The 55180-nt window shown below is 38.8% G+C and carries 77 protein-coding genes and 1 tRNA gene; 54 read left to right on the top strand and 24 right to left on the bottom strand.

Going from position 1 to position 55180, the window contains the following annotated elements:
• Window positions 1-572: 572 nt before the first annotated feature.
• The 5 genes from GY065_RS10585 to GY065_RS10565 form a co-directional block, all read right to left on the bottom strand.
• On the bottom strand, window positions 573-833 hold the full coding sequence (locus GY065_RS10585; RefSeq protein WP_037393338.1) for a Txe/YoeB family addiction module toxin: 261 nt from the start codon (window positions 831-833) through the stop codon (window positions 573-575).
• Entirely contained in the window at window positions 830-1084 is a 255-nt protein-coding gene (locus GY065_RS10580; RefSeq protein WP_037393340.1) for a type II toxin-antitoxin system Phd/YefM family antitoxin, read from the bottom strand. Before GY065_RS10580 ends, GY065_RS10585 begins: the two co-directional genes overlap by 4 nt.
• A 187-nt stretch (window positions 1085-1271) precedes the next feature.
• The gene (locus GY065_RS10575; RefSeq protein ID WP_202984084.1) at window positions 1272-1979 is read right to left on the bottom strand and encodes a hypothetical protein; all 708 of its coding nucleotides are present in this window, start codon (window positions 1977-1979) and stop codon (window positions 1272-1274) included.
• A gap of 58 nt (window positions 1980-2037) precedes the next feature.
• On the bottom strand, window positions 2038-2940 hold the full coding sequence (locus tag GY065_RS10570; RefSeq protein WP_174834097.1) for an MBL fold metallo-hydrolase: 903 nt from the start codon (window positions 2938-2940) through the stop codon (window positions 2038-2040).
• 776 nt (window positions 2941-3716) lie between these two features.
• Window positions 3717-4604, bottom strand: coding sequence for a replication initiator protein A (locus GY065_RS10565; RefSeq protein WP_202984083.1), 888 nt, complete (start codon window positions 4602-4604; stop codon window positions 3717-3719).
• Between the two features lie 993 nt (window positions 4605-5597).
• Between GY065_RS10565 and GY065_RS10560 the strand changes: the two genes are divergently transcribed.
• The 5 genes from GY065_RS10560 to GY065_RS10540 all read left to right on the top strand — a co-directional run bounded on the left by GY065_RS10560 (window position 5598) and on the right by GY065_RS10540 (window position 11255).
• On the top strand, window positions 5598-7691 hold the full coding sequence (locus tag GY065_RS10560) for a type VI secretion system Vgr family protein (RefSeq protein WP_174834096.1): 2094 nt from the start codon (window positions 5598-5600) through the stop codon (window positions 7689-7691).
• A 425-nt stretch (window positions 7692-8116) separates the two neighbouring features.
• Window positions 8117-8329 carry a hypothetical protein gene (locus GY065_RS10555; RefSeq protein ID WP_174834095.1) on the top strand — a complete coding sequence of 71 codons (213 nt, stop codon included), beginning with the start codon at window positions 8117-8119 and terminating at the stop codon, window positions 8327-8329.
• Window positions 8330-8376: 47 nt separating this feature from the next.
• Window positions 8377-8907, top strand: coding sequence for a hypothetical protein (locus GY065_RS10550; protein WP_174834094.1), 531 nt, complete (start codon window positions 8377-8379; stop codon window positions 8905-8907).
• A 17-nt stretch (window positions 8908-8924) separates the two neighbouring features.
• Entirely contained in the window at window positions 8925-9554 is a 630-nt protein-coding gene (locus GY065_RS10545) for a hypothetical protein (protein WP_037393346.1), read from the top strand.
• An 807-nt stretch (window positions 9555-10361) separates the two neighbouring features.
• Complete coding sequence (locus GY065_RS10540) at window positions 10362-11255, top strand: DMT family transporter (RefSeq protein ID WP_174834093.1); 894 nt, start codon at window positions 10362-10364, stop codon at window positions 11253-11255.
• 95 nt (window positions 11256-11350) lie between these two features.
• Here GY065_RS10540 and GY065_RS10535 read toward each other — a convergent pair whose 3' ends face one another.
• From GY065_RS10535 to GY065_RS10525, 3 genes are all read right to left on the bottom strand, one after another.
• Window positions 11351-11674, bottom strand: a complete 324-nt coding sequence (locus GY065_RS10535; RefSeq protein WP_174834092.1) for a rhodanese-like domain-containing protein — start codon at window positions 11672-11674, stop codon at window positions 11351-11353.
• 792 nt (window positions 11675-12466) lie between these two features.
• Window positions 12467-12694, bottom strand: a complete 228-nt coding sequence (locus GY065_RS10530; RefSeq protein ID WP_174834091.1) for a ChaB family protein — start codon at window positions 12692-12694, stop codon at window positions 12467-12469.
• A 337-nt stretch (window positions 12695-13031) separates the two neighbouring features.
• A complete protein-coding gene (locus tag GY065_RS10525; RefSeq protein ID WP_174834090.1) occupies window positions 13032-13688 on the bottom strand; it encodes a protein-L-isoaspartate O-methyltransferase in 657 nt (218 codons plus the stop codon).
• A 1214-nt stretch (window positions 13689-14902) separates the two neighbouring features.
• Between GY065_RS10525 and GY065_RS10520 the strand changes: the two genes are divergently transcribed.
• From GY065_RS10520 to GY065_RS10500, 5 genes are all read left to right on the top strand, one after another.
• Window positions 14903-15415 carry a hypothetical protein gene (locus GY065_RS10520; RefSeq protein WP_202984082.1) on the top strand — a complete coding sequence of 171 codons (513 nt, stop codon included), beginning with the start codon at window positions 14903-14905 and terminating at the stop codon, window positions 15413-15415.
• A gap of 406 nt (window positions 15416-15821) precedes the next feature.
• Complete coding sequence (gene tpiA / locus GY065_RS10515) at window positions 15822-16577, top strand: triose-phosphate isomerase (RefSeq protein WP_174834089.1); 756 nt, start codon at window positions 15822-15824, stop codon at window positions 16575-16577.
• A 14-nt stretch (window positions 16578-16591) separates the two neighbouring features.
• Window positions 16592-16954 (top strand): preprotein translocase subunit SecG, encoded by a 363-nt coding sequence (gene secG, locus GY065_RS10510; protein ID WP_174834088.1) that lies wholly within the window; start codon window positions 16592-16594, stop codon window positions 16952-16954.
• 20 nt (window positions 16955-16974) lie between these two features.
• Window positions 16975-17060 (top strand) — tRNA-Leu (locus tag GY065_RS10505).
• A gap of 135 nt (window positions 17061-17195) precedes the next feature.
• Window positions 17196-18185, top strand: a complete 990-nt coding sequence (locus GY065_RS10500; RefSeq protein ID WP_174834087.1) for a site-specific integrase — start codon at window positions 17196-17198, stop codon at window positions 18183-18185.
• On the opposite strand, the gene GY065_RS10495 is transcribed toward GY065_RS10500, so the two are convergent.
• The 16 genes from GY065_RS10495 to GY065_RS10420 all read right to left on the bottom strand — a co-directional run bounded on the left by GY065_RS10495 (window position 18174) and on the right by GY065_RS10420 (window position 27714).
• Window positions 18174-18443 carry a hypothetical protein gene (locus tag GY065_RS10495; protein WP_174834086.1) on the bottom strand — a complete coding sequence of 90 codons (270 nt, stop codon included), beginning with the start codon at window positions 18441-18443 and terminating at the stop codon, window positions 18174-18176. The genes GY065_RS10500 and GY065_RS10495 overlap by 12 nt on opposite strands.
• An 88-nt stretch (window positions 18444-18531) precedes the next feature.
• Window positions 18532-18987: a hypothetical protein gene (locus GY065_RS10490; protein ID WP_174834085.1), complete on the bottom strand. Its 456-nt coding sequence runs from the start codon at window positions 18985-18987 to the stop codon at window positions 18532-18534.
• Between the two features lie 27 nt (window positions 18988-19014).
• Window positions 19015-19464 (bottom strand): hypothetical protein, encoded by a 450-nt coding sequence (locus GY065_RS10485; protein WP_174834084.1) that lies wholly within the window; start codon window positions 19462-19464, stop codon window positions 19015-19017.
• A 141-nt stretch (window positions 19465-19605) separates the two neighbouring features.
• Window positions 19606-20172 carry a dCTP deaminase gene (dcd, locus tag GY065_RS10480; RefSeq protein ID WP_174834083.1) on the bottom strand — a complete coding sequence of 189 codons (567 nt, stop codon included), beginning with the start codon at window positions 20170-20172 and terminating at the stop codon, window positions 19606-19608.
• Window positions 20173-20535: 363 nt separating this feature from the next.
• The gene (locus GY065_RS10475) at window positions 20536-20838 is read right to left on the bottom strand and encodes a hypothetical protein (protein WP_174834082.1); all 303 of its coding nucleotides are present in this window, start codon (window positions 20836-20838) and stop codon (window positions 20536-20538) included.
• A gap of 58 nt (window positions 20839-20896) precedes the next feature.
• A complete protein-coding gene (locus GY065_RS10470) occupies window positions 20897-21364 on the bottom strand; it encodes a single-stranded DNA-binding protein (RefSeq protein ID WP_174834081.1) in 468 nt (155 codons plus the stop codon).
• The gene (locus GY065_RS10465) at window positions 21365-21982 is read right to left on the bottom strand and encodes a lambda exonuclease family protein (protein ID WP_244621523.1); all 618 of its coding nucleotides are present in this window, start codon (window positions 21980-21982) and stop codon (window positions 21365-21367) included.
• Window positions 21963-22733 carry a phage recombination protein Bet gene (bet, locus tag GY065_RS10460; RefSeq protein WP_174834080.1) on the bottom strand — a complete coding sequence of 257 codons (771 nt, stop codon included), beginning with the start codon at window positions 22731-22733 and terminating at the stop codon, window positions 21963-21965. The genes GY065_RS10465 and bet overlap by 20 nt, the downstream gene beginning before the upstream one ends.
• A 68-nt stretch (window positions 22734-22801) precedes the next feature.
• A complete protein-coding gene (locus GY065_RS10455) occupies window positions 22802-23713 on the bottom strand; it encodes a recombination-associated protein RdgC (RefSeq protein WP_174834079.1) in 912 nt (303 codons plus the stop codon).
• A 67-nt stretch (window positions 23714-23780) separates the two neighbouring features.
• Window positions 23781-24011, bottom strand: a complete 231-nt coding sequence (locus tag GY065_RS10450) for a hypothetical protein (protein ID WP_174834078.1) — start codon at window positions 24009-24011, stop codon at window positions 23781-23783.
• 37 nt (window positions 24012-24048) lie between these two features.
• Window positions 24049-24366, bottom strand: coding sequence for a hypothetical protein (locus GY065_RS10445; RefSeq protein ID WP_174834077.1), 318 nt, complete (start codon window positions 24364-24366; stop codon window positions 24049-24051).
• Between the two features lie 122 nt (window positions 24367-24488).
• A complete protein-coding gene (locus GY065_RS10440; RefSeq protein ID WP_174834076.1) occupies window positions 24489-24932 on the bottom strand; it encodes a hypothetical protein in 444 nt (147 codons plus the stop codon).
• Window positions 24933-24948: 16 nt separating this feature from the next.
• The gene (locus GY065_RS10435; RefSeq protein ID WP_174834075.1) at window positions 24949-25299 is read right to left on the bottom strand and encodes a hypothetical protein; all 351 of its coding nucleotides are present in this window, start codon (window positions 25297-25299) and stop codon (window positions 24949-24951) included.
• A 131-nt stretch (window positions 25300-25430) separates the two neighbouring features.
• Entirely contained in the window at window positions 25431-25649 is a 219-nt protein-coding gene (locus GY065_RS10430) for a hypothetical protein (RefSeq protein ID WP_174834074.1), read from the bottom strand.
• A 479-nt stretch (window positions 25650-26128) separates the two neighbouring features.
• On the bottom strand, window positions 26129-26869 hold the full coding sequence (locus GY065_RS10425; RefSeq protein ID WP_025331438.1) for a S24 family peptidase: 741 nt from the start codon (window positions 26867-26869) through the stop codon (window positions 26129-26131).
• A gap of 110 nt (window positions 26870-26979) precedes the next feature.
• The gene (locus tag GY065_RS10420; protein WP_174834073.1) at window positions 26980-27714 is read right to left on the bottom strand and encodes a helix-turn-helix transcriptional regulator; all 735 of its coding nucleotides are present in this window, start codon (window positions 27712-27714) and stop codon (window positions 26980-26982) included.
• A gap of 159 nt (window positions 27715-27873) precedes the next feature.
• On the opposite strand from GY065_RS10420, the gene GY065_RS10415 reads away from it, so the two are divergent.
• The 44 genes from GY065_RS10415 to GY065_RS10200 all read left to right on the top strand — a co-directional run.
• The gene (locus tag GY065_RS10415; protein WP_100126564.1) at window positions 27874-28095 is read left to right on the top strand and encodes a YdaS family helix-turn-helix protein; all 222 of its coding nucleotides are present in this window, start codon (window positions 27874-27876) and stop codon (window positions 28093-28095) included.
• 9 nt (window positions 28096-28104) lie between these two features.
• Entirely contained in the window at window positions 28105-28308 is a 204-nt protein-coding gene (locus GY065_RS13640) for a helix-turn-helix domain-containing protein (RefSeq protein ID WP_174834072.1), read from the top strand.
• A 14-nt stretch (window positions 28309-28322) separates the two neighbouring features.
• The gene (locus GY065_RS10405; RefSeq protein WP_174834071.1) at window positions 28323-29093 is read left to right on the top strand and encodes a helix-turn-helix domain-containing protein; all 771 of its coding nucleotides are present in this window, start codon (window positions 28323-28325) and stop codon (window positions 29091-29093) included.
• On the top strand, window positions 29084-29899 hold the full coding sequence (locus GY065_RS10400; protein WP_174834070.1) for an ATP-binding protein: 816 nt from the start codon (window positions 29084-29086) through the stop codon (window positions 29897-29899). Before GY065_RS10405 ends, GY065_RS10400 begins: the two co-directional genes overlap by 10 nt.
• Window positions 29892-30161, top strand: coding sequence for a hypothetical protein (locus tag GY065_RS10395; protein WP_174834069.1), 270 nt, complete (start codon window positions 29892-29894; stop codon window positions 30159-30161). The genes GY065_RS10400 and GY065_RS10395 overlap by 8 nt, the downstream gene beginning before the upstream one ends.
• On the top strand, window positions 30158-30376 hold the full coding sequence (locus GY065_RS10390) for a hypothetical protein (RefSeq protein ID WP_174834068.1): 219 nt from the start codon (window positions 30158-30160) through the stop codon (window positions 30374-30376). Before GY065_RS10395 ends, GY065_RS10390 begins: the two co-directional genes overlap by 4 nt.
• Window positions 30373-30675 (top strand): hypothetical protein, encoded by a 303-nt coding sequence (locus GY065_RS10385; protein ID WP_174834067.1) that lies wholly within the window; start codon window positions 30373-30375, stop codon window positions 30673-30675. Before GY065_RS10390 ends, GY065_RS10385 begins: the two co-directional genes overlap by 4 nt.
• Complete coding sequence (locus GY065_RS10380) at window positions 30672-30923, top strand: hypothetical protein (protein WP_174834066.1); 252 nt, start codon at window positions 30672-30674, stop codon at window positions 30921-30923. Before GY065_RS10385 ends, GY065_RS10380 begins: the two co-directional genes overlap by 4 nt.
• Window positions 30920-31435: a DNA N-6-adenine-methyltransferase gene (locus GY065_RS10375; RefSeq protein WP_174834065.1), complete on the top strand. Its 516-nt coding sequence runs from the start codon at window positions 30920-30922 to the stop codon at window positions 31433-31435. The genes GY065_RS10380 and GY065_RS10375 overlap by 4 nt, the downstream gene beginning before the upstream one ends.
• Window positions 31425-31778 (top strand): hypothetical protein, encoded by a 354-nt coding sequence (locus GY065_RS10370; protein ID WP_174834064.1) that lies wholly within the window; start codon window positions 31425-31427, stop codon window positions 31776-31778. Before GY065_RS10375 ends, GY065_RS10370 begins: the two co-directional genes overlap by 11 nt.
• Window positions 31708-32055 carry a DUF1064 domain-containing protein gene (locus tag GY065_RS10365; RefSeq protein WP_078474682.1) on the top strand — a complete coding sequence of 116 codons (348 nt, stop codon included), beginning with the start codon at window positions 31708-31710 and terminating at the stop codon, window positions 32053-32055. Before GY065_RS10370 ends, GY065_RS10365 begins: the two co-directional genes overlap by 71 nt.
• A 2-nt stretch (window positions 32056-32057) precedes the next feature.
• Complete coding sequence (locus GY065_RS10360; RefSeq protein WP_174834063.1) at window positions 32058-32657, top strand: DUF1367 family protein; 600 nt, start codon at window positions 32058-32060, stop codon at window positions 32655-32657.
• A 2-nt stretch (window positions 32658-32659) separates the two neighbouring features.
• The gene (locus GY065_RS10355; RefSeq protein WP_174834062.1) at window positions 32660-32953 is read left to right on the top strand and encodes a DUF1364 domain-containing protein; all 294 of its coding nucleotides are present in this window, start codon (window positions 32660-32662) and stop codon (window positions 32951-32953) included.
• Between the two features lie 9 nt (window positions 32954-32962).
• A complete protein-coding gene (locus GY065_RS10350; protein ID WP_174834061.1) occupies window positions 32963-33241 on the top strand; it encodes a hypothetical protein in 279 nt (92 codons plus the stop codon).
• 18 nt (window positions 33242-33259) lie between these two features.
• Window positions 33260-33775, top strand: a complete 516-nt coding sequence (locus tag GY065_RS10345; protein ID WP_174834060.1) for a hypothetical protein — start codon at window positions 33260-33262, stop codon at window positions 33773-33775.
• Window positions 33776-34041: 266 nt separating this feature from the next.
• A complete protein-coding gene (locus GY065_RS10340; RefSeq protein ID WP_174834059.1) occupies window positions 34042-34887 on the top strand; it encodes a hypothetical protein in 846 nt (281 codons plus the stop codon).
• Window positions 34888-34966: 79 nt separating this feature from the next.
• Window positions 34967-35488, top strand: coding sequence for a hypothetical protein (locus GY065_RS10335; RefSeq protein WP_174834058.1), 522 nt, complete (start codon window positions 34967-34969; stop codon window positions 35486-35488).
• A 28-nt stretch (window positions 35489-35516) separates the two neighbouring features.
• On the top strand, window positions 35517-35981 hold the full coding sequence (locus GY065_RS10330; RefSeq protein WP_174834057.1) for a hypothetical protein: 465 nt from the start codon (window positions 35517-35519) through the stop codon (window positions 35979-35981).
• A gap of 146 nt (window positions 35982-36127) precedes the next feature.
• Window positions 36128-36589, top strand: a complete 462-nt coding sequence (locus GY065_RS10325) for a helix-turn-helix domain-containing protein (RefSeq protein WP_174834056.1) — start codon at window positions 36128-36130, stop codon at window positions 36587-36589.
• Complete coding sequence (locus tag GY065_RS10320) at window positions 36564-37850, top strand: terminase large subunit domain-containing protein (RefSeq protein WP_174834055.1); 1287 nt, start codon at window positions 36564-36566, stop codon at window positions 37848-37850. The genes GY065_RS10325 and GY065_RS10320 overlap by 26 nt, the downstream gene beginning before the upstream one ends.
• A gap of 4 nt (window positions 37851-37854) precedes the next feature.
• Window positions 37855-39261: a DUF4055 domain-containing protein gene (locus GY065_RS10315; RefSeq protein WP_174834054.1), complete on the top strand. Its 1407-nt coding sequence runs from the start codon at window positions 37855-37857 to the stop codon at window positions 39259-39261.
• Complete coding sequence (locus GY065_RS10310) at window positions 39233-40186, top strand: hypothetical protein (protein WP_174834053.1); 954 nt, start codon at window positions 39233-39235, stop codon at window positions 40184-40186. Before GY065_RS10315 ends, GY065_RS10310 begins: the two co-directional genes overlap by 29 nt.
• Before the next feature lie 58 nt (window positions 40187-40244).
• On the top strand, window positions 40245-40991 hold the full coding sequence (locus GY065_RS10305; RefSeq protein ID WP_202984081.1) for a DUF6651 domain-containing protein: 747 nt from the start codon (window positions 40245-40247) through the stop codon (window positions 40989-40991).
• Between the two features lie 14 nt (window positions 40992-41005).
• Entirely contained in the window at window positions 41006-41959 is a 954-nt protein-coding gene (locus tag GY065_RS10300; RefSeq protein ID WP_174834052.1) for a major capsid protein, read from the top strand.
• 16 nt (window positions 41960-41975) lie between these two features.
• A complete protein-coding gene (locus GY065_RS10295; RefSeq protein WP_174834051.1) occupies window positions 41976-42353 on the top strand; it encodes a hypothetical protein in 378 nt (125 codons plus the stop codon).
• A complete protein-coding gene (locus tag GY065_RS10290; protein WP_174834050.1) occupies window positions 42334-42744 on the top strand; it encodes a DnaT-like ssDNA-binding protein in 411 nt (136 codons plus the stop codon). The genes GY065_RS10295 and GY065_RS10290 overlap by 20 nt, the downstream gene beginning before the upstream one ends.
• A 1-nt stretch (window position 42745) precedes the next feature.
• A complete protein-coding gene (locus GY065_RS10285) occupies window positions 42746-43102 on the top strand; it encodes a hypothetical protein (RefSeq protein ID WP_174834049.1) in 357 nt (118 codons plus the stop codon).
• Entirely contained in the window at window positions 43099-43554 is a 456-nt protein-coding gene (locus tag GY065_RS10280) for a hypothetical protein (protein WP_174834048.1), read from the top strand. The genes GY065_RS10285 and GY065_RS10280 overlap by 4 nt, the downstream gene beginning before the upstream one ends.
• Before the next feature lie 2 nt (window positions 43555-43556).
• A complete protein-coding gene (locus GY065_RS10275) occupies window positions 43557-43940 on the top strand; it encodes a phage tail terminator-like protein (RefSeq protein ID WP_174834047.1) in 384 nt (127 codons plus the stop codon).
• 2 nt (window positions 43941-43942) lie between these two features.
• A complete protein-coding gene (locus GY065_RS10270; protein WP_174834046.1) occupies window positions 43943-44485 on the top strand; it encodes a hypothetical protein in 543 nt (180 codons plus the stop codon).
• Window positions 44486-44528: 43 nt separating this feature from the next.
• The gene (locus GY065_RS10265; protein WP_174834045.1) at window positions 44529-44876 is read left to right on the top strand and encodes a hypothetical protein; all 348 of its coding nucleotides are present in this window, start codon (window positions 44529-44531) and stop codon (window positions 44874-44876) included.
• Window positions 44876-45091 carry a hypothetical protein gene (locus tag GY065_RS10260; protein ID WP_174834044.1) on the top strand — a complete coding sequence of 72 codons (216 nt, stop codon included), beginning with the start codon at window positions 44876-44878 and terminating at the stop codon, window positions 45089-45091. The genes GY065_RS10265 and GY065_RS10260 overlap by 1 nt, the downstream gene beginning before the upstream one ends.
• Before the next feature lie 17 nt (window positions 45092-45108).
• Window positions 45109-45357 carry a hypothetical protein gene (locus tag GY065_RS10255; protein ID WP_174834043.1) on the top strand — a complete coding sequence of 83 codons (249 nt, stop codon included), beginning with the start codon at window positions 45109-45111 and terminating at the stop codon, window positions 45355-45357.
• Window positions 45358-45359: 2 nt separating this feature from the next.
• Window positions 45360-45938, top strand: coding sequence for a hypothetical protein (locus GY065_RS10250; protein ID WP_174834042.1), 579 nt, complete (start codon window positions 45360-45362; stop codon window positions 45936-45938).
• Between the two features lie 2 nt (window positions 45939-45940).
• Window positions 45941-48076: a hypothetical protein gene (locus GY065_RS10245; RefSeq protein WP_174834041.1), complete on the top strand. Its 2136-nt coding sequence runs from the start codon at window positions 45941-45943 to the stop codon at window positions 48074-48076.
• A gap of 1 nt (window position 48077) precedes the next feature.
• Window positions 48078-49511, top strand: coding sequence for a hypothetical protein (locus tag GY065_RS10240; RefSeq protein WP_174834040.1), 1434 nt, complete (start codon window positions 48078-48080; stop codon window positions 49509-49511).
• 11 nt (window positions 49512-49522) lie between these two features.
• Window positions 49523-50071: a hypothetical protein gene (locus tag GY065_RS10235; protein ID WP_174834039.1), complete on the top strand. Its 549-nt coding sequence runs from the start codon at window positions 49523-49525 to the stop codon at window positions 50069-50071.
• Window positions 50068-51078: a hypothetical protein gene (locus GY065_RS10230; RefSeq protein ID WP_174834038.1), complete on the top strand. Its 1011-nt coding sequence runs from the start codon at window positions 50068-50070 to the stop codon at window positions 51076-51078. The genes GY065_RS10235 and GY065_RS10230 overlap by 4 nt, the downstream gene beginning before the upstream one ends.
• Window positions 51079-51096: 18 nt before the next feature.
• Window positions 51097-51669, top strand: a complete 573-nt coding sequence (locus tag GY065_RS10225; protein WP_174834037.1) for a hypothetical protein — start codon at window positions 51097-51099, stop codon at window positions 51667-51669.
• 49 nt (window positions 51670-51718) lie between these two features.
• On the top strand, window positions 51719-52552 hold the full coding sequence (locus tag GY065_RS10220; RefSeq protein ID WP_174834036.1) for a hypothetical protein: 834 nt from the start codon (window positions 51719-51721) through the stop codon (window positions 52550-52552).
• 719 nt (window positions 52553-53271) lie between these two features.
• A complete protein-coding gene (locus GY065_RS10215) occupies window positions 53272-54006 on the top strand; it encodes an antA/AntB antirepressor family protein (RefSeq protein WP_174834035.1) in 735 nt (244 codons plus the stop codon).
• Window positions 54007-54077: 71 nt separating this feature from the next.
• Window positions 54078-54527: a DUF3037 domain-containing protein gene (locus GY065_RS10210; RefSeq protein ID WP_174834034.1), complete on the top strand. Its 450-nt coding sequence runs from the start codon at window positions 54078-54080 to the stop codon at window positions 54525-54527.
• Window positions 54528-54553: 26 nt separating this feature from the next.
• A complete protein-coding gene (locus GY065_RS10205; protein WP_174834033.1) occupies window positions 54554-54754 on the top strand; it encodes a hypothetical protein in 201 nt (66 codons plus the stop codon).
• 137 nt (window positions 54755-54891) lie between these two features.
• Window positions 54892-55180: hypothetical protein (locus GY065_RS10200; RefSeq protein ID WP_174834013.1), on the top strand; the 289-nt coding region annotated here is incomplete at its 3' end.

Below are 55180 nucleotides of genomic sequence, written 5' to 3'. Positions count from 1 at the left end.
GATTGTAAGAATAACTAGCCTATTGAATAAAATAGGACTTAGCGGTATACACCTATTCGCCCCTGTTTAATCTACTGTTCAAATAGATAAGGCTCGGACTGATCTCGCCTGATTTGTTTTACCTCTTAACAGAGGGGTGCTTTTACTAGCACAAAGGGAACAACCTATAAACCGATGGTTGCGATCGGGACAGCTATATTCATGGGACTGAATACGGATACTTAAAAGCTAATGTATCCCTGGGGGAAATTGACTACCTCAACGAGGAATACCAACGGTATTTACAGCTTTACGTCAACGCTGTGGGCTTTCTCTGTACAACGTACAGAATAATGAGCCTATAGTTAATCACATTGGTTATAGCTTGTCAATGTTGCTATTAAAATGTTGCGTGAATATGTTTATAATGCTTTCACCGCTAGGTATAGATACTATTTTTAATAGTTCGGCCTAGCGGTGAAAGTTGATGCAAAAAATAGTTCTGATTTTAAAAGTTATCCATGCGCCGAAGCTCCTAATTAAGCGTAGGAGGGTGGGTAACTTTTAAATAGTGGGAGCTGATTGCTTAGATGTTATTTTTTATAATGATAGCGACATTGGATAATATAAAGAGAGTCATCAACGATTTTATAAATGATGCGGTGCTCTTTATCAATTCTGCGTGACCAATAACTTGATCGATTATGTTTTAATGGCTCAGGATTACCTATCCCAGTAAAAGGATCTCTGCAAATCTCTTTAATGAGAGTATTAATCCGTTGGAGCATTTTTTTATCTGTTTTTTGCCAATACAGATAATCTTCCCAGCCAACACTAGCCCAAGCAATTATCATTCTTCTATTAGCTCATGTTGTTTAGCTAAACCAGCCTCAACCTCTGCAATACCTTTATTAATTCGTTCGGCATTAACAGGGCTTGCCATTAAATAGGCTGTTTCTTGATATGAGTTATAATCATCAAGGCTTAATAAAACAGCTTTTTGTCCATTCTGCCTAGTGATTACAATAGGAATATGGTCATCATTAACTCTATCAATTGTTTCAGCAAACCTTTTTCTAACTTCTGTATATGACATTATTTCCATAGTGCCACCTCTTCTCTTAATATATAAAGTGCTTATTATAGTACATGTACAAAAATAAGTACATTCTTGGAAGTGTTCGTTTTTGAGAATAACTTACCTAGTAGGGGTCATCTGAGAAAAGGGAAAATAAAGCCCGTTAAGCACTTTAATACAAGTGCAGATCAAGGCAGGTATAGGGATAGAGGATTTAGTTTATAACTATTTCTTCACAGGAAGATAAAAGACGCTTCGCATATATGAATGCTCTAGTTTTTACCCATGATTCATTTATCATAAAACACCAAATCGATAAAAACATCACATGGAGTATGATCAAAACGTAATATTGAGGTGGCACTAAGCTTAGGGAGTTTATATCCACATATTTATCTTTAAAATTAACAATAATTATTAAAAAGCTTATTGATAATGAGATTAAGATAATAATTATGGCTGTGGTTTTGAAAGCTAATAAATTTCTACTAAATCCATAGTTCATATTTTCTTTAAAAATTAAAGGATATTTTTGAGTATCTCTAGTTAATTCTTTTAAGTATGTGATTGCTGAAATATAATGTTGATCAGCATCATCAGGATTTTGCTGTTCTGATTTTTCGCTTACATTCTTAAAGTTTGATACCTGTAATGCCAGTTTTTTTCTATATCGTTGTTTTGTATATTTATCCAGTTGATCATTAGAGTGGCGTAAAATAATGGTTGTAGGAGCACCACCCCATTTTGCAAATAACTTATCTTGAAGTAAGTTCCCTTTTGATGACATTTGATTGGCGAGGAAGTTAATCACTCCACAAGCTAATAATATTCCTAATAGCGAACCTAATAGAGTTCTAAGTGGCTCAAACAAAATGTAAGATGTTAGTATTATTGGTAGCACAATAAATAGAGCAGGCTTCACTCGTGCTGTTAGTGAGTATCGATCAAAATAGCCCGATAAGTTTATTGATTTTAGCATACTATAGAGTGTATTCAGTTTCGACAGTTATGCTACCAAAATAATATTCAAATGTATTTTTATCTTTACATTCTAGAGTTGCTGTTGTTTGATAGTCTGGTTTTGATGAATAAAAGTGAACTTCATTATTAACTATTTCCATCGTTATGTCTCCTGCTTTATTTTGGGTTATTTTTTGATAGCCAGTATAATAATCAAGATGCCTTGATTTTGCTTCACCAATGATAATAATTTGTGGATCTAGTTTCTTTAACCAAGAGTCGGGTATTTTCCCTGACTTTCTTCCATGATGTGCTGCAAATACAATCGTGGTTTTTGTCAGTTCAATATCATCTATAATTGATTCCATAAAATCACTTTCTAAGTCACCAAGCCAAAGAATGCTAGCTCCTTTTTTTGCTTGGTAGCGTATAACAGCTGAGATATTATTATAACTTTCGCCTTTATTACAACTTTCTAAAGCGTTGGTAAAGTGTATATTATCTAATTTTGGCCATAGTATTGATAAGCCTGAGCTTCCTCGTTCATCATTACTCACATTCATCCACCTACGTGAACACCCTTTTTCAAGGTAGAACGATTTTTTAGTATCATCTCTTAATTTGCAATACCGTTTAAATGATTCTGTCTCCTCACTTTTAATAGCATTATTTTTCACAACATAAAAGTTTTGAATAGGAATTTCATCATCGAGCCAATGTATCCCGCCAAAATGATCCTCATCTGGGTGAGTTGAAATAAATCTCGATATATATTTTCCTTTGGACTGTTCTTTTATTTCTTCAATAATGTTGTCTTTATTATCCTTTGTTAGATAGCAGTCGATAATAGTAAAATTGTCAGAATTATGTTTGATATAGAACATATCTCCATTACCGACAGAAAAACTTTTTATAATACTCATAATATGTTACGTCCTTTATAACTTTTGTAAACAATGTCAGTATACAACTAAGTTAAGTTTAGCTGTAGTTCTCTAGGCTTAAATAGCACCTGATCTTTATTATTGTCATAGTGGATGTGGTAATCTGGTAGTTCGTCACTTTGAGCAAGAGATTTAATGGCTCGCCTATAGAGGCATTGCACATTATGATATGAGCGAACAGAGGCGAAATTTAGATAAAATACTATAAAAGCATGTAAAAGTATCAAAATACAGCGAAAAGCTAGAAAATGCCTAGAAACTTCTTGCGCTTTGGCTTTTCTGGCTCTGCTTCTGTTATTCCTCTACTTGTGGTTCTATCTCAGCTGTAGGTTGAGTAACTTGTTCTGTTTCTAGTGGCTGAGTAGGTTCTTCCTGAATAGGTGTTGGGTGTTCTTTTTTGTGTTCTAGTATCAATAATGCTTTGTTTAAGCATATCTATATGCGCGTCCTTTGAGGTGAGTAGTTCTCTGAGTAATTCGATTTCCTTTTTTAATGCGACATTTTCCATATTTAATACTGCGACATTATGTATATTTTTCTCGCCGCTTATCTGGGTAGTATCCTGAGTACTTAGTTCGCCAAAAACACGTAAAAGCTCTGATGTATCTATACCTTCCTTACCATCTGAACCTATAGTCTTTGATAGTTTTCCAATGGATATATATATCGCTGTATAGTTTTCCGTGTTTTCCCCACCAATTTAGATGCTTCTGTAACACTTACAATAGCCATAACTATATATCCTTAATATTTAACTAGATTTCAAGTTTCTTGAAGTATACTTTATCATTATTTACATCATAATGAATATGGTATCCTGGTAATGAATCAGTTTCTGCCAGTGATTTTACAGCACGTCTAAACTCAAAAAGTTTACTAGTGCTTCCAGTTTTTTTATGTAATACATCTAAAAATACATCCCAGTTTGGTTGTTGGCCACAATGTTTTCTTGCTATTTCATAAATACGGCGATCAAGTGGTTTACGTAATCTAAAATAGTCTTTACTAAGAGTAAGTACTTTACGAGCTTTAATAGATCGGAATAACCACTCAGGAAGAGTGACTTCAACTCTAACCATACGACCATCTTTTTCTTCTACTATTCGCCATTCGCTGATTAACCCAAAGCCTCTAGCTTCCTGTTGATTAGCTGTTTCTATATTAGTTGTAATTCCTGTACTTCTTAATCGATCTAAGGCGTCCTTTGTTCTTTCATAATCACGACCGCTTGTTGTTCTATTTGTCGTAATTAAATAGTCATAGATAGTAAAACGTACAGTCCTACTAATTTCCTCACCCTCATACTGAGCTTGCATCAACTTTGAAATACAATAAATCCATATATCTTTGTCATGGATAGTTGCTCGTCCTAGTATTTGATGAGGGACTATATCAATAGTGGCATTATTATGCTGATAATGGATTGGCCTAGTATCACCTGCTTTTAAAGCAAAAAGCGGATGTTCCATACTGGCTATATCTGATTGAAAACTAACGGTATCAAACAAATCTACAATAAAAAAATCCTTTTGTGGATGTTTAACTGGAGCTAAATGTATTTCTTTAGGCTCTTTAGGTCTTTTTAGAGCTTTTTGCTCCATTGCCTTTACTTTCCCTAGAATGCTATTATCTTTTTTAGCCATAATGCATACCTTATGCCTCTGTGTTAATGGTTAGAAAAGGTTGCTTGTTACGAGCAAGCAACCTTTTTGTATTTATACAATATCGTCATTTTACACACGATATATCAGTTATAATTTATGTACATTACTATCGTGCTTTTACACAAAGTATTTCGTGCTTTCACACAGAGTATAAAAACTACAGCATTTGCAAATACTAGCTTTGAACCCTATAAAGTTTTGCTTAATAACTATTTAATAACTTATTAATAAACTACAGCCATTTTTTGCCTGTGGATAACTTCCTATCCTAGTATTATTTTTTATCTGCTAGATCGCACTCCTAACCATCCGCTTCGCTCACCCGTTATACGGTAATTTTTAATCCTGAAACGTATTACCCGTTGTAATTGTTGCTCTAGTCGCTATAGGCTGAATTTAATTAATTTTTCTTTCTGCTAGCCTTTACGATCAGCTTTTCGCTCCTTCACAACAAAGTGCTAACGCACTTCTTATAGTAATCAGTAAGAAGGGTTCTTTTGTGGCTTGGTATGTTTTCCGTCTATTAGGAACTGTCTTTGCTGATAATAAGGGGTGGACATTAATAGCTTTTATCTATATAAACTTTGGCAATCAAAGGCTTAACATGAATTATTTTCATCTTGATTTAGCTATTTAACTTCATTTCTTGCTGTTTTTTTAATCAATGCTACATTTAAAAAACTCCTTTTAGGGGTATGGGTTTGAACGCTCATTAAACGTAATACCGCCATAGATATGACTTTGTGCTTATCTGGTGCTCTGTCATATCCGCTTTTATGGCAGGTCATAAGAGGGACACTCTTTGAGTGTGCCGTTTATTTACGTTTGGTGTCGGTTTTTTATTGGTAATCCTAGATGTTTTAGGGATGTTTTCCTTTTATTTTGAGAGGGAAATCGCTATGCTTAGTTTTTCTTTTTCTTATGTTTATTGTATTTATTTAGCTTAAATACGCCTCGATAGGAGTGTCGTTTATGTATGAGTTAGCTAATAGTACGCATTTCCACTTCTCCGTTCAGGGACTGGATACTTCTGCTAAGTTACAAGTATTATCATTTGAAGGTCTTGAGGCTATTTCCTCGAATTATGCGGTAGAGATTACATTAGTGTGTGACCATTTGCGCTTTGATAGTACGCAGTTATTAAGTAAATCAGCTTTTTTGTCATTTGATGGGGATCGCTCTACTGGTATTCATGGTGAAATCCAACAGGTGCGGCGTGGAGCTGTTGGCAAGCATTATGCGTTATTTAAAGTGATTTTAACCCCTCGCCTAACCCATTTAAAAAAGCGTGTAAATCAAAAGGTTTTTAGACAGCAGTCCGTGCCTGAGATCATTAAGGCTGTTTTGGCTGATTATGGCATGGCTGAAGGAGTTGATTTTGAGTTTACGCTTAAAGAAACCTATCCAGTAAGGGAATATACCACGCAATACGATCAAGATGATTTTAGTTTTGTTAATCATTTAGCCGAAAGTGAAGGCATTTTTTATTATTTCGTGCATTCACCCACCAGGCATAAAGTGGTGTTTGCTGATAGTAATCCGTTCTTTGCTAAACGTGACCAGGTAATTGAGTATAAATCAGATACGGGCTTTGTCGCCGATTATCCTGTGATTAAACGATTTGATATAGGCATGTCTAGCTGTACCACAGAGGCTTCATTTAGAAATTATAATTTTTCCACGATGAAGATACCCGAAGGCAATGCACAGGGTAATCAGAGTAATAAGCTCAATAAGGCTCAAGAAATCGCTTTAGAGGCGTATGATTATTCAAGCAGACATTCACTGAAGGGTGAAGGAAATCGCCTTTCTAAGATCGAAATAGAGCGTTTAAGGGCCTCTCAGGTTTTAGCTGAAGCCGAGAGTGATGTCGTGGGTTTACATGCAGGTGTATTTATTACGCTGGAAGGGCATCCATTAAAAGATACGGAGAAGCCTTGGTTAGTTCAAGAGATTAGGCATGTGGGCAAACAACCGGCAGTCCTTGAAGCCTTTGGTGATACCAACACCGCAAACAGTTCTACCCGTGCCAGTCAATTGTATAAATACTTCAATTATCCCCGTTCAGAGGCGTTACAGTTTCCCCTGGAGGATTTTAATCAAGGGTATCGTAATGTGTTTATATTATCGCCCCAGGATGTACCCTATAGACCTAAAAAATTACACTTGAAGCCAAAGGTATTAGGGGCACAGACCGCTATTGTTTGCGGCCCTGCAGGGGAGGAAATTTATTGTGATGAATACGGTCGGGTTAAAATTCAGTGTCATTGGGATCGGTTAGGCAATTATGATGAGAATAGCTCGGACTGGGTTAGGGTAAGGTCTAACTGGGCGCATAAGGGATATGGTGCTATTGCTGTTCCTAGAGTAGGGATGGAGGTACTCATTGAATACGAAGAAGGTGACCCTGATTTCCCAATGATTACGGGGGCTTTGCACAATGGCGTTAATAAGGTTCCTTACGAACTCCCTGCTCATAAGACTAAAAGTGTCTTTAAAACAAGCTCAAGCAAAGGTGGCGTAGGCTCTAATGAGTTTAGGATAGAAGATAAAGCAGGGGAAGAACAAATCTTTGTCCAGGCGCAAAAAGATTTCGATCAGCTGACTAAAAATAATCACACTATCGAAGTAAAAAACAATAGTCACCTGCAGGTGCAAAATGAGCATAGCGAAACCATTGTTAAAAACCGCTATACCAAGAATTGTGCTGAGGAGCATCATTTAACTCAGTTAGATAGAAAAACTCAAATACTGCAGAACGATTACAAAGAAGTGGCTCTCTCAGAACATACTACAGTGGGTACAATTAAAACCACTGAGGCAGGCATGGAGATCCATTTGAAGGCGGGGATGCAATGCGTGGTAGATGGTGGTCTATCGCTGACACTTAAGGCAGGTGGACAGCATATTGTATTAAACCCTGCAGGGATATGGATGACTATGCCAGTGTGGACTGGTGGTGTACCTATGGAAGGTACTCCAGCTGTACCTTTAGTGCCATTAACTAAGTCAAAAGCTGTTGAAGCGGTTTCAGCTCCTATAGTCTCATTAAAACCTTATACTTAAAATACTAATAATCTTAAATTCCATTTTAAAGATAATCATCAAGTACCTTATGCCAATACAGCCTATATTGCCTATTTGCCTGATGGTAGTACTCAACAAGGAGTAACAGATAAAGACGGGTATACAAGTATTTTTTATAGTGATGACCCACAAGGGATTGATATTCATTTATTAATAGATAATGAGGGAGAGAGTATGAGTAACACTTTAGCGTTACAAGGTAGTAATAACATATAGTTTCAGTTAAAGGATGATGATGAAGTACCATATGCTAACACACCTTATATTGCTTACTTTGAGGATGGGGCAAGCCTAAAGGAAACAACAGATGACAATGGTTATACCAAAGTGTTTAATACAATAGGTGAGCAAAAGATAGATATACACCTGGATATTAGTAATGTTGGTAAGGAGGAAATAGCATAATGGGAGGCAATAAAAATCCACATAATGGACGTATAACAAGTGGACAGACAGCAACACCGCCAAGTCAAGGAGGAGTGAATGTTCAGCCTGTTAATATTACGAGACCGCCTAAATATATCGTAACAATCGGATTTGAGGTTAATTACTCAAATGCTTTTGTAAATGGTGTTCAAGACTTATCAGTAGACTATGGTCATGCTTTTTTTACATAACAAGAGATGATGTAGTAACAGTATTTTTTAGTTTTGGACCTGCTGGTTTGGGTCAGGGTGGTAAAGTCACTAATGAATATAATGGTAAAAGACCAGGGAACACAAGTTATGCTATTGGCGAAATAGCGGAGTTATACAGATTAACTATTACTGAAAAGCAAGCAAATAATGTAAAAACAGCGGCTGATAAATTTACTCAAAAAGTAAATGCAGGAAAAGAGTTTTATGATGCTAGTTTGAATGATACTTGTGCTGAAACAGCTAGAGATATTTTATCAGAGGGTGGCGTGAGTACACCTAATGGTAGTGGTCCAGTTAAAGGGGGAGGTGCTGATTGGATTACTACACATGGTAGTTTTGTAAACCCATATAAATGGAATTTTGATTTTTTAAGGGAATATGGGCCTGGTATTACTTACTTTGGGCCAAGAGGAATCTCTGCACTTCAAAGTAGTAGTCCTAGAGGTAGGCGGATTCTTGTTAGACCTAAATGGGTTTTAGTACCAGGTAATATGGATCCTTTAATAGCTACTAGCCAAACTAATATAGTTCAGGGTAGTTTGCAGACTAAAAAGTAATAACAGCAGAGAGTGCTATGAAAATAAGATATAGCTTATTGATTTTGGCCTTACTATTTCCTCTTGTAAGCAAGAGTGAACAAAATACTTTAACTGCACATAGAGAGAATATCATGTCTAAACCAGATTATACTAATGCACTAACTCCACAAGAGAGAGCAGATTTAATAGCAACAATAAAAATTGCCATGCAAATATTGGTTAATAATAGTTTGTTAGAAGAACAGAAAGAGTCAAAATTTTTTAACTCTTTTGATGTTTCTTATCCAAAAGTTGGGCAAGTTGATGGTACTGTTTTTACTAAAAAAGATTTGTTAGAGCTTTATTTTAATAATTTTAATAAAGATAAAATTATTTGGAGTTCAGGTGGTATAGCTTTTGATAACAAAAGATTTAATACTGAAGAGTTAAGAACTTTATTTACTCCAGATGACTTTGATAAAGAGTTAAATTTAGTTTTTGAAAGAGCTAATAAAGAAACAGTAGAATATAAGGGTAAGGAAATAGGTTCTTACTATTTATATACCTATCATTGGAAATTAAATAATAAGTTAAAGGTTATGTTTAGAGTACAAGATAATTTCTATATCAAAGAAGATAATTATCCTAGAGATTTCTATATGATAGATATGGCTTTAGATAATTAGATATTAATATGACTTAGAAAATGAGAAACTCTGCGAAAGAATGCAATAGATTGCAAAACCATGTGAAAACAACTACTAATCATACTTTTTAATTAAAATTGCATTCTTTCGCAAACTATTGCATAGCTATTTTATAGCAAGATGTGTATTGTAGGCCTACAATACGAGCTTTTATTCATTACACTCAACAGTATTAAATAAATATTTATATATAGTAGTTTGGTAAGTAAAAGCACGATAGTAAGATTAAAAGGATTTTATCGCAAGTAAGTTTCTGTGATTTCAGGTCTAAAATGCCCCATTTCTTGACTGACGATTTCTAAGGCTAACTCCCTTGGTAGTCCGCTTGTTTGTAGTTCGTGCATACGTTCTTGAGCGTAGCTGTGACGTACACCATGCGCACCCTCAGACCATCCTAATGCTCTTTTGGCTGCTTTTGAGAAGCTATCACTCCATTTTTTGCCACCTGACAGATCATAAAGTGCCTGGTACTTTACTCCACGATCTATTATTTCTAGTGGCTCTGGTAGTCTAGTTTGCTCTAATCGCTCCGCTAGGTCATAAGGAATAAGTACTTCTCTAACTAGGCCACCTTTGCCATGTACCGTATATAGTATATAATATACTTACAAAATCAACGAATAAATATGGCATTTTTTACTATTTGTTACATCTTTTGGTGTAAATAAATATTTCTTTGAATATTATTAAAAATAATAATTATTTTTTCTAATTTGTGCTTTCTTTATTCTTTCAGAAAATAAAAATTTAAATTGTATTCGATTTGTGTAAGTAATGAGGTTGGTCATGCTAGTGTCAAAAAAAGCCCAGGGACATTTGATTGCGTTGTTTACGATATTTATCTGGGGAACAACCTATATTTCCACCAAGGTTTTACTAGCAGAATTTAAACCTATAGAAATTCTATTTTTCCGATTTATGCTGGGTTACTTTACTCTGTGGATTCTTGCTCCTCATTTTTTGAGCTGGCAGGGCATCAGGAAAGAGCTTTTGTTTATGGCTGCCGGTTTTTGTGGAGTCACCTGCTATTTTTTGTGTGAGAATATTGCATTAACTTATACAACAGCTTCTAATGTGGGGGTAATCGCCAGTCTGGCTCCGGTATTTACCGCCATTTTAGCGATGTTCTTTTTAAAGGCAGAAACACCTTCTCTGCGTTTTTATATTGGCTGTCTGCTGGCAGTTTTTGGTGTGGTCTTAATTAGTTTTAATGGTAAGTTTGTTCTTTCTCTGAATCCGCTCGGTGATTTTCTGGCAGTTGTAGCCTGTCTGTTCTGGGCTGGCTATTCGATTTTAACCAAAAAATGCAGCAGTTTTGATTGCAATATTATTTTACTGACCAGACGCTTCTTTTTTTATGGTTTGATTCTGATGTTGCCTGCATTGTATTTATTTAATTTTGAATGGGGACTAGTACGTTTTTACAAGCCGGTTAATATGCTTAATATCCTGTTTTTAGGAGTAGGTGCTTCTGCAATCTGCTTTGTTTCATGGAATTATGCAGTTAAGTTGGTCGGGGCTGTTAAAATCAGTATTTATATTTATTTAGTCCCTATTATTACAATAATCAGTGCGGTAATTATTTTGAAAGAACCATTTAACTTAATTGCTGCTGTGGGTACATTGCTGACACTAAGTGGTGTGGTATTGTCACAGGGTAAGAGAAGTAAAAAGCAGTAATTACTATGTATTCTGATAATAATTAGAATTTTACTGTGCCAAAAAAAGCTCCATGAATTAAGGAGCTTTTCAATTTAAAATGTCAATGCTAATAATTAATAGGTTGGTACACTTGCATCTACTTCATGTGACCATGCATTGATACCGCCGTTGAGATTATAGAGACTTTCAAAGCCGGCTTCCTGCAGATATAAAGCTACCTGCATGCTGCGCATACCAAGGTGGCAATATAAGACGATGGGTTTATCATCCGGTAATTCATTCTGGCGTAACGGAATCATATTCATCGGAATGTGTATAGAGCCGGGTATGGCTGCATACTGAACTTCATTATCTTCCCGAACGTCGAGTAAGACAAAATCCTGATTTTGCTGTTGCCATTGCTGTAATTGAACAGCGTTCAATGTTTGGATGCTCATATTATAAACTGATGTGTGAAATGTCATTTATGGTTTAAATTATAGAAACTGATTTATTCCTCAGATTCTATTCGTACATATTCAACCATAAAATTGGATAATTTATCTACCTCAATGTATTTTCTTACTATAGCAAGAGTAATTTAAGCGTTTAGATTGTTACGATTATATTGTTTAATCAAAAACTTCCGTTTGTTTTTGTCTTAAACTGAGTCAGCATTCATAATTTAAAGCTCTCGCTAAAATAGTGATAAAAATCTTCATTTGAAAGTTTCTGACAAAACCGTTTTGAAACTCCATCATGGTTTTATCTCTTTTCAGTTTATTCTGTCTGACTTTTTAGTATGTCCTATTTCTAATAAGAAATTCACTATCTCAGTATGTGGTTTTAGAGGAAAGTAATGCCTATACCGCGTTAATTACGACAATGTTTTGTTAAATGGTATATATATAATCACTATACTTTGTTCTAGTGATGGTTGATAGTAATCAGACGATAACTGAAAGAGGATAAAACCTGAGTAGGTTTTGGTTTGATACATGAAATGTAATATTGACTAGTGCTTTATCTAGCAGGAAAAAGTCTGGCGGTCAGGATGGTAAAAGAAATGTGATCTCATAATTATTATTTGAGATACACACTATGCTTTGGAAAAGAGACTTACACCTGCATCTCGACAGTGTAATTAAAATAGAGTCAACAAATTGATTGCCTTAAATACAGTTTTTCGCTGCTTTTTTGTCGTTTACTCTTGCAGATTATTGCTGGTGGTATTAAGACAATCACAAAAATTATTTGGGCTGCCACTTGTCATCTTTACCTTTATGGTAAGTTTTTTCTACTGCCGCCCACGCAACTTTATACGCAATGGTTTCGGCATCGCTGTTATCGCGGCGTTTTTTCGGATCCTGATATTCCTGAATTGCGTGATTAAAAGCTTCTTTGAAAATATCCTGTGCATGTTCAGGCAATGCCTGTTTTACTGCTGCCGGTAAGTCTGCGCGTGTTTGATAAGACATGATTCTGCTCCTGAAGATAAAATTATTTTAAATATTACCAGAGCAATGAAATAAGTATTCGAAATTTCGGAATATCTTTTTTATTTTACAGTTTTTAAAACAATGTGTTGCTGTTTTTCAATATACCGGCTTATGGTTGTCGGGATTGCTATTCAAAGTGGTATCAGACAAAAAGATGAAAAATAAATTTATCAGTTAAATACTGATATTAATTAAAGTTTGCGGATGATTATTGATAGCCTGTCAGGTATATATTGTCTTAAAAAAAGAATTTTACTGATAGCAGCACAATTTTCAAAATGATAAATTGCGCTGCTTATTTTGAATTAAAGTTTGTTCAGAATTTAAACTGACTTGGTGCAGGTATTTCTAAGCTATGTAGAGCTGGTGCTACAGTTTCAAATAATACAGTTTCTCTAAGCTGATTATTCTGGCGTTCAAATAAAATAGCACGCATTAGCGGCGCTTCACCGAGAATAGCAACCATGCGACCATCCTCTGCCAACTGATCCAGTAATAAATCAGGTAGTTTTGGTAATGAACCGCCAACATAAATGGCACTGAATGGTGCGCCGGGGAGTTTGTCCGCCAAGCCATCACAGGTTTTATAGCTGATATTAGTATAGTCCATATCACTAAGTATTAGCTGTGCGCGCTGTTGTTGTTCAGCATCAATATCAACACTGATTACTTTACCGGCCATTTTTGCCAGTATGGCTGTAGCATAGCCGGAGCCTGTGCCGATTTCTACTACAGTATCGGTCAGATTAAGTTTCAGTGCCTGAATCATTCTGGCCACGACTTTGGGTTCAAGCATTTTGCCACCGTTAGCCAGCCCGAGTGCCTGATCTGTGTAAGCTACTTCCTGCTGCTGAGGCAGGACAAAACGTTCACGCGGAATGTCGGACAGGACATCCAGTAAATCAAAATCTAATACGTCCCAAGGACGGATTTGCTGCTCAACCATGTTATAGCGGGCGGTATTGAAATCCATGTCTGCTCCGAAATGCTGATACCCGCTGGGCGGGTGGGTAGTAAGTGGGTTCAGAAAAGCAATATGCTCTGTTATTAGACTATTGTATACGAATATCGTTTAAGTTGATTATAAAACTATTTACGATGCGACAATAGAGTATTGTTAATCAATTCTGTTATTCAGATAATGAGTAATCAGACAGAATCGTGGCCAGTGCTTTTTCAGGCATGATAAAAAATAACATAACTTTATTTCACACATACACCCCCACAATTGTTCTACTCTAGTGCAGTTTATTATAGATAATCTCACACAAATATTTACCGGTGCCGCCGTCAGCCAAACAGGCAGGTAAATATAAAGATAGATGGCTCCTCTTTAGTTTATGGGTATGATTTGATTAAGTAAGGTAGTGGTAATTGGTTGAAAGCGGAATATAAATAAAAATAAACTAAATATACTGATTGTAATGCTAACCAGATTTAAATTAAGTCTAATAGTGATAACACTGACACATAATAAGCAGATAATTATTTATATATTATTTTTGATGTGCCGGGGTGGTTTTCCTGTAATAAGATACTGATTGCAGCACTTCTGTCGGAGCAATTTAATAATCCTGATTTTATTGAGAAAAGATAGAATTTTACTCCTTTTAAATAAAATGTTAAAAATATAGATAAACAATGAAATTGCATAACAGATTAAAAACAAATCTGGCTTTCAGAATGGCTGTTTTTAAACTCTGTGAGATTTTCTGGAAGATAAACTAACTGATATAAACAGATTCGACTAAAAGTATCTTAAGCACAACGGATACAATTAACTTAAAAATGTTGGGGAAGAGGCTTTAAATTGCCTAATTAGCTTAAATACATATATGCATTGTGTGTATTACTCAGACTCGAACTTATAGTTTTCTTTGCCAGAATGTAATCAAATCAGGAGTTTGCTATGAGTATGCTGAAAAAGAAAGCTATACTGATCCGGATCATCATTCGGGATTTTTTATTCAGGAGGGGAGTATGTCATTATCAAGACATTTTAAATGGTGCAGTACTGTCGCACTAATCGTTACTCTGCTGGGCGGATGTATTCCTTATCCACGGGAAAGACAAGGTTATATCGACCTTTGTCAAAGTGATTATACATTTAATGTCGACAGCCCAAGCGGAAAGCAAAAAATTGTTCTTAAAACTTATCTCTATGACCATGCGATTCCTGTTATTAATATGTCTAGAAAACGAAGCCCTCAATCTTATGAAACAGGACCTGAGGCGATATCGGAATTTTATGTTCAATTGATTGCTTATAATCAGGGGCGGCAGCGTCCTTCACGGCCCGGGAGCAAAGGGCTGCCACCTGTATCCATTATGCTTGATACTCGTAAAGCCTATATTGACCAGGGTGACGGCAAGCTCATTAGCGCACGCCCCGAAGTTTTTCTTGGGACAAAAACACGTCCTTACGATTTCCCCGGGCGTGATGGGGAACACCCTAGAAGAGCTTCACCTTATAACATCAATAGTGATGAAGTACACCGCAATGTGCCCAGGATTACCAATAATCATGACTATGGTTCAGTATATGAGGTCTTTAAAATTTCCGACAAATATGCAAATACTCAATGGACCATCTATCTTGGTGAGTTTGATATTGAAGGACAGAAAGTCACTGTTCCGCCATTGAAGCTTTGCTATCATCCGAAAAAAAAATGGATTGGTATTGAACCTCTGATGCGATGATAAGTATCAGCATCAATACGCAACCTGTTCTGTTCATGTTTTTATTTGTATAAACTAAGCTCTGTTAATTAATAATATTGATATTAATGACAATATACAGATAGCCGAAGTGTAAAACTATTTGTTTTGTAATATGAAATTCATTTCAAAGGAGATCTGAAACAAAAGCAACTCAGATTGATAAATAAATCTATGCATAATTTAAAATGGAGAGTGTCTGCTGACATATAAAAAATATTCTTTAGGTATGTATGATTAATTCTGAGTAATCGTAGGGCAAAGATGGTGATTTTCCGTTACAATGCCGCCATTTTGAAGCTGAAGCTAATTTGTGGCGTAAAATAGTAGATTCTTGTCATAACTATATGGTTCAGTTTGGCAGGTTATTTGTCATAAGGGAAAATATATGTGGCAGCAAAAGTGGGTAATAGGCAATTGGAAAATGAACGGCAGTAATGCGGCTAACCGCACGTTGCTGCAAGGATTGCTTCAACCAGTAAACGCAGCTGCGGAACGGGTATATTGTGGTGTTGCCGCCCCGAATGTTTATCTTGCCGATATCAAAGAATTTGCTGCCAATACAGCACTGGCAGTAGGGGCGGAAGATGTCAGCCAGTTTGCAGTCAATGGTGCTTTTACCGGTGAAGTAAGTGCACAGATGCTGGCTGATGTCGGAGCACAGTTTGTGCTGGTCGGACACTCGGAGCGCAGACAGTATTTTCAGGAAGATAATACTATTCTGCTGGAAAAGATGCAGAACAGTATTGCAGCAGGATTGCTGCCTATTTTGTGTGTCGGCGAAACACTTGCCGAACGGGAAGCCGGACAGGAAGAGCAGGTAGTAGCTGCACAGTTGTCATTGCTGGCAGAGGCAGGTCTGAGTGAAGTAGCGGTGGCATATGAGCCGGTATGGGCTATAGGGACGGGGAAAGTTCCGGTTACAGAACAGATTGCCGCCATGCATGAGTTAATTTACCGGCAAATCTTGTCTTTATGTGGTAAAGATGTTAAAATCCGCGTCCTTTATGGCGGTAGTGTCAATGCGGGCAACGCGGCTGAAATTCTGGCTGTGTCACATGTTGACGGTGCTCTGGTTGGCGGTGCCTCATTGCAGGCTGACAGTTTTGCCGCTGTTATTCAGGCTGCATATGCGCCTGCTTGATAAAAGTTGATATCATGGAAGCATTTAAAACCCTTATTTTAATCGTGAATATTTTCGCGGCGCTGAGTGTCATTGTGCTGGTGCTGATGCAGCAGGGCAAAGGTGCTGATGCGGGTGCGGCATTTGGTTCCGGTAGTGCTCAGGGTGTTTTTGGTGCAGCTGGCAATGCAAATTTTCTTAGCCGCAGCACCGCGATTGCAGCCACTGTATTTTTTGCTACCTGTCTGGCATTAGGTTATATTTCCACACACCGGCATAGCGGGCTGGATTTTAGTGATGTGAAGCCTCAGCAACAGGTAGTGGTTCCGTCTGCTACACCGGCCAGTACGCCGGTAGTACCAGCAAAACCGGCACAAAAACCGCTGATACCGGAATAAGCAGTTTTTACAAGTTAATTGCCGACATGGTGAAATTGGTAGACACGCCATCTTGAGGGGGTGGTGACCTCAGGTCGTACGAGTTCGATTCTCGTTGTCGGCACCATATACGTTATTAGAAATAATAACTTACAAAGGGATTGTGACAAATTTGTGACAATCCCCTTTTTTTATATAGTAACTTTTAAATGTGATTGATTTGGGTTATGGTACGCCCTCCTAATTCAGTTTCTTTAATCCTATGGCTTCTATCTTCAAACGTGGGCAAAAATTTACAGCACGTGTTCGCATTAAAGGCAAAGAAATAACCAAAACGTTTACCTCTAAAGCAGAGGCGCGAGAGTGGGCAGCACAAGCTGAATCAGATATCAATAACCGCCGCCTGGGAATTACTCCTAAAAATATTACAGTCGGCGACCTCATCAGACGCTATATGCAGGAAGTAACACCATCAAAGCGCGGACGTAAAAGCGAGACAATCAGACTTAATTTGGTTTTAAAAACAGATTTAGCTAATGTCCTTGCTTCGGAGCTTATGCCTGTTCACGTTGCACAATGGCGTGATGATCGTCTGAAACAGGTTCAATCTCCTAGCGTTGCTCGCGAATTAACTACTATTTCTAGTGTATTTAAATATGCGATGAAAGAATGGAATCTGATCAGCGATAATCCAGCTACTAAAATAACCCGTCCACCTTCAAACAAGGCACGCACCCGGCGACCAACAGAGGAAGAAATAAACCGTATCTGTATGTGGTGCATGTATGACGAAGATACACCGCCAAAATTAACAATGCAGCGTGTTGCATTGGCTTTTTTGTTCGCAATTGAAACAGCTATGCGCGCAAACGAGTTATGCAGTCTGGTCTGGGATGATATAGATTTTAATCGACGAGTTGCGCATTTGGAGGTAACAAAGAATGGTTATTCTCGCGATGTCCCGCTATCCAAAAAAGCAATAAAGCTACTTTATCAACTTAAATCTGTTAATTTGTTTTCTGTGTTTAACCTTGGTGCTGATTCATTAAGTACGTTATTCCGGCGTGCCCGTGATTCTTGCGGAATTTCAGATTTACATTTTCATGATTCCCGGCGCGAAGCACTTACAAGAATGTCGAAAAAGGTTAATGTGATGGATTTAGCCAAAATTTCTGGGCATAGAGATATAAAGATTCTGCTAAATACATATTATGCTCCAGACGCAGCTAATCTGGCCGATTTACTTGATTAATTGTTTACGCTTAGCATAAGCCTTTACCTCTGTTGGAATCCATAGAGAGTAGGCGGTTTTATTAACTTTAACAGGTGGCGGAAAATCAGGTTTACAAGCAATGCGGCTTTTGAAGTGACCAACTGAACAGGAAAAGTATTGCGCACATCTCTCCGCATTCCATAAATTGCTATTATCATGCTGGGCATTAATGAGCGCGTCTAGCTTGTTTAAAAGTGTAGTAAAAAAGTCACTTATATCATTTTGTGTGGTTTGCATTTTGTCACCTGCTAATAAAAAACCAGCTATTGCTGGGACGTGTTCATTAATAATGCTTAATTAAAAAGCCGCTATTTAGCGGCTTGGTTCATAGATATTTAATATATTCGTCTTTTGTTAAGGTAATGTTTTGGACACGCTCTCCTACTCTATAAAAATCCTTGTTATCTATGTTTTTATCTAAAAAATCATTGATATAATTAGTTAATTCTTTTATCTTTTGATAGGGGAGCTTTGAAAATATATCAGTGTTGCAAACACGGTGGCTGTCTAATCCAAATTGATTCGCCTGTTGAAGTATATTAAATACTCTTCCTTCAGTAAAATACCCACGTTCACTAGGTAAAATTAATTTTCCTCTTTTATGAACTACAATAATAAGATCCGAATCCGAATTTAGCAACAAGATATCCAGTATATCCTCCCGATTAGCTTGAATTACTTCTTTTATAGAAGTACGAAAATTAGCTATATCTACATGACCATCGTCGTCCACAAGACTATATAAATATTTATCCGGTTCATTTTTATAATTGTCAATCATGATAATCTCCATTAAAAAAGCCGCTATTTAGCGGTTTAGGTTTTGACTAATTTCCTTTACTTCGCTTAGCCATTCTTTTAAACGGTTACTAAGTTTTTTTGTTTCATTAAAGTAATCTATATCTTCTTGCCGTATGGCTATTGGAGTATGTACAGTGCGTTCCTTTATGAGCAAAGGATCTTTGGTGTGGTTTTTAGCTATTGAATCTAAGACTTTTTGTAATACTTCTATTTCTTCTGGGGTTACGAGCTCTGTATAGTAATCAGCTTCATAAGTGTAACCCTCTTCATATAAATAATCGTTTGCCTTATCAATAATCTCGGCGGCTGAGAAGGGAAATTTTGTAAATTTATCATATTCAACTGCCTCAAGAATATCCTCAGCTTTTGAATCAAATACATAATCGTTTAATGTTTCATAAATAAAATCAGTATTTTTTGTTCTGAATAAGATAACAGTTTGTCTATTTGTTTCCATTGTTTACTCCGTGATACAGATATAAAAAAACCGGAAGTGGTCCGGAATATTTTAGATTTAATATATTGATTAATAAAATATTTATATATTTCAAGCCGAAAAAAGGCGGAATTCCGGTCCCGTGCTAATTACTTGCACGATTTAGATTCTTGGAAGTGTTACACCATCTTGACCCATATATTTTCCGGCACGATCCTTATAAGAAGTAGCGCACTCTTCATCACTTTCAAAAAACAATACCTGTGCCACACCCTCATTAGCATAAATCTTTGCCGGTAATGGCGTGGTATTGGAAAATTCCAGAGTTACATAGCCTTCCCATTCAGGTTCAAATGGCGTGACATTAACGATAATACCGCAACGTGCATAAGTAGATTTACCCAGACACACAGTCAGAACATTACGCGGGATACGAAAATATTCCACAGTACGTGCCAAAGTAAACGAGTTTGGCGGAATAATGCAGAAATCATCTTCAACAGTTACAAAATTGCGTGTATCAAAATTCTTAGGATCAACAATGGTGCTGTTGATATTAGTAAATACGTTGAATTCGTGTGCACAGCGAATATCATAACCATAGCTGGAAGTACCATAGGAAATGATTTTTTCACCGTTTAGCTGTTTAATCTGATTAGGTTCAAACGGTTCAATCATGCCGTGCTCTTCACTCATACGGCGTATCCATTTGTCTGACTTAATACTCATTTCATATCCTTTAAATTATAAAGCCAGCTATTAGCTGGCTATTTATTGTTTATCTGGTTCAGGTTTTTTCGTCGTGTCCGGATTGAGTGTGATTACTCTTTTGAGTTCCTTATCCTGATAATATTCAATCACAACATCTTTTTTGGTTTTTATAAATTTTCCTGCTAAAAAGAGTGTAAGACTATAAACAAGACGATAAATAGCAGGACTAATTATTATTAGTCCAATGTATAATAGATTATCATTTAATATATTAATAATTTGAATAAAGGTCGACATGTTACCCTTTGTATTTTAGTTAGATTGGCGGGGGTCATCAAAATGATGATACCTATCATCTAATAGCTAGTTTCAATTTAATAGTTAATCATCATAAGGCCTGTAAACGTCTCTTTTTTCCGGAGTCTTTTTAACTCTGATAGGTTGTGAATAAAACTCATGCGGAATGCGCTTCCATCGTGAAAAACGCCAAGCTACTTCATAATATAAATCTTCACCTACTTCTAGAATAGAGGCGGTAATAGTGTGATAGGTATAATTTTCATTAATTTCTTGCTTACTAACTTCCTTAAAATTTTCAAGTAAAAAGATAATTTCTTCTCTCGTTAATTCTTCCTCATTAATTAATTTCTGTACAATTCGCTCTTTTCTATTATCAATAGCCATCTTTGAATCCTCCAAAATAAAAGCCAGCTAGGTGCTGGCTATGTCTTATCTGTATTATTTAAAACGGGATATCGTCATCGATATCATCTATAGGTGCAGTTGTTGGTGTTTGTTGAGGTGGTTGCCGGCGTGGCGCCTCTGGTGGTGGGTTCGATGTAGGCGGTGCAGCATTATTATTGCCAGAATCAGAACCATCATTACGATTGCCCAGCATTTTCATTTCATTGCCGATAATATTGTATGCCATGCGTTCGATACCATCTTTATCGGTATATTTACGGCTCTGTATTTTTCCCTCAATAAACACTTGGCTACCTTTTCTCAGGTACTGGTTAGCTATTTCGCCCAGTTTGCCGTACAGGGATACGTTATGCCACTCTGTACGTGTCTGGCGTTCTCCATTACGGTCACGCCATTGTTCGTCAGTAGCTAGCGAGAAATTCGTTATAGCGTCGCCATTGGGTATATATCGTGTTTCAGGGTCGCGCCCAAGGCGACCAACTAGAATTACCTTGTTAACTGACATTTATGCCTCCATAACAATTTCCAGCTCATCAATTTGTTCATCAAGTTCATGCAAAAATTTTTGCACTTCTTCTTCAATCTCCTTAATTCGTTCATCATCACGATTGATGCGCACCATCTGAAAAGATAAATGTTCCGGAACCCTGTCATCATATGAAACAAAATCACACCATTTCCGGCCTGTACAAGCCATTTGCCAAAGCATTTGTAATAAATATTCTGGTTTAGGTTTTTTAGTACGTAAAAATTCCAAATGTGTTGCAGTGTTAGGACATTTGATTTCAATAAGCCCATCATCCCCAACTAGCCCGTCTGGTGAAGCGCCAGACATATTGATAGTAGGGTGGTTAATAAATCCTGTTTCTTCAACTAACTCACCAGTTTCCAGCATATATCTTGCACGTGCTTTTGGCTCAATGTCGTTACCTCTTTGCATAGCCGCAGTTTTAAAGCTCTCTTCTCTATTGCTTGTTAGACGTTCGCATAATAACTGAGCCATATAGTTTTTACGTGTAGCACTGTAACCGGATTTGGTTTTACTTAGAACATCATAAATCCGACTGGCTGTTACTTTACCAAGGCGAGCTTCAAACCATTCATCAGTTCGTTGTTCCATCATTAACCTCCATTGCATCCGCCTCAATTGTTCGATCAGCAATTTCTTTTGCAATATCTGAAAGACGAAGCATTTCATCACTGCCTATGATATTTCGTGATGCTTTATCTAATGATTTAAAGTGATTACGGAGTAAATCAATATCACCTTTTTGTGCAATAATTTCTGCCTCTTTAATCAATTTATCCCGATCCGGATTATCTATATCACCTCTGAAAGGGTTTAACTCATCAGGTTTAACTCCTTCTTTAGCATCCTTGATTCTTTCTGCTTCGTCTTCATCATAAATACCGGCAAAGCCGAAAGCCAAACGTGCCGCCTGAATCATCGCTTTATGCCGTAACATTCTTTTTGGGTGTGATTTCCAAGGCTGTGTATTGCGTTTACACTCGTCCATGAATTCTGTAACAGAAACAGGGTGTGTACGATCTTTACGGTAAATGCGGCATGTACAGCTTTCTGTATCTTGTTCAAAATCCATCCCGTCAAATTGTGGGTTAGCATTAATAATACGAGCCCATCCATCAACACCTACAACCGGAGTAATGCCACCGTTACTTGGGAATGCATAGATTTCAGAAGTCCATGGATTTAATTTATATTGATTAGCAACAATTAATAATGCAGCCATTTGTTCATCAGTTACAGCACCTTTAAAGGCTGTTTTTTTCAATGTTTCAATCAAGCCTTGTCCATCTGCTAAATCAAACGATTTAGCTAAATTATTTGCTAATGCAACTAATTGTGTACTCATTTTAAAGCTCCATAAATTAAAGCCCATTTAATCAATGAGCTTTAGGACTGGTTAAAATTTCTGATAATTTATTCTGGGATTAAACCGCCTAAATGATCGATTAATTCTGTGATTAGCTCGCTTAATGCCTCTGCCATCAATATTTGTGAAGTAAACGTGAGACTTTCTATATCATCTCCCTGTGATGCTGCCTCTTCTTGTATTACATCCAGAAACTGAATGCGTTTCAGAGTGAAATTCTGTGTGAGAACAAAACGGACTCTATCCTGCCAAGTTAAACCTAATTGAGTAACAATTTTGCCGCTTCTGAGTAAATTGTTAATTTCTTCAACGGTTAAATCATGACGACTGATTTTAACTACCGGTGCAGCATCACCTAATCCCTTAAGCTCACAATCACTGTCCAGCTCAAAATGTCCTGCCGCGCTACCTCGTAATAACCATTCGGTTATCAGACTGCCAGGAGATTGCTTAGTGCGCGGCTGCTTCGCCTCTAGTCCGCCTAGTGCCTCACGTAATTTCGTGAGCAGTATTTCAGCGCGAACGCTACTAGCCTGATTAATCATTAAAAAACCATACTTAGCATCCATAACAGCTTCGGTTTTACTGCTTTTGGTAAAAGCGCGCGGCAACAAATCATCGGTGATAGTTTCTTTCAGTTCTATCTTCTCCTTGCGCCCGACATTCCGTCCCTCAGTTTCACGAATCTCATTAATTTTTTCGTCAAGAATATCCCGCACCACGGCTGACGGTAATACTTTCTCTTCTTTTTTTAACGCAATGCGCCATGTATTCTGAGCCGGAAACACTATATCTGAGCTAAACGATACAGGGCTAGCGAAACCAATGCTGTCCCAATCTAATCCCATGCATGGCTCAAAGGCGACTTCTGGTAATTTTTCTGTCAGTATTTTTAAATCTGGCATTTTGTCTTTGTTTAGAATATATAAACTTAACTGCCTAAAATATGGATTATTCATATTGTTTTCTCGCAATAATAAAGCCAGCTTTTAGCTGGGTAAGAATATCAACAATCGTCACCTAAAATTATTTAAGCTCTGCATCACCTTTCATGCGTTCGCTATCATTCATCCGCGCATATGCATCAGCTAACCGTTTTACTTCCATATCTGCCTGGTATTCTTTCTGCTGCATCTGTCTGGTCGTATAACTGCGCTGCATCTCTAATTGCTCCTTATCAGACAAAGCAGGGGATACTGAAAGAGAAGCAGACATTAAAAAAACTGCAATAAATGCAGTTATAGAATTTTTAATCATGTACTACTCCCTCATTGTTGCTGTTACATGGGTTAAATTATTGAGTAGGGATATCTTTAAATCGGAAGTATTTCATCTTTGGTTTGTCTGTTTTTTCATTGATAATGACTTGGCCTTTTTCGTTTTTCACTCTGTCTAATTTAGCAATGTATAAACACCTGACCTCTGGGTCCGATTTTGCTAATTCAATAAACTCTAAACACTGTTCTTCAGATGAAAACTCTGGAGATATCTGATACGCTCCAGTATCTTTCTTAAACGCCCGCATTGCTGTTTCATCTGATATTTTGTATTTGCAACATCTATACTTTCTGGCTCTTTCTTTTTGTAATGATTTTCCATATACAGCAAACATATATCACCTCTATAGCTAATAAAAAAGCCAGCTAATGCTGGCATGTCTACTAATCCACACAAGCACACTTGTTTAAATGTGCTTGGATTGATTAGCTTAGGCTCGAAATTAAAGCCCACTGTTTAGTGAGCTTTTTTGTATTCCTCTTCTAAGGCTTCAGTTATTAAATTTATGGCTTTTTTTAAGTCCTCACGAGTTCTAAAAAAATATACATTTTTAAATAATTTTTGGTGGGAATCATCTTTAGGGTCAAAATTTATCGATTCGGTGTCAAACTGTTTGCCACCCATATTCATGTCATACCATACTTCGGTTCCGGGCTCAGGTTCAGATGTCAAATAGTTTAATTGTTCTTTATGCGATATAAGGAAGTTATTTAGAAATTCAGCAGCTCTTTGAATATCCGGTTCAGTTGGATAAACTCTATGAATGACAAGCCATTTTTTTTCAGAATCTGTACCTCTCCACTTAAAAAGTGCATAATATGGTCCTTTCATAACAAACAAACAATAATATTCTTGCCCTAACTTAGGAGCCTCTACTAAATAATTAACTTGTCCAGTCATTTCAATTCCTTTTGCTTTAATTAGCATGCGTTAAAATATAATCAGTTACTATTTTTTCTGCTTCTAATGACAGATGGCTTAATAGCAGTCTTACTGTCATATCTTTATGATAGCCCAATACAAGTGCCTTAACTATCCAATTTATAAGCTTGTCCGCTTCATCAGAATATTTTGTGCTAAATAATTCACCAAAAGCTTCCCCTGCGATATCTATCAGTTCATCGTCTTCAAGCTTTTCCAGTATTTCTTGTTTTTTTTCTTCGGCTGCGTCACTTGCTCGTTGCAAATCTTCTTCATACTGCATCATTTTCAAGTATCCGACAGGTTCTGGGTTGGTGATATTTTCATTACTATAAACTTGTAACATTTTTCTTACTCCTTTGATTTTTATAAGCTCAAAAACTAAAACGCACTCAATTTACTAATTGAATGCGCTGCGATTTTTGGGCTTTTCTGGATTGCTTAGTGTGATTTTGTATTATTGATAATGGGATTGTCTTAGCCTGTAATTGTGATATCTACTGGTTCCCAATCTTCACTATTGTTACAAGATGACCAATTAAGTGACGTATCGCCGATTTTGTACACATCATCTTTAGTAGAAATAACAACCCCATTGGTTTCAGAAAAAAACAGAACAATAAATCCATAATCCGGATCTCTGCGAGCTACCGGATATTTAATCTCTTCCTTAGGCTGCTTAGTAACTTCCAACATAACTAACTCCTTTCAAATATATCTAAGTGATAGCAGTGTTTAAATTGACTGCTACAAGTTTAAAAACTAAAGCGCACTTACCATTAATAAATGCGCTACGATTTTTAAACTCATTAAAAAGATCAATAAACAATACATTTTGCTATCAACTTATGAAGCGTGGCGACCTTGCCTGTATTTCCTTTTGCTTCCTTTCCCCAGTTCTTTTTCATACTGAGGTCATCGGTGTCTGTGTTTGTTCGATGGTTTAATTATACCTAAGGTAAATAAAAGTGCAATAAAAAATAGTCTAAAGGTTTAAATTTTTACATTGGTTTTGTACCAGATTTGCTACTATTTAAGAAAATACTGTGGTGGATTTTTCACAAATTAATTAATATTCAATTGATTTTTAAGAAAAATCCTTTTAGGTTTAATTTTTAATACACATAAAAAAAGCGCACCCTAAAAGGTTGCACTTTTTTGAAAGAAAAATATTTTTAGAAGCGGCGTAAAGACCAAACTCTTGTTACTTTAGCCAATACTTGTAAATCTACTTTATCTTTAACTGCTATTTTTTGATTCGAGTATTTATCATTATCATTGATAATATGTATTTCATCGAAAACCCTTTGTAATCTTCTTATCCTGATATTTGATGAACCTGATAACAGATATACGCCATCATTAATAAATTCTTTTATTGAAGTATCTACAAATAAAACATCGCTTTCATTCAGTGTAGGAAACATGTTATCGCCAAAAACCGTAACAAGGGCAATATCATCTAGTTTCAAACCAAGAAGGTGTGTAACCGCCCAATTTCGATCTATGTCTAAGAGTTTAATACTCTGGTTATTTATATCCGAGGATTTATAAAGTAAGTGCTTCTCAATATCTAATAACCGAAATTGCACGGACTCTGCTGCATCATGCTCTTGCTTAACCTGATAAGCAGGTATTTTGGTCAGTTCTGATTGAATAGAATATTTAATAAACTCACCTTCCTGTACTGGCTGATCAAACCACCCGCGCTCAAACCCTAGCAGTTGTTCGATTTGTCTGATTGACTTTGTTACCTGATGCCAAGATATCCTATTTTCGTCATCTGTTTTTAAACTATTAATCCAGTCTTGTATTAAAACAGCATGTGAATTAATAACCTCTGCCAACTTGGTTTGCCCGTATCTTTGCACCAGCATTTCCAGTCGCTCTGCATATGTTTCCTGTATCGTTTTCATTGAATTGCTTTCAAAATCATGCCTGAAAGCGGAGTATAAAAACTAATACGGTGAAAATATGTATACAATAAGTTTATTTTCGAGGTGATACAAAAATTAATAACAGTTAACTAAATAAATGCAGACCACCAAAAAACACGACCAATTATACTGATATCTTCCAGGTTAACTTCTTCATCAGGGTAAGCGTTGGTGTTGTAACTTTGGAGTAAAACGCTGTTACTGGATTTTTTTCTTAAAATTCTAATTTTCAAAAGTCCATTATGATTTATAGCGTACAGTATATCATCGCGAAGAATCTTATCCTCGCAATTTATACCGACGGTCGCACCATTAGGAATTGCGGGAGCCATACTATTACCATCTGCCAAAATACAAATAGCACACGACGGATTAATATTATTTTTGCTAAGTGTAAGACGTGAAAACCGCAATTTTTGATTGTTGTAATTCTGAATATTTTCTGTAAAGCCATTTTTAGTTTTAAGTCGAATATCAGTATAAAGGGGTAATTCAACTTCAGTTTTATCTAACGGGATAGTTGTATCAGCTGATTCAATTAATCCAATAGACGACTGTGAATTAGCGGTACTGTTTGAATTAGTTACATTTTCAATTTGTGTTTCTTGGTTTTCAATCTTTTCAATAGGAATATCAAACCAGCCGATACCAAGATTAAGTGTTTTTTCTATGTTTAACGCTAATGCATCTCCAATTGGCTTGCGTTCTTTTACTAGTGCATTTACTTGAGCATTAGATCTATTGATTGCTCTTGCAAATTTAGTCTGGCTTCCTTCGAAATCCCGTTCAATTAAATATAAAAGTCGTTTAGTTCTATTATCCATTTGTAATCCATTTAATTAAAAGGGCAAATTATACATTGTTTACCATTGATAAACATCTAGGATTTTATTTTCTTTTGTTTATACCAATAGTTTACTTTTATTAAAAAAATCATTATTATTTGAACCTATAGTATATTTATATTAAACTGCGAGGTATAAATGGAACTGAAATCCTATCTTTCTCAAGAGCGTGGTCGAAGTACCAATATGGCAAGAGCTTTAAATACAAGTCCTGGATTTATAACGATGATTGCAAATGGAAGAAAAGCAGTTCCTCCGCAAAAAGCGGTAGCTATTGAGCAATACACCAATGGGATAGTGACAAGAAAAGATTTGCGCCCGTTAGATTACGCCAAGTTCTGGCCTGAATTAGCTGATTAAAAAGGATTAATGATGGATTCTCAATCAGAACAAATTCTGAAATACCTACAGGCGGGTAACGCTTTAACGCCCTTAGAAGCCTTGCGCAAATTTAATTGCCTGAGACTGGGTGCGCGTATCTACGATTTACGACAACTAGGTTACCAGATCAATTCAAGGCTAATTACAGATGAGCATACAAAAAAGCGGTATGCCAGTTATCGCCTTGTTTAAGTTAAAGGTGAAATATGAGTATTAAATTAATGTCCAAGGCATGGGAACTGGATTTATCACAAGGTGAAAAGCTGGTTTTATTAGCCTTGTGCGACCATGCGAATGATGATGGCGTTTGCTATCCAAGCCAGGCATTTCTGGCAAGCAAATGCAGCATGAGTTATCGCTCTGTAATTAATCAAATTAAGCGGCTTGAAAGCTGCGGTATTTTAACATCTGAACGCAGGCAAAAAGCAGGTAGCAGACAGAGTAACTCATACACAATCAATTTGGATAATTATAAAAGCCAATGTGAAAATTCTGCACATGCAGAATCTGCACATGCAAATTTTGCACATGCAAATTCTGCACCTACCAATGTGCAAAATACGACAGAGTTATGTGCAAATTCTGCACATTCCTTTAAAGAAGAACCATCAATTAACCATCAATTAGAACCATCAATATATAAACCCACCTCGCAAAACAAAAAACGGGTGAGATGGGATGAAAGTTTAAACATGCTTATTGCTGAAGGCATAGATGAACAGATTGCCAGTGATTTTATTGCTATACGCAAAGCAAAAAATGCACCTCTCACTCAAACGGCGTTAGAGGGAATCCTACGAGAAGCGAATAAGGCTGGGTTAACGCTTGAGAATGCTTTACGCATATGCATAGAAAGAAACTGGCAAGGGTTTTCTGCTTCGTGGTTATTCGAAAGCCATAATCAAACTCAATCAACCAAGCCAAGCGTTAAAGACATTCCGAAGCATACGGAGGGAGGAGTACAGGCATGGCTGTAGGTTTAACACAAGTAAGCAAAATGATGGCTAATTTCCCGCAGTTTGTTGAGACTGGGAAAAATACAGCCCTATGCAGCATTCATGGCGAATATATACAAACAACATACAAGAACGGCAGGATAACTAAATGCCCTGATTGCGAACGTGATAGCGAAAAAAAGCGAATTGAAGATGAAAATACTAAGCGGATGGAAGAAGAGGAAAAACGTAAAAGTAGGCGGATTGATGAGCTTCTAGGCAATTCTGGTATTCCAAAACGTTTTCAAGACAAAACGTTCGATAATTATCAATTGAGCGAAGGTAACGCTAAGCAAGAAGAGGTATTCAACCGTGTTGTTGCCTTTTCTGAGGAATTTAAACCATCTCAGGAGCATTCTGGACGCTGTATCGTAATGATTGGAGATACAGGCACCGGAAAATCTCATCTTGCCTGCGCGGTGGCTTCACATGTCATTAAAAAATATTGCGGTACAGCAAGATTTACCAGTGTTTCAGAAATCAACAGACTAGTCAGAGAATCGAAAGGCTATAACGCCAAATATTCAGAAACGGAAGTTATCGAAGCCTTTGGAAATTATGACCTGCTGATAGTTGACGAGGTAGGCATTCAATCTGGCTCAGACGCAGAAAGCCGTGCGTTGTTTGATGTTTTTAATGCCCGTTATCAGAACATGAAATCAACCATTGTTATCAGCAACCTTAATCAGGCACAGGTCAGAGAAGCACTTGGTCAGCGAATCTTTGACCGGTTAAAAGAGGGTGGCGGAGAGGTGCTTGTTTTTCACTGGGGATCACATCGTGGCTAACTTAAAACTAGCTTTCTTGGCGTGGGTATTTATATGGGTGGACACGCTAAAGGCAATATTTAAGCCTATCTGGGATGGAATCATAAACTTTAAAGGATTTATAGAAGCCAATGGTGTATTTGCTCCTGTTATCTTGATATTTATCCTGTTTTTCCCGTTTTTGGCAATTCCAATTATTTGGTGCGGAATGAAGAAAAATAAAAATAAAAAGGCTATGAAAGCATTCATTCGGGATGTTGAGAAGCGTAGAGGTAAAAAATGAAAATTAAATATATCAAAGAGGCAGCGCATGTGTGGTTGTTTTCTATGACTAAGGGCATGTTAAACGACATTAGAGCTACGGCGAAAAATTTCTATATTGCATTGCAATATTTGTCTTCATTTTTAGTTCTTTCGCTGATATGGATTTTCCCAATTCCTATCATTCTTATTGGGGCTAAAGCTTTAGAAAATCAGGACAAAAAGGGAAAGAGATGAATGCTGATTTGTTTGGGACATCGGAAAAAATCGAGCACTTCTTGTCTATCGAAGATTATCAGGGTGCTCAATGGATAGCATTAGTGCAGGCTGCATATTTTAAGGGCATAAAGACGGCATTTAATGAATTCAAAGATATCGTTACCGATGATACGGATATTGAAGAATTTAAAAAAAAGATCGCTGAGCTCACTGATTTTCTCGCCGAAGTCGATATTAAATTTGCTGTTATTCAGAAGTATTTAAATGAAATTGATGCGGTGCTTAAGGGAGAGAATCCAAGGCAGGTGGTTATATGAATACCTGTATAGCATGTCATCACTGGATACTGAGAGAAAAAAATAATAAAGGCGAATATGTCCCCCACGAAATGGCGGCACTCGGATTTGGCATTTGTGCCCATGATGAAAAATGGCACTATTTCCCCGGTCACAGAGAATGTGCAAACAACAAATTTGAGCCTATAGCCGAAGATCTGAGAATAAAGCGCGAAGAGTGGGAAGCCCGAAATAATAAGCCGAGAAAAGACATCGAAGGTGCAGCATGAATAAAGGTTTTACCCATGAAAAAAACGCCAGTAACAATCCTGAAGAATGGTACACGCCAGAATGGATGTTCAGAACCCTCAGTCTGGATTTTGATTTAGATCCTGCTGCGCCGAAAGGCGGATTACCGTGGATACCGGCACGAGAATTTTACTGCAAAGAAGATGACGGTTTATCAAAACCCTGGCATGGGCTTGTCTGGCTCAATCCGCCGTACGGGAAAGAAACCGGCAAATGGTTGCAGCGCATGCACGAACACCGGCAGGGAATTGCCCTGGTATTTTCCCGTACAGACAGCCGCTGGTTTCATGATTATGCGGTTAAAGCCGATGCAATTCTGTATTTAAAAGGCAGAGTTCGTTTCGTTAATGCGGATGGTGATCCGGGTAAATCAAGTCCGGGCTGTGGCTCAGTATTAATTGGCTGGGGTGAGGTTGCCGTATCAGCATTACAGACAGCCGCAAATGAGCTGGGACATCTGGAATTGATAGCAGGGGGCAGAAATGAAAAATAAGCAGCCGGATGATTATGTTGAATCCCCTTATGAACAATATCAGGCATGCAGAGCCTTATGGGGAATGGTCATTATTCAGGCATTGCAGGACGCTACTGAAGCTATAGGCGATTCCAGAGATCTGGATAAGGCGGTTGAACAGGAAATGGGTTATTTCAAAAGCAAGAATTTTCAAGAAGTCTGTGCCCTCGCGGAAATCGATATAAGCCTGAAATACATTGAAGCAGAGATACGTAAATTAAGAAACTGGAAAAACAAATACTGGAGAAAAGATGTCAAAAAATTTTTACGCACTTGGAAGATTAAAAACCGGACAAAAAAACAAAACAGAGCAGGCATATGAGCTGGAAGTATTAAAGCCGGCTATGCAGGACGGATCAATAAGCTGGTACCGGTTTGAAGGCGTAAAACTCAGGCTGGCAGATAACACCTTTTACACACCGGATTATTGCGTGATGCGCAGTGACGGCACCATGGAAATGCACGAAGTAAAAGGCTTCTGGCAGGATGATGCAAGGGTAAAAATCAAAGTAGCCGCTGATATGTACCCGCTTAAATTTATTGCGGTAAAACGCCAAGCCAAGAAGAACGGCGGGGGCTGGAGCATTGAGGAATTTTAATCATGGAATTAGTAGCAGTTAAGGCAGTTGATAACAGCTTGCGACCAGTTTCAGTAATTGATGCCGACAGGCTCAAAGGAATTAAAGTAGGCCAAGCGGTAAAGATACAAGTAACAAAACAAAACGCCCGCAGTCTGCCTCATCACCGTTTATTCTTTGGCGGCTTACTGCCTTTGGCTTTTGATTACTGGCATCCGGCAGGCGGAATTATCAGCCCTAAAGAACGGGATGTAGTGCTGTGGGTAGCAAAGAGGCTGGATAAGTTCGCCGGTAATAAAGGCATTATTGTTAAAGCCGCAGATGAAGCACTTAACTTACTGGCTAAAAAGCGCGCCGAAAAACTACCCGTTATAGACAAAGACATTGATTCATTTCGTCGCTGGCTAACTATTGAAGCCGGACATTTTAATATTTGCGTAACACCGGCTGGTGTGGTGAAAGAACCTAAATCAATCAGTTTTGCCAGTATGGACCAGGACGAGTTTAACGCCTTTTATAAAGCCTGTTTCACTGTTTGCTGGAACATGATTCTATGCAACCGCTTCTCCAGTAAAGATGAGGCACAGCAGGCTATTGATCAGCTTTTATCTTTAGGGAATTAATCATGAGCAAAATAACCCGATCAGCACGAGGGCAGCAATGTCAGGTACGCATGCCCGGTATTTGTAACGGTAATCCTGAAACAGTGGTTTTCGCTCATTACAGGCTAGCAGGTAGTTGCGGTACCGGAATTAAACCTAGTGATCTATTAGGCGCGTATGCATGCAGTGCCTGCCATGATGAGGCGGATAGAAGAACAACGATACTGGATGTAGAAACCGCGAACCTGTACCACGCAGAAGGCGTACTGAGGACGCAACTGCTATTGAATGCAAATAATCTGATACAAATAAACTGAGGTAGAAAAATGGAATTTGAAAGAGTTGACTTTACGCACACTGGCTGGTTTTTGTTTTGCCCTATATACATCAATCCAAATTTTGAAAATCCGGAAATACACCATAGATATTACCTTTCATGGCTGCTGGATATTGCTATCGTAATATTTAACAGCCTGATCGTACCTCTGTATGCATTAAAGGCTCAGTATTCAAAGCAGCCTGTATGGGTTAATCCTATATGCGGAATAAAAGAATTAAAAAAGCCAGTAACGTTTTTCGTAGAGAAAGATGCAGATGCAAGTTAAGCCGGCCATGGAGAAAACATGTATACATCAATAGATCACATGCTGTGTGAAGTGTTTTTCATAAAAAATACACTAATCATGGGTAAAAGTAATTCAGCGCGCATTGAGGAATGGATTAAATCCAGAGGCGTAGTAGATAGAAGTGAATTGGGTTTAAGCCAGCATGATAATCATGCTAATAGCGTTATAATTTTAAGTCGGGCAAAATTAATCCTAAATAATGTCGAATGGAGCCTATTAAATGCTCATTATGGGAATGATTTATCTGGCATTATAGATTTAACTAATTTTATAACTAGTAATACAAGTGGATTAACCCTGCTTGAGTGCGACGCATTACTAGAACACCTTTTCTTGACTAAAAGCATGCTTAAACAAAGAAAGATGCGACAAATAGATATTCAAGATAGGTTTAATTGGAGTAAAGGCAGATTATTTAGAAAGATGGCTAAAGTTAGAAAACAGGTTAATAGGTTATACAACGACTGTATAACAAAGCTTGAAATCGACATGGAAGAGCTTTTAAGTAAATAAATGTAAATATATTAATTTAAGCCTGATTTTGCTTGAAAAAAGCGGGGAAATAATTTATCATTTTGCTATTATTCGGATAAGACATAAGATAAAGAAATATAAATTTTATTCGCGAGATTTAATACCATATTAACCAGCCAAAAAGGCTGGTTTTTTATTGGGTTAAGTATAAAATTACTTATATTACATATGATATTTATTTATAGCGGGTTGGCTAATAGCTAATCCGCTTTTTTGTTGCCTTTTAATTGGGATAAGCGGTAATTATGGTTAGCAGTTCAGTAGCAAAGATATTCAAACAGGCACCATTGCCTTTTATTGGGCAGAAAAGATATTTTATTAAGTCATTTTGTGAGGTATTAAATGACAATATTCAAGGATTAGGTGATGAGTGGACAATAGTCGATGTGTTTGGTGGCTCAGGCCTTTTATCACACCAAGCAAAGCGGTTAAAACCACACGCAAAAGTGATTTATAACGACTTTGATAATTATGCGCAGCGGTTGAAACATATTGATGATACAAACAGATTAAGGCAACAACTTGCAGAGGTTTTAAAAGGAATCCCTATAAAAAACAAAATAGATCCAAAAACGCATTTTTTAGTTATTGAAACAATCAAAAATTTTGATGGATTTATTGATATTGATTGTGTTTGGGCTTGGCTATTGTTTTCCGGAAATCAAGCAGAAAGTTTGAATCAAATTTACACACAACCTGTTTTATATAACAGGCTACGTAAAAGTGATTATCCGGATGCAAAGGATTATTTAACGGGTGTTGAAGTAGTATCAAAGTCATTTGATGAATTGTTACCCGAATATGTCAACAATGAAAAAACATTATTGATACTAGATCCGCCGTATTTGTTTTCTGAACAAATAAGCTACCGTAAGACTAAGGATTTTGGATTGGTTAGCTTTATAAAACTAATGGAATTAATACGCCCGCCATTTATTATGTTCTCAAACTATCGCAGTGAAATATTGGATTATTTTGATTATCAGATTAAACGTAATGACGAACGATTTTTAAACTATAAATATACATCAATTTCAGCACCGTTAAACAATGTTGGTTTTTACAGAGATAATATGATTTATAAGTTTTAACCTGCTGGTGTATGTATATTAACCGGCAAAAAGAGACAAGCCTAACGCGCGCGCGAGGGCTTTTTTATTGGAGATAGATATGACAGAACTTAATACAGCCCTGAAAGACTCTAGTACTGGACTATCTGATAATTCAGATAAGACAAAGCAATTTAAATTTCTGTGGGAATTTGCTTTGAATCATATCGCAAATATTTTTAAAGAAGCCGGAACTATCGAGGGCGATAGTTTTGAGTGGAAAAGAATTCAAGAATTAATTAATAGAAAATATGCTGAAGTTAAAGAGATTAGTGACGTTCTTTATTATTTTTGTGCTGAGAAAATTAAGGAAACCGGAGTCCTAATCAGAACTGTAGGGTATCCCTATATTCTGGAAGATATTTCGATAAGCATTACCATACCACTAGATAATCTATTGTGCGAACGTATAAAGTTAATTGACTTAAAATCTTATGAAACTGGTTATCCATTGTTAGCACAATGCGAGGGGAAACTCCCGCGACTTATCTTTAATAAATCAGATTTAGAGCGTGTACTAAATGAGATGATAACAAATAAGCAGGTAGCCTCTGAGTTACGGGCATGGAAACGTAACAATTAAGCGTGTAGGCTTGTTATTGGAGTATGTAATGAATAATAATCTTGTAGATTACAGAAAAGCCTTTTTTGAAGCTTTAAAAAAAGAAGAATACAAAGAAATAATATCAATAATTGAGAAATTTATTATCGATATACAAAGTATTCTAGATGATTACCACTTGAATATATCTATTGTAGTGCCGGCGCATCATGGTTTAATGCCTGAATATCGGGAGCATTTTTGCATTAAGGTAAAAAATACAATAAATGACGCTATAGTTACGCTGATAACTTTTACTACAACAAACGGCGGTTATCCGGTTATGGCTTCATATATGACGGACAATAATGCGCAATTAGTGGAAAAAATAGACAATAAAACAGAATTAGAAAATTTGTTAATTAAGATAATTGAGAGGCCGTCCACGGTAAAAACTATCCATTCTTTAATACATAATACGAAAATTATAGAATATTATGATACTACAATAATAAAGAGAGAACAGGTTGTATGACGGGCTGAATAATATTCAGTCCGTTTTTTGTTGGTGTTGTATTTTCAGGGTTAAGTAGTAGTTTATGACAGGTAGTAAAAATTTAGTGGTAGTGTATCAGGATGTAAAACAAATTAACGCGTATGAGTAAATAGAGAAGGCATAACATGGCAAGACCAACAGGCTACAGGCAAGAGTATGCCGAACAGGCACGCAAACTGTGTCTGTTGGGTTTTACTGATAAGCAGCTAGCCGATTTTTTTGATGTAAACGAAAGCACGATAACAAGATGGAAGCAGAAATACCCTGAATTTTGCATGTCCATAAAAAAGGGGAAAGTTGTAGCAGATGCCCAGGTCGTTGATTCGCTATATAACAGAGCTACGGGCATGGAAGTAACGGAAGTGGAGGTGCGCGATGATGGTAAGAAAAAGGTTAAGCGCGTAACTAAGAAACACATCCCGCCTGATACTACCGCCCAGATATTCTGGTTAAAGAACAGACAGCCTGAACTATGGCGAGATAAGCCCACAGTCGAAAATCCAGCACAGGAGGCGGTACCGGTGCAAATTATCGTGCAGACCGTGGACGCAAGAGCAAATAATGACAACGATCACACCGATACTTAATACTCCTCAATCCAGATTCTATAACCTAAATAAAAAATTCAGGGCATTTGTTTCAGGTTTTGGCGGAGGAAAAACATGGGTTGGCGGATCTGCAATGTGCGCGCGTTTCTGGCAGTTCCCTAAAGTTAACCAGGGTTATTTTGCTCCGACATACCCGCAGATAAGAGATATTTTTTTTCCTACTATAGAAGAGGTGGCGTTTCAATGGGGGCTCAGGGCTGATATTAAGTACGCTAATAAAGAGGTCGATTTTTATGAAGCGGGGACCAACATCTATCGCGGCACAACAATATGCCGCTCAATGGATAAGCCCGATACCATTGTCGGCTTTAAAATTGGCCATGCTTTAGTTGATGAGCTGGATACGCTTAAAAAAGAAAAAGCCCTCCAGATCTGGAATAAAACAATCGCCCGTCTGCGTTATAAGATCCCCGGCTTAACAAATGGCATAGATGTAACCACAACACCAGAGGGTTTCCGCTTTGTTTATGAGCGGTTTGTTAAAGATATCAGAGAAAAGCCGGAGCTGGCGCAGTTCTACGGATTAATACAGGCAAGCACTTTTGATAACGTTGCCAATCTGCCTGATGATTATATTTCCTCGCTATATGCCAGTTATCCCCCTGAACTAATCAAAGCGTATTTAAACGGGCAATTCGTCAATTTAACATCAGGTGCGGTTTATAACTGCTTTGACAGAGAGGCAAACAGTACTACAGCCACGATAAAAGAGGGTGAGCGGCTGCATATAGGCATGGACTTTAACGTACTGAAAATGGCTTCGGTTGTTTACGTTTTGCGCAATGGGATTCCGTATGCAGTTGATGAACTGGTCAACGTGCGGGACACGCCGGAAATGTGCAATTTGATTAAAGCGAAGTATCCCGACCATAAGATTGATATTTACCCGGACGCCAGCGGACAGAACACCAGCAGCAAAGATTATTCAAAGTCTGATTTATCGATAATCAAAAAAGCCGGGTTCTCTGTCAAGGTCGGGAAATCTAACCCAGCCGTTAAAGACCGGATTAATGCGACTAATGCCATGCTGCTGAATGCAAACAAAGAAAGGCGCATGTTTGTTAATCCGCAAAAATGCCCGCGTTTTACAGAGGCGTTAGAGCAGCAGGCATATGACAAAAACGGTGCGCCTGATAAATCCAGCGGTATCGATCACGTGATAGATGCCGGCACGTACCCGATTGCGTATTTATACCCAATACAGAAACCGGCACATGGCCGGCATGATCTCAGGATATAGTTATATGAGTAACAGCCCAGATTTTAAGTCCGGAATAGTCCGGCATATGCACGGCATTAATGAAAAGATTAACGCTTTATTAGGCGGCACCCAGGCGATGCGTCATGCCGGTGCAAGGTTTTTGCCTAAAGAAGAAGCCGAAAGTGCCGAAAAATATAAGCGGCGTTTAAAAATGTCTGTGTTATATCCGGCTTACGAACAAACAGTAGCGCAGATGGTAGGCAGAACATTTGCCAAGCCGCTGATTATCGAAAAAGTAGCCGATAGCCTGAAAGAGTATTTAACAAACTTTGATCTGAAAAATAACAATATTGATGTGTTTTGCTCAAAATGGTTTTATGACGCAATGGCACATGGTGCCAGCTATGTAGTTATCGACTATCCCCCCGCGGATGGCAATAACACCATCGCTGACATTAAGCGGCTAGGATTGCGGCCATATGTCACGCATGTACCCTTTAATAGCGTATTAGGCTGGCGTAGTGAAATCAGACAGAACATAGAGGTATGTACACAGTTCCGTTACCGGTCGGCTGTATTAGAACCTGATGGTGCTTTCGGCGAGAAAATAACTGAGCAAATTACCGTTATGACACCGGGCAAAGTTACCGTGTACCGGAACGGGGAAAACGGCTGGACACTGCATTCTGAAAAAGAGCTGAGAATAGGCGGCAAGCCGCTGGATTATGTACCGGTGGTTGCTTTCACACCAGAGCGTATAGATTTTTTTGCCGGTAAACCGGTTTTAGAAAACCTGGCTGAGTTAAATATACGCCATTGGCAGGCGCGCAGTGATCAGGATTATCTGTTGCACTTTATCAGCGTACCGCTCATGTATTATTCAGGTGACCGTGAGGTATCCGAACTCACCTCAGGCGTTGGTACCATGCTGCAATTAGGCACAGATGAACAGATAGGCTATATTGAGCATAGCGGGCGCGCTGCTGAAGCAGGCTGGACAGGGTTAGACCGGATTGAATCTGATATGAGAGTTGCCGGTGCTAAACTGCTGACCCGTACCAAACTGGCTATGACTGATTCGCAAGCAAAAGAGGAACAAAGCAAAGAAATCAGCCTGCTGCGCCATTATGCAAATTTATTTGAAAGCGCGATAGACAGCGCATTAGATATGATGTCTGGGTGGCTAAGCAGTAACGAACAGAGCCACGTTGAAATTAGCGGTAATTTAGAAGCAGATGATACCGTTGAGGGCATGAATGTGGTTATCACATTAAACACCAATGATATCGTGAGCAAGCAGACCGTTTTTGAAGAGGCTAAGCGGCGCGGGGTTATTTCCAATCAGGCGGAATGGGAAGAGGAAAAGAAGCGTCTAGAAGCTGAACAGGACGCTATAAACGTGCCTCTAATGGATTTTAGCGATGACAACCGACCAACAGATAGCAAATGATCTGATAAAACGCCAGCTTGATACTATCCGCGTGGAAATAGGGTTAGAAAATGATTTACAGAGGCAGATTGGGCAGTTAGAGAAAAATATTGAAGCCCTGATTGCTGGTGTCGATTTAACTGCACTGAATAAAACGCAGTTAAAGCAGTTGCTGAAACAAATCGAACTGGCTATTGATGATTTTTACAGCAGTTGTGAAGAACAAATACAGCAGACGATAAACGACATAGGCGACAATGAAGCACGCTATCTGCCACGTTTGTTTATATCGGCTACGGATGGCAACAGCGGAATTAAACATCTCTCAGATGCGCAGATAACCAGCCTTACGGCTGGTATTTTATTAGGCGGGCTAACCTTAAAAGAAACATTTGCCGTACAGGAAGCGCAATTATTCAATGCAGTTAAACGCCAGATCAGAACAGGTGCAGTCGATGGGGTGATACCTGAGCTGGCTGGTATTTTCAAAAAGACCAATAACTGGATTAAGGCGACCGTACCTACAGCGACCGGAGCAATCAGGAATCAGATTATTTATGTCTTTGGTCGTATTAATAGCAAGGTGAAAGGATGGCAGCATTATTCAATAATTGACGAAAGGACATCAGCAATTTGTTTTAGTCGTAACCATTTAATATGGGACAAAGATAAACAGCCTATCGGGCATGATCAGATTTTTCAGCTTCCGCCTTTGCATTGCCGGTGTCGCAGCATTGTGCTGCCGTTAACCGATTTGCAGGCAGAATCCGACGGAATGACAAACGAAAAATGGATTAATTCCCGCTCTCTGGCTCAGTTGCAGGAACAATTCGGCAAGGGAATCGGCAAAATGCTGAAATCCGGCGAGGTAACCATCGCAGACATTGTTAAAAATGGTGGTTTGCAACCGATGACCCTTACAGAATTAAAAGAAAAGTATCACTAATCATTTTTTTATTTAACGACCGCTTCGGCGGTCTTTTTTTATGTGAACAGGAGATGAAATGCCTCTGCAATTAAAACTTGATGACGCCGGTCATGTCGTTGTGCAAGACGGAAAGCCGGTATGCGTAAACGAAGACGGAAAGGAAATACCCTACGATATAAATCAAGCTAACAACAAAATCAAAGAGCTTTGCAACGAAGCCAAAACCCACAGAGAAGCCAAAGAGGCAGCCGAAAAAAAGCTCAGGCAGTTTGATGGCATTGAAGACCCGGAAGCTGCGCGAAAAGCTATCGAAACGTGTAATAACCTTGATAGCAAAAAACTGATTGATGCTGGTGAGGTGGAGCGAGTTAAGGCAGAAATAAACAAGGCGGCGAATGCCAAGCTTGAGGAAGCAAATAAGGCAATAGAAACAATAAAGCAGCAACTCTACGATGAAAAGATAGGCGGCAGCTTTGCCCGTTCAAATTTCATTAAAGACAGTCTCGCTATCCCTGCTGATATTGCTCAGGCAGCTTTCGGCAGAAATTTTACCGTGGCAGGTGACGGCAGGATTATTGCTAAAGATAACAGCGGCAATGAGATTTACAGCCAGATCAACCCGGGCGAACCCGCCGCTTTTGATGAGGCTCTGGAAATTCTGGTGGGCAATTACAAAAACAAAGACAGTATTTTGCGCAGCAATCAGGCAACCGGTGCAGGTACTTCTTCTGCACAGACAAATATAAGCGGGCTACCTGCCTCACTGGCAGATTGTAAGACAGACGAGCAAAAAATTGCCTACATGCAGTCTAAACTTAATTGATAAAGGATTTTATTATGGATGTAAAAGTTTTTGATACGTATACGTCTTTAGCTTTAACAGAATATCTGGCGCAGGACGTAGATAAATTTAATGAAGCATCAAAAGGAACAATTAAAATAGAAGTACAGCCAACTAAGGGTAATTTTGATATTAAAGCCAGTTTTGCCTCAATTAATGGAATTACCCGCCGGCGTAACGCCTATAGCAGCGATAACATCGAACGAAAAAGACTATCACAGATTCAAAATGTTGGCGTTAAAGTGGGTGTAGGCACACCAACTCTGGAATGGACAAAACAAGAATATCTGTGGACGCAGCAAAGCCCGGAGCTGGCATCAACCATAATCGCAGAACAGCTCAGTAAAGGTGTACTCGGAGATATGCTTAATACCGGTCTGCTTGGGCTTTCAGCTGCGCTTAAAGTGCAGGAGGATGTTTTTTGCGAGAGTTCGCCAGATATACAGGGATTAGTAAATGCGGCAGCAGCTTTTGGTGACCGTGCCTCTGCCATTAAGGCATGGGTAGTGCATTCTGGTTTTTCTAATCAGTTAATCAATTATGCCTTGCAAAATAACTATCATTTATTTTCTTATGAAACAGTTAATATTCTAAAAGACCCGTATGGTCGTACATTTATTATTACTGATTGCCCTAGCTTAATCGAAATGCAGGGTAAAACTGCACAAAAATATTTTGCAGTAGGGTTAGTGGAAAATGCCATCAAGATTAGCCAGAATGCTGATTTTAATTCTGAAATTATCCCTGAGTTAGGTAAAGAAAATATTGGATATAACTATCAGGCTGAATGGTCATATAACTTAACTCTAAAAGGTTATGCATGGGATATAAAAAATGGCGGTGCCTCACCTACCGATACAGCAATAGGTACTGGAATTAACTGGTTGAAAACTGCAAGCAGTATTAAAGATACTGCCGGCGTTATTCTTCAAGCAGAGCCTGAATATTGATAGAGGAGCATTGAACGTGTCTATAAAATTATATTTCACTACAGATTTATCAGCGGAAAATGTAACAAGACTGAAGCAGCAGGGTTATTTAATCCGTGATCCCAAAGCGTACCATTCTTCTGATGCAATTGAGCTATGCGACGAAGCAGCCGGAGAAGTACCGGAGCCATACAAACAATTTGTAAGGCAGGAGGAAGCTGTAAGTGATACCAGCAAGGATGCAGAGGGAAACAGTACGCCCAATACGGTTAAAGAGCTGAACGAAGCCTTACTGAAACTGGGTGTGGAAATACCGCCGGCAGCCAAGAAAGCCGAACTGTTAGCTTTGTATCAGCAGCATACGCAATCGCAAAATGCGGGCGATGGTGAGCAGAATGATCAGGGTACCGAGTGATAGCTATGTCAGCATAGAGCGGGCGGACGCTTATCATTCTATTCGCCCGTCGCAGGCGGAATGGGCGGCACTGGAGACAAGCCAAAAGGAATTGCGGCTTGTTGCTGCTTCGGATTACGTAGATGCCTGTTATCAGTTGCGTAATGACCTGAATCGGAAGATGCGGGCAGGAGACGAGGCTGTTATTGAGCCGGTATATAAAGCCGTTTGTGAGCTGGCGTTAAAAAACGGGCTGTTTGATAACGGTGAACAAAAACGGCGGGCAGTAACAGTGGCTGATATCTCAGTTACGTATAGTGACAGTAATGGCCTGCGCTTTGAGTATGTAGATGCATTACTTGCACCGTATATTAAAAGCAGCTTTAACCAGATACCGGTATATCGGGGGTAATATGGCTTTTGATTATAAAGAACTTGGGATTATTGCTACTGATCTGTTAAAAGAGTTCGGACAGCTTATTACTATCACGCGAAAGACTGATGAGCAGTATAACCCTGCAACAGGCAGTAATCAGCAGACAATAGAGACTTATACCGGCTATGGCTGCGCTTTTCATTACAGCAACAATGAAATTGACGGTACGCGCATTTTAACTGGTGATATGGTGGTATTGTTGGAAAACATAGCAACCACACCCGTTATCGGCGATAGCGTACTGGTTAACGATATGGAAATGCGTTTAATCAGTATTGAACGTGTAAGCCCTGCCAATATTGATGTGATTTATAAATTGCAAGTGCGGCAATGAATACCTTTGCTTCTCAAATAGAAGCAATGCTGAATAAGGCGCGCAATAAGGCTGATAATATCGTTTCAGAAGCTGTACTGGATTTGCAGCAGCAAATAGTTGATGCCACACCTGAGGATACAGGGCAGGCTAAATCTAACTGGTTTGTTGAAGCGGATCAGTGCAGCGGCAAAACAACCAAAGACACCAGCCAGGGCAATTTAGCGGAAGCCAGACAATTGCTGTCGCGCCTGAAAAGCGGTAAATCCCGTCCTGCCTATTATTATTTGTTCAGCAATTTGCCCTATATCCGCGTGCTGGAGTACGGGCTATATCCTAACCCGCCCAAAGTTCCGACAGGCAAAACGGTTAACGGTTACTCTACTCAGGCACCGCAGGGCTTTTTCCGTCTTACAGTTGCCGGATGGCAACAGACGGTACAACGAATTGCTGAGGCAAAGAAAGACGAATAATAATGCTATTCAACCATATCAGTAACGCGCTGGAGCAACGGCTTGCCGCCTTACCCAACGCACCACCTGTCTACTACGACAACCAATCCCCTGCGACACCACCGTCAGGGGCTTTTTTTATGGCTAAAAACCTGCCTAAACCGACCGTTATCGACACATTCGATGCCACTGAAATTTACAGTGGCATTTTTAGTATCAACATTTATACGCCGGCGGGAACAGGTAGAGCAATGGCTGAAAACTATGCAGATGAACTGCATAGTTTTTTCTTTAATAAACGATTTGACGGATTACATACATCTACAGTGAGCTGCTCGCAGGGAATACTGACGGCAACTCATTACGTGATCAATGTAAGTGTCAGCTATCGAGCATTTACGGAGTAAATATGGCGACATTAGCAAGGGAAATCCCGACAGGCGGACTACCGATAATGTTTTATTTTTTTAATTCGCAGAAAAATGACTATGAAGAAAAAGGGGTACAGCTTTGTGGTCATGACGGGATAGATTTTAAAGATGGTAAAACAGATGAATATGACACTACCGATTGCTGTCAGGCTGCAACCGGTAATAAATCATCTATTGCCGGTGCTAAAGAGAATGGAACACTTACGATTAATCTTAAGCGTTTTGATCCGCGACAACCGGCTTTAGCCGCATACATGAAAGCATTAGTTAACAGTAAGTTTAAGATCAAAGTATTTTACTGCGACGCTGATGCTGAGCATATCGATGCGGATGTTTGTACCTATTTTTGTCAGAAGAAAGTAAATCCAAACTGGGCAAGTAAACTAGGTCAGATTCTTGAGGGTTCAATTGATGTAGCAACAATTGCCGATGCTGTATGGACAACAGAAAACTATACACCGGAAACGCCAGCAACCCCTGAAACATCTGAAAATCTTAGTAAATCCTCAAAATCCAAATAAACCCAAGCCGCTTAAAAGCGGCTTTTTTTCCGGAGCTAAATAAATGAAACCAGTAAAGAAAATTGATTGGACTAAACTTTACAACACTGAATATAAAGAAGTGGAAATTGATGGACTAGGCACCATCAAAGTAAAAAAGGAAATGAACGGTAAAGACTTGATTAATTATTTTGAGCAAGCTGACTCAGGGCAAAATGGCACCGCTACCAACATGTTTGCGGCTGCTTTTGCTATCCATGCTTTAGTTGTGGATGATGATAACAATCCAGTTTTCAACAGCGTTGATGATGTTCTGAAACTGCCGTCCAATACGATTTTATCGATAGCCGGTGCGATTAACAATATTCCGATGCTATCCGACGGACAAGTCGAAGAACAGGCAAAAAAATAATGAAGCAGCCCGTGCGCCGAATGCTATTAGTATTGTCGCGCGAGCTGCATAAACCATTATTTGAAATAATGAGCTGGCCGGAAAGTGAAATCTTAGACCAGATTGCTTTCAACCTAACGCAAAACGAAGAGTGGTGCATAGAATATGAGCGGGAACAGATTTTAAATCTGCCGGCAAAAGAACGCGCTGCCTTAGCTAAAGCAAGGATGAATTAATTTATAAGGTAAATAATATGAGTTGTTGCGGTAAAAAGCCGGCAGCAAGTGCCTTTGTCAGGGCTAAAGATAAATGGAATGAATATGCCGAAAATTATCGGCAGCATTTAGAAATTTGCGGTAACTGCATTGAGTTAAGACGCTTCCATTCAGTCGTTCCGCTTGGGACACCGGCTACAAAATTAGACAATTGCCGTATATGCGGCTGTGTGATTCTGTTAAAAGCCGGTTTTTCTTCACAACACTGTCCAATCGGGAAATGGTGAATATGTTTACATTTTGGGCAAATCCGGAAATGACGACCGAGGTGACCAGTCCTTATCCTATTGTTTATAACGGTACTGGCTCAGTTGATATTGTTATGTATTATGGCAGCAATGATGCTGATGAAATACTGACATCAGCTACCAGCGAGCCGATTACCCTGATGCCGATCAATAAGCTGGAAAAATGGGAATCAGCCAGGTATTACAAAGTGGGCGATATTATCGAGCCTGTTATTGCCAATGGGCAGATGTATAAATGCACCATTCCGGGTACCAGCGGGGATACTGAGCCTGAATGGCAAACCAAGCCGGCAGCGGTTATCAGTTCCGGAACTGCTCAGTTTATCAGTTACGGGGCTAAATTTGTCTGTAGCGATGTAAAAATGGCTTTAAGCAGATCAGGGCTTGATATTGCGGATGCGGGCGGCAGCATTAGTCTGGGGCAAAGCATGCGTGGCGGCGCACCTATAGCCATATATATACGCGTTACAAACAGATTTAATGATTTACGCAGTGACACCACTGATCCTTGCATCAGTATAGGTACTAATAAAGTTATTCTGACTAAAAGACCCATATAGCCATGTTAAATAATTCCGGACTAAACAGTACAGTGCTGGCTACTGAGCACATGAGCAAAAACGAGCCTGTAGAATTGCTTGCTTTAGCGCAGACAGTAGAATCACGGCAAGAATCCGGCATGTTGCTGGATTTGGCTCAGACTGTTATCAGTGTTCAGGAATTGGAAACAAGGCTGGATCTGGCGCAGACAGTCAACAGCGTGGTTGATTCTATTCTGCTGGATTTAGCGCAGACGGTAATCGGAAATGCTGATTTTGCACCGATGCACGGCTCCCAGTCTATAGGGATGGAAGGCTTAAATTACGCGGTTAAAGTATATATTAACGGTGATGAGCTTGACCCGTGCAGAATGCTGCGCAGTTGTGAGATCAGTTATTCAGAGGGCGAATCCGCAAAAGCGACGCTGTACCTGAAGGAAGATTGCGGTCAGGTCGATATGTATCTCTACTACAATCAGCTGATTACCATTTACGCCCAGAACGAAAAATACACTTACCCGCTATTTACGGGCATTGTTGATATTCCAGATATCGATTTTATGAAACGGATGCGGACAATAACCGCCAGCAATGACCGGAGTAATGCAGTCGAAAAACTCGGGGCGGATACTGTACGCAAAATAGGGTACTGGTGTGAAAGCGTTTTTGGGGAGTTAGATCAATACGATTCACTGAATGCCGAACTTACGGACAGATTAAGCACCATTCCTGCTTCTTTTGATTTTGATCCGCGTGGGCAGGCTGTATTAACACCATGGAAGCCAAAAACCAAGCCGGACTGGGTGTTATCAAATTGCGACTGTTATTACCGGCAGTTTAACTTCAAACTTGGCGGAGCTACATCGTTAATAAATCAGGTTGAAATTGAAGTACATCACCAGTTCGACCGCTTGTTTCACCGGGAAAATTATTATAGCTACAATTATTGTGGCTTTCAGTCTGACATAGATTACGTTGTTAATGTTCGTCATGAGGGACCGCCGCCTAAATTTGATGATATTTACAGCGCCGCCAGCAGTGGCGGGTGGCTGGTCGGTAATTTCCAGACAAAAGGAACACCGCCCAGCGGCTGGTATGGCACGATTTATTTTAGTGCCGCAGATTATGAATATGATTATCAGCCCACAGGCAGCAAAGATGCGAACGGCAACCCGATTGTCAATGTGGTGCAGGTCGCGAAAACTAAAGCAAAAGGTGATTTATATGCAATGTGGGCAAACTGGAGAGCCATGCGACGCTGGAAACAGGCAGTGGATGAGAAGTACCCGATTGTAATTAAAAATACCGCATCAATCCGTTTGCATGGAGTTAAAAGCGAAAAATTAAGCTACACCATCAAGCATGATGCGGATAAAAGCAAACTCGCCAGAAACTGGGGAAATGAAAAAAAATATTTCCTGCCAAAAGGCGAAAGGCAACCCAATGGCGATTACACCATTAATGTCGATGAGGTTATCCCGAATGAATTCGCCCGTGCTATGCAGGTTATTTACCAGGCAGCATATACAAAAATTCTGGAATCACATCGGCATAATGAGCTGAGTTTAATTGCCAAATTTGCGCCCGCGATTACTTTAGATAATACAATTTTTGTCGATACGGATAAATTTACCGGCAATGTAAAGGTTAAAAGCTATACGCATAAATTTAATTTCCTTTCTTTGCTGGGGGAAACCGAGTTAACCGGAGCCTGTTATGTTAATCCGCTTAGTAACTCTTCGAAACTAACCGCATTTCCTAATCCGCCATCACGCCCTAAGTTGCCTTTAGCCAGTTATAAGCCCTATATCAAATTAAACGATTATGTAGTGCCCTATGGTCAGCAAATTATCGAAAATGATCCGGACGAGGACATAAACCCAGAAGATAGAGAAGAAGAAAAACCGCAAGACCCGAATCACAGCGAAATAATTATCGGCTCAACACCGTTCAAGCTGTATGAATGTCAGGGATATGTACGTATAGAAACGGGCTATTACTACCACGATAAAAAGGTCAAGCGCGGTTATGCTTTTCGTATTCAAACGCCGGATATAGAAGAGGCAAGTACTGATACAGCGGAAGTCGATGCCGGGGAGACAAGTATTGAAGTCGATGTACCGGACGGTAATATTGACGTGTTTATGAGGTGTTATTGATATGAGTAACAGGCAATTGCAGGAGAATTTAAAAAAGCTTTTAGGATTAAACAACCGCAATGAAAAGCCAGCAAACCGCCCGCGCGTTCTTGGTGGCTCAAGCGTCGCAAAAATGCCGGCATCAGAAAAAGCACCGGATATCTGCGCGCCGCCATCAGCCATGCTCCGGTTTGATAATCAAGGCACCCCTACTGCTAAATCAGCCCGTATTATTGACGGGCTTTTTGATGTCAACACGGGTCGTCAGGTGCGGATATTTCTTGATCCGTCTGCTTTTATCTGTGAGAACGTAACTACGTCCTCAGAATATATCTGGTACAAATTGCAGATCAAAGAGAAGCTGACGACCAGACAGAAAACCATGATAGGCGATTTAGACAGTCCGGTTTTGCAGGGGAACAAATGGAGTACCTATCTGGATGTGTACGGCATTTTTACCATGCCGGACAATTCGACTATGAGCTTTTTAGACAGCAATATTAAACAGCTTAAGATCTTAAACCGGACAGCAGTAAATGCGCCGGTTTTTTTCTCAACCGTACCGCTTAATCAGCAGCTTATTGAGGAGAATAAGGATAAATATAAAAAGGCAGTTACCGAAATCGCCAGTTATTTCAATAACAATATAGACGGGTATACCGGTAAATATGTTACCCAGAGACTGTCCAAACACAAAACCAATACCTGCATTATGGAAACAGCCTATGTATGGCCGCCGCAAATAGTTGACATGCTTAATGATTTCAGCAGTTATCTGAATCTCGATTTATCCAAGAAACAGGACGGATTTTGTAAATGGGTCAGCAATGCTGATAATCTGTTTTATACCACCGGAGATAAATTTGATTATTCAGGCGGCAGCTGGTACTGGGGTATAAATCCGCCGGACAGCAAAGATTACGACAGCCGCTGGCGGTTTGCCGATGATTTAACCTATGGCGCAGTTTATTTGCTTGCCAGACGCAATCTGAAATTACAGGAAACCGGCACACTACAGCCATTAAATGAATGGTATATCAACAGTTATGACGATGCGAAAAAAGGCACACAGTTTGCGGATGTGGCTGTATCCCTGTATTACCGCCCGCGCTATAAAGAGGATGGCAAAACCCCGACCGCCGAGGCGGATTACGTCTTACAGGGAACGATTGAGCCTAAGGGCAATAAATATCTGTGGAGTGTCGATATCTGGCCGGATGATGCGATCATTGAAATGCGCTTCAGTCCGATAACAGGCAAATTTATGCCTCTGCACCCGCTTAATCCTGAATTACTTCCGAATAACCTTAATAATTTAAGCGGACTGAATTTACAGGACAACAAAGATAATCAGTACAGCCTGACTTTAAGCAATGCCGGTTTTTTATTAACCAGTGCAACGGCGGGTAAATCGTGGCTGATTGGTTACGATGACTACATACTTATCGAAAAATAAGAAAGTGTAACATGCGATGCTATATAAACAATTTTAGTGCCACACTGGTTGAAGGACTGAACGAAAACAAAAACAAAGCCTATTTGATTTTAGATGATCAGGCGATGCAATTGCTCACTGATACCCTGACCATAAGTGACGGCAGTTTTTTTATTCGTCTGACCCTGCAAAACGAAGACGCAACAGTGTTTGAGCTTATCGACGTTTACAAAGGCTACCGCGGCGACCTGTTTATTCTCGGCGGCGGCAGAGAGGGTACGCAGCCGGCAGCGTGGCCGGCCGGTACGCGGGTTTTGTGTGCGGCTACTGCCGGCAGTTTCCGTGATACGGCACCCACCCGCACAATCGAACGCTATCCGGAAAATTCCGCAATCATCATTGAAATTGATTACCGCGAGGGTAAATCGCAGCAGATTAATTTAATGCATTTTTCTAACAAGCCGAAGAATTATTCTGTTTATTTCAGCAATATGCAGGACGGGGAAAATATGCTGCTGGAACTGCCGGCCGGTGAACTGCCGGTATTTTTAAACGCTGACGTATTAGGGGTGCAATCATGAGTACATTAGTTCAGGTGTTCAGACATAACGGCTGGTATTATGTGCAGCCGCTGGGTAAGCCTGGTGTCCGGATAACCGCCTATTTTCCATTCACTGCCAAGCAATACGAAGATAAAACTGTTTTCCTGGATGAAATCACCGGACAAAACAAATATCCGCTAAGGGCAATTGAATTAAAGAATTTATGTCACCGGATTCACGGCAACGATAATGCCTTGCTGATCAATAAATATACAGGTGAGACGTATCACGACAAGATTTTCGGCAGTTCAAAATCGCTATTGTTTGGTAATGCGCTGACCATTCGCATTAAGCCGGGACATTTTGAAGAATACCCGATGATACTGGCTGTGCTGTATGGCAAAAAAGGCGATTCTTACGGCAAGGACGAAATGCTGATTATTGCTGTTCAGAATTACCAGCTTGTCACTTATTACTATAAAGAAAATGGCGATTACGATTCCTTAAAAAAAACCGAAACCGGTTTTTATATTAATAAAGACGATAAATGGACAAGTATCGGGCTTAATTTCCGCAGTGAAACCGGCTACGGCTTAGCCGGTGCGTATTCTATGCGTACAAGCAAAGCAAATCTTAATATCACTCCGTTACAGGAATTCAGTCATTTATGGCTGTTCGGGATGATGACTGAATCAGATGTTTATTGTAATGAGGATGAGCATGAATTGTTGGTTTTTCAGGGCGGGATTGCTAAAGCCACCGTTTACAGCGCATGTTTCGATTATGAGGGATTCGCTGCCATTTTTGACGGGGACGAATACGACGACAGCGAGGATCAGGGCGAAATTTTAATAGATGCTCCCAGCGGCGGACTAATCGCAAAAATCTATACCTCTGTTACGAGTACTGGCGGCAGTCTCCCCGGCGGCGGCAGTACAGGAGGCGGCGGTAATACAGGAGGCGGCGGTAATACAGGAGGCGGCGGTACCGGTAATGGGAACGGCGTGGATATCGGCGGCTCAGGTACGCAAAATCCGATAGGTTAAAAACGGAGTAAATGAATCATGGCTTTTAAGTTATACACTGATAAAAAGATGGAAAACGACGCCTGGACGCTTTCATATAACTATAACAGTACCGGCAGCATTGATACGCTGCTGTATTTTGGCAGCCCGAATCCTAAAGAAACACTGACACCGGCAGAAGATGAACAGATAACCCTTACACCGGTTAATACAGCTACGCCATGGGAGCCTAATCAGGTTTATTCTATTAATCAGATTATTGTAAATCCTGCCGGTATCATGTTTCGCTGTGTTACCGGAGGAAAGGGCAGCGCAGACGAGCCTGTATGGTGGCAAGTTGGAGGCGGCCGCATCGGTAGAGCGACATTCATGTGTCTGGGTCCTATGTTCCGGCATACAGATATTAAGCTTGCTTTAAACAAAAGTGATCTGGACACCGCAAAAGGCGGTGAAGGTATTGATCTAGGTAAACAGTTACAGGGCGGTGTCGCCATACCGGTTTATATCCGTGATACCAATAACTCATATGAGCCACGCAACGATACATTAGATGCCTGTCGCGGGCTGGAATTGAATAAAACAATTACCACAACGGACACCACCGATTACTAATACTGTATTAAAATGTAACCTTTTGTCGGCAAAGCAAAAGGGTAAGTAAATGGGGTTTAAGAATCTATATGCGCTTTTAGGAGTTGCGCCAACTGCAACAGAGACTGAGATAGTAAAGGCAATGCGGCAGTTGGCGCAGCTTCAATTAGTATCTTTAGAAGATCTGAAGCTTTGTAAAGATACCCTGTTAAATCCTGAGGCGCGCAAAAAATACAATGCGCAGCTATTTGCTGAATATCCGGAGGTGTTAGAGGAGTTAACTAAACCAAAAGAGCCTGAGGCTAAGCCTGAACCTGAAAAAAGGAATTTAAAAACTCGGGGCAAACAAAAAAATAACCGTAAATTATGGGTATATTCTGCCATTTTCATATTAATTGTTTTGGCTGTAGCATCAGGTATAGCTTATACATATTATATGCCGAGATTGGAGGTTAAAAACGCAGTAAAAGATCTATTAAAAGATCCGGAATCAGCAAAATTTTATGATATTAGAAAAATTAAAAATGATAAGACGGTAGTTTACTGTGGCGGGGTTAATGCAAGAACTACTGCGGGGGGTTATGGAGGTAAAAACCGCTTTGTTTATCTGGTAGAGAAAAAAGAGGCGGTTATCATTCCCAATGAAAGGCCTGACGATGAATCTGATGAAGTCTATTATAGTTCTCTATGGCGTGGGGGATGTCAAGAATCTAGTCTTAATTCGGCACTTGGAAAAGCTGAAAAGTGGTTAGAATTACATAATAAGGAAAAAAAAGCTAAAGAAAAGAGAGACTCATTTTCTTGGGAGTCAGAACAAAGCGAATATTTAGAAGCAAGTAAGGAGTATCTTGAAATAAACGAAGAAGCAAGCAAATTGAAAGAGGAAATTACAATTTATAAATAAATTTTCTTATATGTAAATATTCTATATTCTATTTTATGGCAAAAATGCCCGTAAAGATTCGTATTCTTTGCGGGCTTTGTTATTCAAGGAGTGTATATGAAAGCTATTAATTTCACACCCAAAGGATTACGCAAAACCATGTGGACGGCTACGTTAATTATTCTGATGATTATAATTGCGTGGAGGTTGCCTGAGATTATCAGCGCAATTAGATAATCGATTGGTCGAAAATCAGGGTTATATATTAATTTCCTCGAAATCGGGGGAAATTCAGGAAAAGGCAGACTTAGTAATATTATATATTTTTAAAATCAATATCATATTCGCTTGCCAAATTTGGCAAGCAATAAGACTATATTTTGCTCCCCGAAATGGGGGAGCAAAATGATTGAGGTGTAGATAGAAGTAGTAAGGGAAATCTCTCAACTTTAAGATAGCAACTACTTTAATCTTCTAATTGACAAACTGGTTGAGACTTGGCAATATTGAATTAAGAGGTGTAGAAACCTTGAAAAGCCGTATCACGACGGATATCGTGATTTTTTGTGTCCATGATTCTATCAATGTCTACTAATCCAATTGACATATGATTCCTTTATGGCCGAGAGGGTGAAGAATACAAGACCCGCAAGGGGAATAATTCCAGCCTTACTTTTCAGGTTTTCTAACCTCTTGGCCACCCATTAGGGTTAATTTAGAAAATTGAAAAGGAATCTATCATGAACACTTCTTTTTTAGTCCCCGTCTTTTCTGGCAGTTTTAATACCCAAACTGAACTCCTTTGTAATGCGCGTGATTTGCACAAAGCTTTGCAGGTTGGTCGAGACTTCTCAACATGGATTAAGGGAAGAATTGTAGAGTATGGCTTTGTAGATGGAGTGGATTTTATTCGCTCGCCAATTTTGGCGAGCGATCTAAGTAACTCATCTAATGGGAATAATTCTAAACGAGGCGGACAAAACAAAATTGAATACCATCTAATTTTAGACATGGCTAAAGAGCTGGCGATGGTAGAAAAAACTGAGGTAGGTCGTCAGGTGCGAAAATATTTTATTCAATGTGAGCGTGAAAGATTTGCTGGAACGCAAAATATAGTTACCAGTAACCAGAACAGTAAACCGGACAGCCGCTATCCAACATTGAATAAACGGCAGCAATATTTGATTAGACAGGCTGTACTAGATAACGTTGCCGAAACCGCTAATACATTTCATTCCGTGTATAAAAAACTCTATACTAGATTTAATGTATATAGATATCAGGATATTTTAGCCAAAGATTTTGATGAGGCAATTGAACTTTTAGGTGGCGTCGTTAATCCAATCGATAACCTGCCTGTATTACCCAGTATCAATCAAAACGGACGCTGGTTATTAGTTGTCAGGAATAATCAGATAGCCGAAGTTAAAAGTTTAAAAGACTACATCTGTATAAATAAAAACAGATGCATTTAAAAATGCTTATTATTTAATTCTGTAACAAAATAAAGCCAGCTAGGCACTGGCTTTATTTTTAAGTATTGGACATGAAATTTAAAGAAGTTAATATGAAGACTGATATAAATATGCTAGCAATGCGTTTTGCTGTTATCCGTTTTATGCCTCACATCCAAACTCGCGAATTTGCGAATGTAGGAATTATTTTAATTTGCCCGAACACTGGTTTTTTCGATTATAAATTAGAGATTGAATACCAGCGTTTAAGTTGTTTTTTTAGATATTTCGATGCTAGTGTTTTTAAACAGGCATTGATTTCTTTTTCTGATGAGTTAGATAGAATTAAATATAGTTTAGAAAAAAACTTCTATAAAAAACCAGAAAATCTTCGAGCATTACTAGATCATCTGGCTAGACCCAGAGATGCAATTATTTGCACAAGCGATATAGGCATCACAACAGGGTTAAGTGAGCAAAAAGAATTAAATCATCTTTTTGGTTATTATATTGGACATAGTTTTGCTGAAAAAAGTTTTTAAATTGATTATTTGATATGGAGATGGATATGAAAATGATGATTAAAGCTTTTATTGCCGGTATAAGTTCCGCCTTTGACATATTTTCAACAACTCAAGTTAAATCATATAAAAAATTTAGTACAAATAATCAGTTGAATGGATTTAGTGAGGATGCTGAATCCCTACGGAATGATATGAAAACAATAGGCGATGATTTCAACCTTGCAATAAAGGATTTGAAATTATAAATTATGAATAATAATTCTCATAAAGAAGTGAAAGATTTCATTCAGCTTAAAGTAATTCAAATCAATTAAATCAAGCCAGCCATGCGCTGGCTTTTTTATTGCAGCCTAAGGGCTGCTTTTTTTTATTGGAGTCTGCTATGTCTGATATAGCTGAATTAACCGCCAAAATCAGTCTGGATGATGCGCAGTTCATTAGCGAACAGCCGCGCATCATAAATTTGTCCGAACAGTTGACGATCAAATTTGACAAGATTGTACAGGCTGTGGCGGGCTATGCAAAAAAACTTAATAGCACCTCAGTAGAGGTAAAAAAATTATCGCAAACTCAAAGCAGCTTTGTATCTTATGTCGATAATGCCTCTGTTTCTCTGTCTAAAGGTGCTGATAGTGTAAGCAAAGCGTCTGCACAATACGTGAGATTCAGGG

This window comes from Snodgrassella sp. ESL0323, assembly GCF_013346865.1.
In the GTDB taxonomy this organism is placed as follows: Bacteria; Pseudomonadota; Gammaproteobacteria; order Burkholderiales; family Neisseriaceae; genus Snodgrassella; species Snodgrassella alvi.
This window is presented reverse-complemented; position numbering and strand designations above follow the sequence as displayed.

Bases quoted from the DNA above. Each gene is read 5' to 3' on its own strand.
- GY065_RS10585 (WP_037393338.1), bottom strand. From the start codon at position 833: ATGATAATTGCTTGGGCTAGTGTTGGCTGGGAAGATTATCTGTATTGG.
- GY065_RS10580 (WP_037393340.1), bottom strand. From the start codon at position 1,084: ATGGAAATAATGTCATATACAGAAGTTAGAAAAAGGTTTGCTGAAACA.
- GY065_RS10570 (WP_174834097.1), bottom strand. From the start codon at position 2,940: ATGAGTATTATAAAAAGTTTTTCTGTCGGTAATGGAGATATGTTCTAT.
- GY065_RS10565 (WP_202984083.1), bottom strand. From the start codon at position 4,604: ATGGCTAAAAAAGATAATAGCATTCTAGGGAAAGTAAAGGCAATGGAG.
- GY065_RS10560 (WP_174834096.1), top strand. From the start codon at position 5,598: ATGTATGAGTTAGCTAATAGTACGCATTTCCACTTCTCCGTTCAGGGA.
- GY065_RS10555 (WP_174834095.1), top strand. From the start codon at position 8,117: ATGGGAGGCAATAAAAATCCACATAATGGACGTATAACAAGTGGACAG.
- GY065_RS10545 (WP_037393346.1), top strand. From the start codon at position 8,925: ATGAAAATAAGATATAGCTTATTGATTTTGGCCTTACTATTTCCTCTT.
- GY065_RS10540 (WP_174834093.1), top strand. From the start codon at position 10,362: ATGCTAGTGTCAAAAAAAGCCCAGGGACATTTGATTGCGTTGTTTACG.
- GY065_RS10535 (WP_174834092.1), bottom strand. From the start codon at position 11,674: ATGAGCATCCAAACATTGAACGCTGTTCAATTACAGCAATGGCAACAG.
- GY065_RS10530 (WP_174834091.1), bottom strand. From the start codon at position 12,694: ATGTCTTATCAAACACGCGCAGACTTACCGGCAGCAGTAAAACAGGCA.
- GY065_RS10525 (WP_174834090.1), bottom strand. From the start codon at position 13,688: ATGGATTTCAATACCGCCCGCTATAACATGGTTGAGCAGCAAATCCGT.
- GY065_RS10520 (WP_202984082.1), top strand. From the start codon at position 14,903: ATGTCTAGAAAACGAAGCCCTCAATCTTATGAAACAGGACCTGAGGCG.
- tpiA (WP_174834089.1), top strand. From the start codon at position 15,822: ATGTGGCAGCAAAAGTGGGTAATAGGCAATTGGAAAATGAACGGCAGT.
- secG (WP_174834088.1), top strand. From the start codon at position 16,592: ATGGAAGCATTTAAAACCCTTATTTTAATCGTGAATATTTTCGCGGCG.
- GY065_RS10500 (WP_174834087.1), top strand. From the start codon at position 17,196: ATGGCTTCTATCTTCAAACGTGGGCAAAAATTTACAGCACGTGTTCGC.
- GY065_RS10495 (WP_174834086.1), bottom strand. From the start codon at position 18,443: ATGCAAACCACACAAAATGATATAAGTGACTTTTTTACTACACTTTTA.
- GY065_RS10490 (WP_174834085.1), bottom strand. From the start codon at position 18,987: ATGATTGACAATTATAAAAATGAACCGGATAAATATTTATATAGTCTT.
- GY065_RS10485 (WP_174834084.1), bottom strand. From the start codon at position 19,464: ATGGAAACAAATAGACAAACTGTTATCTTATTCAGAACAAAAAATACT.
- dcd (WP_174834083.1), bottom strand. From the start codon at position 20,172: ATGAGTATTAAGTCAGACAAATGGATACGCCGTATGAGTGAAGAGCAC.
- GY065_RS10475 (WP_174834082.1), bottom strand. From the start codon at position 20,838: ATGGCTATTGATAATAGAAAAGAGCGAATTGTACAGAAATTAATTAAT.
- GY065_RS10470 (WP_174834081.1), bottom strand. From the start codon at position 21,364: ATGTCAGTTAACAAGGTAATTCTAGTTGGTCGCCTTGGGCGCGACCCT.
- GY065_RS10465 (WP_244621523.1), bottom strand. From the start codon at position 21,982: ATGATGGAACAACGAACTGATGAATGGTTTGAAGCTCGCCTTGGTAAA.
- bet (WP_174834080.1), bottom strand. From the start codon at position 22,733: ATGAGTACACAATTAGTTGCATTAGCAAATAATTTAGCTAAATCGTTT.
- GY065_RS10455 (WP_174834079.1), bottom strand. From the start codon at position 23,713: ATGAATAATCCATATTTTAGGCAGTTAAGTTTATATATTCTAAACAAA.
- GY065_RS10450 (WP_174834078.1), bottom strand. From the start codon at position 24,011: ATGATTAAAAATTCTATAACTGCATTTATTGCAGTTTTTTTAATGTCT.
- GY065_RS10445 (WP_174834077.1), bottom strand. From the start codon at position 24,366: ATGTTTGCTGTATATGGAAAATCATTACAAAAAGAAAGAGCCAGAAAG.
- GY065_RS10440 (WP_174834076.1), bottom strand. From the start codon at position 24,932: ATGACTGGACAAGTTAATTATTTAGTAGAGGCTCCTAAGTTAGGGCAA.
- GY065_RS10435 (WP_174834075.1), bottom strand. From the start codon at position 25,299: ATGTTACAAGTTTATAGTAATGAAAATATCACCAACCCAGAACCTGTC.
- GY065_RS10430 (WP_174834074.1), bottom strand. From the start codon at position 25,649: ATGTTGGAAGTTACTAAGCAGCCTAAGGAAGAGATTAAATATCCGGTA.
- GY065_RS10425 (WP_025331438.1), bottom strand. From the start codon at position 26,869: ATGAAAACGATACAGGAAACATATGCAGAGCGACTGGAAATGCTGGTG.
- GY065_RS10420 (WP_174834073.1), bottom strand. From the start codon at position 27,714: ATGGATAATAGAACTAAACGACTTTTATATTTAATTGAACGGGATTTC.
- GY065_RS10415 (WP_100126564.1), top strand. From the start codon at position 27,874: ATGGAACTGAAATCCTATCTTTCTCAAGAGCGTGGTCGAAGTACCAAT.
- GY065_RS13640 (WP_174834072.1), top strand. From the start codon at position 28,105: ATGATGGATTCTCAATCAGAACAAATTCTGAAATACCTACAGGCGGGT.
- GY065_RS10405 (WP_174834071.1), top strand. From the start codon at position 28,323: ATGAGTATTAAATTAATGTCCAAGGCATGGGAACTGGATTTATCACAA.
- GY065_RS10400 (WP_174834070.1), top strand. From the start codon at position 29,084: ATGGCTGTAGGTTTAACACAAGTAAGCAAAATGATGGCTAATTTCCCG.
- GY065_RS10390 (WP_174834068.1), top strand. From the start codon at position 30,158: ATGAAAATTAAATATATCAAAGAGGCAGCGCATGTGTGGTTGTTTTCT.
- GY065_RS10385 (WP_174834067.1), top strand. From the start codon at position 30,373: ATGAATGCTGATTTGTTTGGGACATCGGAAAAAATCGAGCACTTCTTG.
- GY065_RS10380 (WP_174834066.1), top strand. From the start codon at position 30,672: ATGAATACCTGTATAGCATGTCATCACTGGATACTGAGAGAAAAAAAT.
- GY065_RS10375 (WP_174834065.1), top strand. From the start codon at position 30,920: ATGAATAAAGGTTTTACCCATGAAAAAAACGCCAGTAACAATCCTGAA.
- GY065_RS10370 (WP_174834064.1), top strand. From the start codon at position 31,425: ATGAAAAATAAGCAGCCGGATGATTATGTTGAATCCCCTTATGAACAA.
- GY065_RS10365 (WP_078474682.1), top strand. From the start codon at position 31,708: ATGTCAAAAAATTTTTACGCACTTGGAAGATTAAAAACCGGACAAAAA.
- GY065_RS10360 (WP_174834063.1), top strand. From the start codon at position 32,058: ATGGAATTAGTAGCAGTTAAGGCAGTTGATAACAGCTTGCGACCAGTT.
- GY065_RS10355 (WP_174834062.1), top strand. From the start codon at position 32,660: ATGAGCAAAATAACCCGATCAGCACGAGGGCAGCAATGTCAGGTACGC.
- GY065_RS10350 (WP_174834061.1), top strand. From the start codon at position 32,963: ATGGAATTTGAAAGAGTTGACTTTACGCACACTGGCTGGTTTTTGTTT.
- GY065_RS10345 (WP_174834060.1), top strand. From the start codon at position 33,260: ATGTATACATCAATAGATCACATGCTGTGTGAAGTGTTTTTCATAAAA.
- GY065_RS10340 (WP_174834059.1), top strand. From the start codon at position 34,042: ATGGTTAGCAGTTCAGTAGCAAAGATATTCAAACAGGCACCATTGCCT.
- GY065_RS10335 (WP_174834058.1), top strand. From the start codon at position 34,967: ATGACAGAACTTAATACAGCCCTGAAAGACTCTAGTACTGGACTATCT.
- GY065_RS10330 (WP_174834057.1), top strand. From the start codon at position 35,517: ATGAATAATAATCTTGTAGATTACAGAAAAGCCTTTTTTGAAGCTTTA.
- GY065_RS10325 (WP_174834056.1), top strand. From the start codon at position 36,128: ATGGCAAGACCAACAGGCTACAGGCAAGAGTATGCCGAACAGGCACGC.
- GY065_RS10320 (WP_174834055.1), top strand. From the start codon at position 36,564: ATGACAACGATCACACCGATACTTAATACTCCTCAATCCAGATTCTAT.
- GY065_RS10315 (WP_174834054.1), top strand. From the start codon at position 37,855: ATGAGTAACAGCCCAGATTTTAAGTCCGGAATAGTCCGGCATATGCAC.
- GY065_RS10310 (WP_174834053.1), top strand. From the start codon at position 39,233: ATGACAACCGACCAACAGATAGCAAATGATCTGATAAAACGCCAGCTT.
- GY065_RS10305 (WP_202984081.1), top strand. From the start codon at position 40,245: ATGCCTCTGCAATTAAAACTTGATGACGCCGGTCATGTCGTTGTGCAA.
- GY065_RS10300 (WP_174834052.1), top strand. From the start codon at position 41,006: ATGGATGTAAAAGTTTTTGATACGTATACGTCTTTAGCTTTAACAGAA.
- GY065_RS10290 (WP_174834050.1), top strand. From the start codon at position 42,334: ATGATCAGGGTACCGAGTGATAGCTATGTCAGCATAGAGCGGGCGGAC.
- GY065_RS10285 (WP_174834049.1), top strand. From the start codon at position 42,746: ATGGCTTTTGATTATAAAGAACTTGGGATTATTGCTACTGATCTGTTA.
- GY065_RS10280 (WP_174834048.1), top strand. From the start codon at position 43,099: ATGAATACCTTTGCTTCTCAAATAGAAGCAATGCTGAATAAGGCGCGC.
- GY065_RS10275 (WP_174834047.1), top strand. From the start codon at position 43,557: ATGCTATTCAACCATATCAGTAACGCGCTGGAGCAACGGCTTGCCGCC.
- GY065_RS10270 (WP_174834046.1), top strand. From the start codon at position 43,943: ATGGCGACATTAGCAAGGGAAATCCCGACAGGCGGACTACCGATAATG.
- GY065_RS10265 (WP_174834045.1), top strand. From the start codon at position 44,529: ATGAAACCAGTAAAGAAAATTGATTGGACTAAACTTTACAACACTGAA.
- GY065_RS10260 (WP_174834044.1), top strand. From the start codon at position 44,876: ATGAAGCAGCCCGTGCGCCGAATGCTATTAGTATTGTCGCGCGAGCTG.
- GY065_RS10255 (WP_174834043.1), top strand. From the start codon at position 45,109: ATGAGTTGTTGCGGTAAAAAGCCGGCAGCAAGTGCCTTTGTCAGGGCT.
- GY065_RS10250 (WP_174834042.1), top strand. From the start codon at position 45,360: ATGTTTACATTTTGGGCAAATCCGGAAATGACGACCGAGGTGACCAGT.
- GY065_RS10245 (WP_174834041.1), top strand. From the start codon at position 45,941: ATGTTAAATAATTCCGGACTAAACAGTACAGTGCTGGCTACTGAGCAC.
- GY065_RS10240 (WP_174834040.1), top strand. From the start codon at position 48,078: ATGAGTAACAGGCAATTGCAGGAGAATTTAAAAAAGCTTTTAGGATTA.
- GY065_RS10235 (WP_174834039.1), top strand. From the start codon at position 49,523: ATGCGATGCTATATAAACAATTTTAGTGCCACACTGGTTGAAGGACTG.
- GY065_RS10230 (WP_174834038.1), top strand. From the start codon at position 50,068: ATGAGTACATTAGTTCAGGTGTTCAGACATAACGGCTGGTATTATGTG.
- GY065_RS10225 (WP_174834037.1), top strand. From the start codon at position 51,097: ATGGCTTTTAAGTTATACACTGATAAAAAGATGGAAAACGACGCCTGG.
- GY065_RS10220 (WP_174834036.1), top strand. From the start codon at position 51,719: ATGGGGTTTAAGAATCTATATGCGCTTTTAGGAGTTGCGCCAACTGCA.
- GY065_RS10215 (WP_174834035.1), top strand. From the start codon at position 53,272: ATGAACACTTCTTTTTTAGTCCCCGTCTTTTCTGGCAGTTTTAATACC.
- GY065_RS10210 (WP_174834034.1), top strand. From the start codon at position 54,078: ATGAAATTTAAAGAAGTTAATATGAAGACTGATATAAATATGCTAGCA.
- GY065_RS10205 (WP_174834033.1), top strand. From the start codon at position 54,554: ATGAAAATGATGATTAAAGCTTTTATTGCCGGTATAAGTTCCGCCTTT.